Genomic DNA, 55,031 nt, shown 5'->3' with positions numbered 1-55,031 from the left:
GCTGCTGTCGCCGTCCTGACCGAAGTCATCGGGCTTGCGCATCTGCTGGCCTTCGAGGATGGCATCTGCCAGCGCCCCGATGAGCAGCTTGATCGCGCGCACGGCATCGTCGTTCGCCGGGATGACGTAGTCAATCGTATCCGGGTTGCTGTTGGTATCCGCCAGCGCCATCACCGGAATCTTGAGCGTGTTTGCTTCCTTGACCGCCGTGACTTCGCGCATGGTGTCGATGACCAGCAGCACGTCGGGCAGCTTCTTCATGTTGCGGATGCCACCGAGGCGTTCTTGCAGCTTCCGCGCAGCATATCAGCATAGCTGTTGAGATTGACCAGCGTCTGCTGCAGGTCAATGATGTGGATACCGTTGCGTTCCGTGAAGATGTACGGCTTCATCTTCGGGTTCCATTTGGTCGTGCGGTGACCGAAGTGGACGCCCGTTTCGAGAAGCGCCTTCATGGTAACTTGCGTGGGCATTGCGTTCTCCTAAAGGTTCGTGTTTGTGTACAAGCACGCCGTTCACCCCCGGCGGATCATCGCTCTACGCGACAACACGCCGCCGAGTCCGGGCGTGTGAAATTTGGGTCTGCACCCATCACGGCATTCTAGCAGAGCGGGTAAGCGCTTTCAAGATGAGGGATCGCGTCCTCACGACGCAGGAATGATCCCCTGTTCGACCAGATACGCCGCATAGGCTTCGGCCTGCAGGCGCGAACCTTCGCCGTTCAGGTGCAGGTGATCGACCCACATCTCAATTCCTTCGGGAGCCTGCGCCGCATAATCAATGTATGGCAGGTCGTACTGATTGGCCAACTGCGTCACAATGGCATTCTGCTCATCGGCTGCCGCCCGCCATTCGGGAACCGCTTTGGGATCAGCGCGGTCGTAGGCCCACGTGCTGAGCAGCAGATCGACGCCCTGAATCTGCGCGATCCCGATCAGGCTGCGTAGGTTGCGTTCGTAGTACACCGGCGGGTTGAGCGCATACGCTTCGGCATCTGTATAGGTCGGCCCGTCATCGCACGTGATGTAGGTCTCCGACGCGCTTGAACTCGGATCGGCGGGATCACGTTCCAGCCCCAGCTTAATCGTGAGGAAGCGGTACAGCGTGCTGATACTGAACGTCCCCTGGTTATAGCTGCTCACCATCACATTCCGTGGGTCGAGCCCGCGCAGGAGGTTGGTGCCCCGGTAACAATCCGGGTTGGCGGCCCGCCCTGAAATATCAAGCACGGACTGGTAAAAGATGATCAGATCCGGATCGAGCTCCAGCATGCGGAATTCGAAGTTGCTGAGCGTGTGCCACGTTGTGTAGCCCTGCACGCCCGCATTGATCACCTCGACGTTGGTCAGGCCATAGTCTTCCCGCAGAATACGCTGCAGCCACGCCGGATAGGTGTCGGTATCTTCGGTGGCGCCAAACGTCGACGAATCGCCGAGGGCGATGATGCGAAACGTCCCGGCCGGTTTTTCAGGGGTGATTTCTGGTCCGCGCAGCCCGAAAGCATTGTAGCCGTCGACGGCTGGATTCAAGGTGTAACCGATAAACGGCAACACGACCGCCGAGCGGTTGAGTTCGTTGACTTCTTCGCGGGTGTAGATGTAACTGATGCGATCTGATTCGGTGCCAAAGTTGGTGAAGATGAAGCGCAGCGCCAGTTCCAGGCTGAGCGCGACACTCCAGGAGCACCAGCGTGACGGCGCCGACTGTCACCAAAACGCGTTGGGACCAGCCTGCTGCCGCTGGCTGGGTGGTGGGTGCTGTGCTCCGGACGCGGGGTCGATGGCGGGGAGTACCAGCAGCGCCAGCAGCGAGATGCCGATACCAATACTGGCCAACAGCAGAAACAGCGCCAGCGGCTGGTGGATGAAAAACTGAACTGGGAGTGTGTATTCGTTGACGCTGCCATCGACCAAGACCACCGAGCGCGGGCGTCGTCTCGCTCTGTAAGCACACCTGCTGCGCGTCTTGACCGATGCTCGGCTGATTATCGAAATAGACTTCCCGCACGCCGTCGACCCGCCATTCGACGTTCACACAGGCGCCGGGCGCAAACACCACGCCGCGATCAACCGCCAGATAGATGGAGCTGGTGTTCAGTTGGAGGTTCGTCGTCTGCGCACCGGGCACCAGCCCCGCCCCCGCGCCGATGGCGAGGACGATCAGAAATGCGAGGATGTGGAGATAGAGTGCGTATGTTTGCAGTGAGCGCGTCAATTAGTTGACAAAGCGGTACTTGATCAGCGTCCAGAGCGCAATCGGCGCATCCGTCCACTTGATCTTCTTGCCTTCCGTCCATTCGCGTCCGTTGTACGAGATCGGCACTTCGTAGATGCGAATGCCCTGCTTGAGTACTTTCGCCGTGAATCCCGGCTCAAATTCAAAGCGCTTGGCGTGGATCACCATCCCTCGACGACTTCGCGGCGGAAGACCTTATAGCACGTCTCCATATCGCTGAGGATGGAGTTGTAGAGGATGTTGGTCGTCAGGGTCAGGACTTGTTGGCGACCATGTTCCAGAAGTTCATCGCCTTGCGCGGCCCGCCAAGGAAGCGCGATCCGTACACCACTTTGGGAGATGCCTTCTTCGAGCGGCGCAGCAGCACCGGGTATTCGCGCGGGTCGTATTCGAAATCGGCGTCCTGAATGAGGAAAATGTCGCTGGTCGCGTGTTTGAACGCGGTGACGAGCGCCGCGCCTTTACCCGCGTTCTGTGGGTGATAGACGATCTTCAGTGCGGGCGGTTCTGCGCTTCAATCTGGCGCAGCACCTCAAGCGTCCCATCCGTGGAACCGTCATCCACGATGATGATTTCGTCGGCCAGTCCCACCGCTTCGACGCGATCCAGCACGGCTTCAATCGTATCGCGCTCACTGTAACAGGGGATCAACACGCTCAACGTCAGTCGTTTCGCGCTGGGCGTCGATCGTTTTTCCGCCGTTTTCATTTGCATTGTTCGTCGCCTTCAATATGCCTTACGGCGGCGGATTATAGCATAGTCTGTGCCTGTCACCAGATGCTTATCTACTGCTCAGGCAGCGTTCCCGCAGGCGCTCGATAATGAATGCAATGTAAAATGAAATAGAAGCAGCCGCGCCGCACCGTTCGTCCTTGTGGATGAGCGGTGATCTGTGCTGTGGGCAGGCGGTTGCCCAGATCGGGAGCAGACATGACGGATCGACCAATGACGAATGGGCGCATTCATACAATTAAGCTGTGGGTGAACGCATTTATTCCTTCCACCTATACAGGGGCGGAGACGGTACCTGCCGGGAAACACGCCGGGAAAACCATGCTGACGACGCTGTGGGTGGTGAATCGCTGCTTTCTCACCGACGACCGCACTTTTAGCAATAATGTGCATGCCCAGTCGCGGCTGCACTCCGAAGTCGAAATCGATGTGCAGAAAAAGAAAGTGGTCTACGAGTTTCACCACTGCCACGAGACGGTCGAGATCGACTGTACCAGCGGTGAGGAGAAGTGCCGCCAGCACGGCGACACCAACCATATGCACTTTGAGAATTTCGTCGCGGCGGAAGCGGACGGCACGTTCAGCATCGATCTCAAGGCGAGTGCCAAGAATCCCTGCCTGAAGGTCGCCAACGTCAAGCTCGCGCCGAATGTCGACCTATACGGCACGATCACCATCCGGCTGAGCGCCGATAACAGCGCCGCCACCGTGCGCTTCGAGGGGATGATCGAGACGTATCCCGCGTTTGAAATGTATGTGGCCTTCAACGGCTCCGAGGTCGGCGAGCCCGTCTTTCAATTCGACGTGGAGGAGGGAGCGACCGCCGCCAACATCACTGGCGCGCCGACCCGCCCGGTCAACGTGGAGGCGGTGATCAAGCGCGAACCTGCGGCTCGCTTTCACACAGACCAATGATCGACACATGAGTCCGCATAGGAACTGATGTAGAGGAGACAGCATGCGACAGTTGATGATCGCGGAGTTCATCACGCTCGATGGCGTGATTCAAGCGCCGGGTGGCCAAGACGAAGATCTGGATGGGGGCTTCACCCACGGCGGGTGGACCTTTCCCTACTGGCACGACTCGATAGGTCAGCACTTTTTCGACGCGATGGCCAACACCGATACGCTGCTGCTCGGGCGCAAGACTTGGGAAATTCATGGCGGCGCGTTTGAGCCAATGGTGGACGATCCGTTTGGCAATACCATGAACGCCTTGAACAAGTATGTCGTTTCGACGACGCTCTCGTCGGCGCAGGCGTGGCGCAATTCGACGCTGATCCGCCAGAACGTGGTCGAAACGGTGCGCGAACTCAAACAGGCCGAAGGCAAAAATATCATGCTGGATGGCAGCAGCGTGCTCGCGCATACGTTGATCGAACACGACCTCGTGGATGAATACGTGCTGCACGTGTATCCGCTGGTGCTGGGGACGGGGAAGCGCCTGTGGCCGGAGGGCAAGCGCGTCAACCTGACGCTCGTCTCGTCCGAGCTGCTGCCCACGGGCGTGCTGTATCAGCGCTACCGTCCCGCGCGCAGCGGCTGATCCACGCGGCATTGTGTTTAGCCTCACCCCTCAATCACCTCTCTCAGAATGGTGACGAGAAGACTGCGCACTCGTGAAGTCTTCCCGTCCTCAAGAATTCGGGGAGAGGATGAGGGTGAGGTAAGACAATCTGAGTACCGGACAATGCTATTTAGGGGTGAGGCCAAATTCACATCGCGTCCTAGGCTGATTGGCTCTCCCCCAGCACCGTGAGGTAATGTGGGTTGTACATCAGGCCGAGGATGTTGCCGAACGGATCGAGCACCGAGGCCGTGATAAAGCCCGCCTCGCGCTTGATCAACGGCTCATATTCGGTCGCGCCCATCCCCTTGACGCGGGTCAGGGCCGCTTCGATGTCATCGACATGCCAGAAGACGACTGCCCCGCCCACGCCCACCGCCGCCGCTGGCGGCTGGTAGCGGCGGTCGATGATGCCGAGTTCGTGCTGGTAATCGCCGAGGCGGAATTCGACATAGGCTGGGTTGACCGCATCCGGGCGTTGAAAGTACGGCTCAAGACCGAGCAATGCGCTGTACCAGTCTTTCGCCGCCGCCACATCGTTCGCGTAAAGCTGATCGTCGCCACGCCGCGCAGCAGAGTCATGTGTGTCATGGTCCAATTTCTCCTTCACTCTCCCAACTTGATCTCAGCTTACCCCCCGCGTGTGACAACCCTATGTCAGCAGCGTCAGGCAGTCGCCCGTTGCATTCCGGCGGGGCATGGGGATCATAAAGCGCAGACCGCCCGACTTGAGGATCACGCGCTTGAACCGCTTAACCCGCCTGCTGTCACTCCTACTCGTCCTGCTCACCTTCATCGTCCTGCCGCTGCGCGCGCAGGATCAGCCGCCGCCCACCGATGAATCCGGGTTGGATGCGGTCGCCGGAACGCCGATCCCGCTGCCCACCCGCGGCGCGCGCCCGGCCTCCTTCCTGATTGCGGAAAACGACCGCGCCCAACTGCATTTCTTCTTTCAGGTGCTGCCGCAGGGCACCACGGACTTGATGCGCGTGGTCGGCAATGACATCGCCAATGCGCGCGCGCTGTTCCTCGGCGATCTGATCGACTTCTTCCCGATTGAGGATGACTTTTACGGCCTGATTGCGACGGGTATGGAACAGGCGACCGGACGCGAGAACGCGCTCGCGGTCTACGTCACGTTCACCGACGGCACGCGGGCGACGCTCGAAGCGAATGTGGAGATCGTGCAGGGCAGCTTCATCCGCCAGCAGGTGACGCTCGCGCCGGACAAAGGCTATCTGCTGGACACGGAGACCGAACAAAACGAACTGGCGCGGCTGGAAAGCATCATCAGCGGCTATGAGCAGGAACGCCGCTGGGATGAGACGGGCTTTCAACTGCCGATTCCCGCCGCGCTCACCTCACCGTTCGGCGCGTTCCGCACGTTCAACGGCACGCTGAACACGCGCCACACCGGGTGGGACATTCGCACGACACTGGGTCAGCCCGTGCTGGCGTCGGCGGCGGGGCGCGTCGTCTTCGCCGGGACGCTGCCGATTCGCGGCAACTATGTGCTGATCGATCATGGGTACGGGGTGTTCACGGGCTACGCGCACTTTTCGACGACGCACGTAACGCGCGGGTTGGACGTCGAAAAAGGTCAGGTGATCGGCACGACGGGCGACACCGGACGCACGAGCGGCCCGCACTTTCATTGGGAACTAGCCGGAAATGGTGATTGGGTAGACAGCGTACAATTCGTAGAAATGTGGGTGCCGTAGAGAGGTAACACGATGTCCCTGCGTTCAGCGGTTATCTTCATCACTGCTCTCTTACTCATCGTGATGCCCGCCTTCGCGCAGGACGCGCAGCCCGGCGCACCCGGCATCGGCGACTCACGTTACCCGGAATTCGGCAACGGCGGGTACGATGTGCAGTTGTACGATCTCAATCTGACGGTTGACCCGGAGGCGGGCACACTTGACGGGGTGGTCACCATCGATGCGATTGCCACCGCCGATCTCAGCAGCTTCAATCTCGATCTGGTCGGCTTCGACGTGCTCGAGGCGACGGTGGAGCACGCGCCCGCTGAGGTCAGCCGCGCCGGACAAGAACTCACCATCACGCCGGAAACCGTGTTGGTCACCGGGAGCAAGTTCACGGCGACAATCCACTATGCGGGCGTGCCGGAGGAGATGCAGTCGCAGGGCTTTGCGGGGTTAACGGGTTGGATCAATTACGGCGACGGCATCTTCGTCATGAGTGAACCAGATGGCGCCGCCAGCTTCTACCCGGTCAACGATCATCCGCTGGATAAAGCCTTGTACACACTGGCGATCACCGTCCCCGAGCCGTACACGGTCGCGACCAATGGCGTTGTCAGCGAAATCATCGACAACGGCGACACGACCCGACGATCAGCGCTGTGAACGCGCCGATGGCGAGCTACCTGACGACGATCAATATTGCGCGCTTCGAGCTGGTCGAAGCTGTGAGCGGGAACGGCGTGCCGATCCGCAACTATTTCGACGCGGGCATCCCCGCCGACGCGCCGCGTGATCGCCCGACAGGGTGAAATGCTCGACTTCTATGAAAGCCTGTTCGGCGCGTACCCGTTCGACGTGTACGGCGCGGTCGTCGTGAACACTACCACAGAGAGCGCAATTGAAAGTCAAACGCTCTCGCTGTTTGGCAGCGACATCTTCACCGACACCGATCCGCTGGAAATGGAGCTGTTCGTCGCGCATGAACTGTCGCACCAGTGGTTTGGCAACAGCGTGACCATCGCCGATTGGCGCGACATCTGGCTGCATGAGGGCTGGGCAACCTACTGTGAAGGCTTGTGGATCGAACACGCTTACGGGGCGGATGCCTTCAACGACTGGGTCGCGACGATTTACGAGTATGCGGCGGAAGACAGCGAAACCTACCCGCCGCCCGGCGACCCACCCGCCGAGGATGTCCTCAATTACAGCGTGTACGAGCGCGGCGGCATGACGCTCCACGCGCTGCGCCTGGAAGTGGGCGACGCCGACTTCTTCGCCATCGCGCGGACGTGGCTCGAACGCTACGCTTACAGCAACGCCACCACCGAGGATTTCATCGCGGTCGTCAACGAGGTCACCGGGGAGGATTACACGGACTTCTTCAACGCGTGGCTGTACCGCAAAGCGCTGCCCGAGCTGCCGTAATGTGCCTGAGCGCTTCACGAGCAGGGCGCGCCGAGGCATGTTAGAGACTAACGTGAGTTACGGATAACGCTTCTCTGACCCCACCCCCGGCCCCTCCCCGAATTCAGTTGACGGAGGGACAGTTTTAACAATCGAGGGAATTGTAGGGACGCCCAACGGGGCGTCCGCCGGATTGGGCGCGAAACGGACGCGCCGTTGCGCGTCCCTACACAACACGTTTTCCCTCAAACAAGCGCCTTAATGGTTCCCCATGTTAAAAGTGTCCTGTCCTCAACCGAATTCAGGGAGGGGAGGCAGCAAAAACAGTGTTCGTCTCCCCTCTCCCCGCTTGCGTGCTGAGGAGAGGACATGTTTGGGAAAGGGGTTGAAAAGCAGGGAGTTCATCGTTCACACTGGTAGCGACCAAGCAAACCGAGTATGAGCGATGAACTATCCATTACTGTACCAATGGGAGAGACTGTTGTCAGCCCATTTACCGGGTTTCAATAGTTGGCAACGAGCGAATGTGGCGCTGTTTAGCTACGGGGTGATACAGGCAAAAAGCTGCCAGCAAGGGGCAATTGCCCAAGCCACCAGCTGTGGAGAGCAAGTGGAAAGCACCGCGCGGCGGTTTCGGCGCTGGTTGGACAACGAGGCGGTGGACTTGGGGGCGTTTTTTCGAGGCCTGGAGTCGCTGGGTGGTGAGTTGTCGTGGGGGCGCAGAGATCACGTTGCTCGTGGATGAAACGAAGCTCCACGACCGGATTGGGGTCATGCTGGTGGGAGTGGCGTGGCAAGGACGCTATTGCCGTTAGCGTGGCGCACCTACCGAGCCAACAGCGAAGCAGCGTATCCGGCCGAGGACAAGTTGGGATGATTCGCGCCCTACCTGCAAGCGGTGAAAGCAGGCATCGGCGATCTGGCGTCGGTCCTCGTCTTAGCCGACCGGGGATTGGCTGTTCGCCCGCCTTATGCCGGGTGGTCAGAGCCTGGCTGGCGCTATCTGTTCCGCGTAACCTGTCAGACTAAAATCGTGACTGAAGATGCCGACTATCGCATCGCTCGCCAGAGTCCAACCGGGCGAGGGTGTGGAGGCAGGCGGGTCGGGTCTTCAAGCAGCGGGGACGGATTGAGGCGCACGCTCGGGCATTGTGGGGCGTTGGTTACGACGAACCGTGGGCGCTGGTGACTAATGATGAACGGCTCACCGGATACGAGTATGCGCGGCGCAATTGGCAGGAGCAAAGTTTTCGTGACCTGAAAAGTGGCGGTTGGCATTGGGGCGACAGTCGCCTACGTTCTCCCCACCACGTCGCGAACCTGCTCATCCTCTTGGCCATTGCCTATGCTTGGATGGTCGCGCTCGGCAGTCAAGCGGTCGCGGCAGGTTGCGCCCAACCCTGGTCCGTCGCCCTAACGATGCTTTCCGGCGCCTGTGGAGTCTCTTTCGGGAAGGCCTACGTTACTTCGCGCAAGTCGTTCAACGGCACACCGTGTGTCTAGGCTTTACGTTTATCCCAGACACACGGCTCACTTGACAACATGTCCTCTCCTCAGCCTAGAGGAGAGGGGATTGAATGATGAGGTTGTCTCTACGGACGCCAATCGGGGGCGATATCATCGCCGTCCGTATTCGTGATTTGACGGACGTTCGACCCATCGGCATTCATGCTGTAGAGGTCGCGATCGCCGTCGCGATCCGAGCTAAAGACGATGTGACTGCCATCGGGTGACCACGCCGCCTGATAATCTTCCCCTTCACGGTCAGTGAGGTTTTGCAGCGCCGTCCCATCTGCCCGCATAACGTAGATCTCTGCATCTGCGAAAAACCCCCGGGTGAACAGAATCTGCTGGCCGTCGGGCGACCAGGTGGCACTGTAATCCAGTGACCCTTCCATTGTCAGTTGGTACGCGCCACCGTCCGCGTTCATGATGGCGATCCCGTCATCGGAGAGGTAAAGAATTCGGCGGCCATCCGGCGACCACTGCGCGGATGAATTGAGCGCATTGTCGAAGGTCAACTGCTGGAGGTTCGTCCCATCCACGCCAACCGTGTAGATCTCGTCGTCACCATCGCGGTTCGAGGTAAAACCGAGACGTCGATCCTGGGTTAGCCACGCGGGCGCGTAATCATCTGCCTGATTGATTGTGAGCTGGCGCTGATTCTCCCCAGAGGCATCCATGAGGTAGATTTCCCAATTGTCCACGCGATAAGCAGCAAAGGTAATTTGCTCTCCGTCCGGCGACCAAGCCGGATAATCATCTACGCCTGACTCATCAGTGAGCTGGCGCACGTTCGTGCCGTCAGATGCGTCACATAGAGGTCGTAATCTCCATCGCGATTCGACACGAACACAATTTCAGCCCGTCCGCCGCCGTTCGGCGTGGGCGCTTGCGCGGTGAGCGTCGCGTCGCGATTCTGGCGCAGGCGTTCATAGGTCTGCGTGGCGTCGCGGGTGGCGGTCGCGGTATTCGTCGCCGTGAATGTGCCGGTCGGTCTGGGCGTCCATGCATCGGCGGTGCGCGTCACGTCGAGCCAGACTTCCGTTTCGGGATTCGGCGGCTCGGTGTCGGATGGCGCAATCGTTGGTTCGGGTGAAGCCGTATCAGTCGAGGTCGCGATCGCCGCATCCACGATCACCACGCTGGTGTTCGTCAGCGAAGGCGTTGGTGTTGACGCGACTTCGTCCGGGTTGGGCAGCAGCGACGGCAGCAGCAAAGCCGCGACGATCACGATTACGAGGATGGCCGCGCCGAACGGCAGCAAACTGCGCGAGCGGCGCTGGCTGACAATGGGCGGCGGGGAGGAAACGGGCGGTGTGCTGGTCGGCGTCACGACCGGGATGCGCTCAATCGTCGGCGCGGAGCCCTGCGCGACCTGCACCGCCTTCGCCATCAGGCGCCGCGATCAGCGCGCCGCGTCACGCCCAGTTCGGCCAGCGCGTCGAGGAACGTGTCGGGCGGCAGCACCCAGCCGCGCACATCGACAAACTGCGTCGCGAGGTAGGGCGGGAAAATGTAATCTTCCGCGCGCAGGGGGATGATCGGCAGGCGCTTGAATTCGGCGTATTCGCGTTCGCGCCGCACCCAGCGGCTCTCCCATGCGCCCTTGGTCATGATGACGACGACTGCCGCCGCGCGATCCAGTCCGTCTTCGAAAATGGCGCGTTCCCATTCCGACCCAAAGTCGATGCGGTCGTCGATCCATACGTCGAAGCCGCGCGCGATCAAATGATCGGCGAGCTGGCGCGCGTAGGCACGGCTGCTGTCTTTGTGATAGGAGATGAACACGTGCGCCATCGGGACTCCGGAATAGATTATTTTTCAGGACGCGGCGGAGGGTAACAAGTCCGCCCCTCAATAGCGTTGTGCGGTACTCAGAGGATCTTACCCCCCCGACCCCTCCCCGAATTCAGGGAGGGGAGACAGCAAAAGCGCGTTTTCTCCCCTCTCCCCGCTTGCGTGGGAGAGGGGTCGGGGGTGAGGGGCACAAAATTGTTTACGGAACCAGCCCTAGATAATGCAGCCACGCATTGAGCAGCAGGCGATTGTTGTACGCTGATCAGCCGCTCAATTTCGGCGGGATTGCTGCCGAGCTGCATTTGCAGCGCGTTGATCGGATCCTGCATGTAGTTGATGAGCAGGTTGGACGGCGTCGAAGCGCAGGCAGGCGTTTGCAGCGTGGCCACATTGCTGGCGGCGGCGGCCATCGTGTCCTGATTCTGGCGGATCTGCGGCGGTGGCATCGTCTCCGGGTTGACGGCAAGGTAAGCGTCAAGCAGCGTATCGCGCTGCGCCTTGGCCGCCTGATACCATGCCGATGCGCCGCACGACGCGCCGCTGTCCGCCCCAATGCCGCTGGCCAGCGGTGAGCCATCCGTCGCGATGCCTGCGCGCCACAGCCCGGCGTGCGCTTGCGCATAAGCGTCGCCAGCCATCAGCATGAGGCTGCGCGCACCGGGCAGGTCACTGTTGTTGACCGCTTCGAAGGCACGAATCTGCAGGTCGTAACCGCTGACGAACGCCCCGCGCACCGGATCAACGCACGGCACGAGCACAGCAGTCTGCGCAGCATCACGGCGCACGCGCATCTGCTGGAGGGTCGCCAACAGCGTCTGCGGCGGCTGTTCAATCGACAGTGCGGCGAAGGTCGCATAGATGGCGGATTGATCCTCCCACCAGTCGGCCATTTCCGTGCACGCGGTGACCGGAGTCGGCGGGATCACGGTGACATTCTCCGGCGTCGCCGTGGGCACAGGTACGGGCTGGCCACCGGCGGTGTCCGTGGTCGGCGCGGCAGCGGCGGCGACCTCCGTCGGCGGCTGTGTCGGCACGCTGACCGGGGCATCAGTGGGCGGCACGCTCGTCGGCAGCAGGCTAATCACGGGGACGCTGGCGCGCGAGAAGTCGATGATCTCGACGATACCCGCCGCGCTCAGGCCAAAGGTGATGCCCACGCCAATCAGCAGGAAGATCAGCACGGAGACCAGCGCGATGCCGATCACGCGGAAAATGCCGCCGATGAAGCTGACATTCCCGGCACCCCGGACGGACGCTTCTCGCGGGACTGATCCTCAGCCTCGTCCTCGGCAGGCGCGACATCGTCGAGGAACCCGCGTTCGTCGCCAAGTTCCTCCTCGCTGCCAAAATCGCTGCGCAGGGAATCGAGGCCGTCGTCCTCGTCTTTTCCGCGTTTATACATATTCTCTTCTTCCTTCTTGTGTGCCGTAATCTAAGCCCAATCGGAAGCGCTGCCCGTAGGCGCGGAGCATGGGCACGCCGAACAACAGCAGGACGACCAGCGCGTACATGAACAGTGACGCGCCGCCGCCTGCAAAGACTGGTGCCGTCGCGAACAGCGTTGAGGGCGCGTTGCCCAGCGCATGCACGCCGACCACCAGAAACAGGTTATCGGTGCGGAGATAGATGATGGTATAGAGGAAACCCCAGCCGAGCAGGAGCAGTAGATCTGGCGCGATCTGGTCGAGCGACATGCCGAGATACAGGCGATTCGGGATGTGCGAGAGCGCGAACACCCCCTGCGAGATCAGAATCGCCGCGCCCAAACGCCACCACGGGCGATGCCGCCAGCCGTCGAGATGCAGGTAGATCTGCGGGAACAGGAAGCCGCGGTACGCAATCTCTTCGAACAGCGCGTTGCCGATCACCTGCGCGAGGATCAGGCCGATCATCATGTTGGCGTTGCTCACCCATTCCGGGTTCAGTGTGACCGCGCCGTAGGTCAGCAGGCTGAAGACCAGATGCACGATCTGCGCCATGGCCCAGAAGCCAAACGTGTAGATGATGCCCATCGGGATATGCAACGGGATCAGGCCGACGTCGTAGGGGCGCAGCCGCCCACGTTGCACAATCATCCAACCGACGAGCAGGCCGATGAACACCACATTGACCAGCAGTGATCCGGTCAACAGACCGCCGGTCGCCGACGCCAGCGGGCTAAAGGCATTCCCGGCGAAAAACACCAGATTGACGACCGCCGCCAGCGCAAAATGCACCCCGATGAACGCCATTAAAATTCTGCGTTGTGTCTTGCGAATGCTCAACGTTATCCCCGAAACGGCAAAAGAGGCGAAGCACCATGCTTCGCCTCCCCGTATTTTACCGCAACTTTGAATCTGCGTGGCGGGATTTGCCTGAATGGTTGAGCGGTGGGTTGTCAGCCACGGGGTTGTCAGGGAAGGCAATCAATTGTAGGGACGAGGCATGAGGGTATTTAAAGCGTCACCTATGGGTTGCTGTAAGTGGTTGCGATCAGTGGACGCGATCAAGAGGGTCCAAAAAGACGTTTCATACCACCCCTCACCCGGCGGGCTGCGCAAGCCGTCCCGCTCCCACATCAACGGGGGCGGGACACAACTGCATTTCCCCCCTTCTCCTCGCTTGCGCGGGAGTAGGGGTCGAGGGTTGAGGGGCTGATTAGGCACCCTCTTGATCGCGTCCCTACGAAAACCAATTCCGGTTCACGGCAGGAGGCTGGGGGCGGAATTTGACCTTTTTCAACACGATCAAACCAACCAACCAGCCAAAACCAACTGGACATTGTGAGCGCTGACAGAACAAGGCAGAATGATATGCATTCGATTTCATGACAGGACTCGCATGACGCACGCTGACAGTCGCAACCTATCCCCAGACCAACGCGAAAAGTCTACCGCAAAAAACTTCGTCTTCTTTTGACCGATGGCATTCTTTTCACCCTGGCGATGAATATCCTCGGGCCGAGCACCTGATTCCCGATTTCATCCGCCGCCTCACCAGCTCAGAAATCCTGATTGGCCTCTCGTCCAGCCTGTTTGATGTGGGTTGGACGCTGCCGCAGTTGTTCATCGCGCTACATCGTGCGCTTTGAGCGCAAAAAGTGGTGGTTTGCCGGGCCGGCAATATCCCGGTGCGTTTCGTCATGCTGATCTTCGCGGGCTTGATCGTCGTGTTCGGCGCGGCGCGACCGGAAGCGATCTCATCGCCTTCCTGATCTGCTACGGCATCACGGCGATCGGTGATGGCATCGTCGGCGTGCCGTGGGCGGATCTCTCCGGGTCGAGCCTGGACAACCGCTGGCGCGCGCGCATGTTCGGCATCATGACCGCCAGCTCCGGCCTGATCATGCTCGGCATCTCCCCGCTGATCGGCGTGGTGCTGGGCAGCGGCGGCCCGGGTTTCCCCAACAACTATGCGATTCTATTTGCCGCGGCGGGTGTGCTGTTCGCACTCTCGATCATCCCGACGACGCTCATTCACGAACTCCCAAGCGGCAAAGCCCTCGAAAAGATCCCGTCCTTGGGCGAATTCCTGCCGAGCCTCGGGCGCGTGCTGCGCACCGATCAGCCGTTCCGCGCCATCATCATCACGCGCATGCTGACCAGCCTGTTCGCGATGGCCAGCCCATTCTACATCGGCTTTGCGACCGTGCAGCTCGGCCTGTCGAGCGCCGTCGCCGTGCCGACGCTGTTGGCGCTGCAAACGGTCGGCAGCGTGAGCGGCGCACTGCTCTATACGTGGCTGGGCGCGAAGAATAACGTGTTGTTCATCCGGTTGGCGCTGGTCGGCGCGGCCTTCCTGCCCATCAGCGCGTTGATCGCGTCGGTCGTCGGGCCGTTCCCGCTGTACGTCGGCTTTTTGCTCTCCGGCATCACCCTGAGCAACCTGTTCATCAGCTATCAGAACTGGGTGATCAGCTATGCGTCGCCGGAACAGCGCCCAATCTACGCCGGGCTGTTCAACACCATTTCCGCGATTGTGTCGCTGGCCGCGCCGTTCATCGCCGGGACGATTGCGCAGAACCTCGGCTATGAGGTGCTGTTCTTCGTCGCGCTGGTGATGGTGTTGTGCGCGCTGTTCGTCACCCTGCGTTATCTGCGTGACCCACATGCTGTACAATTAGCAGCGGGGCTCGCCCCCGCGGATTGACCGAGTTGCCAAGGGGTACGCATGATCGACGGTCTGGATATTGCCGCATCCGTTCGTGAAGGCCAACAGTACCGCCGCGCCGCCCGCCGCTGGCAGGTGATCGGCGTGGCGCTCGTCGTGCTGGCGGTGTTGGGCGCGCAGGGACTGGCGACCCTCACGCTGCGTCCGCTCGCTCAGTTGTACTTCCTTGACGGGCAGGACTGGCGCGAAATCCCGCTGCCCGAAGGCGGATCGCCGTATGAAGTTCTCGCGCTAAACGATGGCACGCTCTGGGTGGGCACGCACTCCGACTGCGGCTTTCTGCAATATCAAGCGGGCAGTTGGTCGGACTGCACGGGCGGGGTCTCAGCTCCTATTTCGACCGCCCGATCAGCGTCACCAATGGCGATCAACTGTGGTCAGTACGCGACAACACCGTGATCCACTTCGATGGCACGCAGTGGATCACTTACGAGAATGCGCTCTCAGGCTACGGTTGGAATGACATCGAGGCCACGCCGCTCGGCGTGTTCGTGATCAACCTGTATGGGCAAATAGCCACCTTCGACGGCACGCGCTGGCAAACGCAGCAGCTTTCCACGCTCATTCCGATGTCCAATCTGGGCAGCACCTACGCCAGCAGCGCCGATCTCGTCAAAACGCCGGACGGCATCATCTATCTGGCGTACAACGGCAATCTGTTCCGCTACGATGGACAAAGCTGGCAGCCCCTTTGGCGGGCCGACGCGCCTTTCGATTAGCCGGATGTATGGCGCGACGGACACGGTACTGTGGGTGTGCGATCATACCCGTGGCGTCGGCACGCTCAACCTCGCCGGGCGTCTGACCTTCAGTCGCAAAACGTTCAATTCAGCCAGTATCTTTCCCGATCAACTGATCATTCGCAACAACGCGCCGCTGCTGATCGACATACAGGGCATTTACGAGTTGGATAATGGGAACTGGCGCATCCTGACGACGCCGCCGCGCAGCAACTGGTATCAGGATCTGTTGAGCGTGGATCACGCGGGCAATCTATGGTGGATCGCCTACACGCAGAACCCGTACATGCCCTATTCCGAGGTGCGCCGTGACGTAGGCCTCTTTATGCGGTACGGCTGGTGGATGATTGCGCTCGGTGGGTTGGCGCTGCTCACCGTCGTGCATCCGGGGAAAGCGGCGCGCGCGCGCCGGACGCAGCGCCGTCTGTGGGCGGCGCTCTACGACGGCCCGATCTGGTTACGCTGCAAGTGGGCGGTGGGCTGTACCGCCTGTGGCTGCCGCTGATCACACTCCTCCTCGTGCCGGTGGCGATGGTCGTGGCGGCCTGGGGCGAGTTTCGGCGCGAGCGCTGGTATGCAGTGTTAGCGGGGTCCTCCTGCTGATCTGGCTAGCGCTGCCGTTCGGCCTGCGCCAGCGCGGGTATACGCCGCGCGGCGCAGTCTGGCCATGAGGATTATCCGCTGCTGCTGGCGCAAGCACCTGCTCGTCACGCTCGGCCTCGGCCTGCTGCTCTACTTTCCGATTGAGCAGTTCTGGGCGACCCTCGGCTTCAGTCCGAGCATCGGCGTGCTGCTGTATGTGCCGTTAGTGTTGTATCTGGCCTGGCAGCTCCTCCGCGTGTGGTTCGTTGCGCACATTCACAGCGCCAACAACCTGATCAACAAGCAGCAGGAAGAAGCCGCGCTCAAGCAGTTGGCGTGGATGGAACGCTGGCTGCCGCTGCAAGCGCGGGTTCAGCTTTTGCGGGCGCAGTTGGCCGCTCAGCAAGGTGATGTGCCCACCGCGGCGGATCTCTTCCGGCGCAGCCTGTACGAATTCCAGACACAGCCGCAGCACGCCGCCACGATCCTCATTCAGTTAGCGCACGTCCGCGAACAGCAGGCGCGCTCTGACCTCGCGCTCAAACTGCGGGAAACGGCAGTGGCGATCTACCCGGAAGGCCAACCGGGTTATCTGGCGCTCGCGGATTTCTACGAGCGCCAGCAGATCGAACCGGAGCGCGTGCAGAGTCTGCGCGCGGCAGCAGGAGTGGTAGGGACTTAAAGTAGGGGCGCACCTGCGTGTGCGCCCGAAATCGGGCAGACAGCCCCTACACGAAAATTCCCATGAACCTGCTTTAGGCAGTCGTGTCGCTGGTTGTCATCAACTGCTGAACTTGGCGGTTGGGGATGGCGAAGAACACGGCCAGCCCAATTGAAATCGCCAGGCTGACCGGAGGGCTGATGATATCGATCAGCACGGCGGCGAGGTACAGCACCAGACCGATGTTGTACGACCGGGCAATGTGCCGCGTGATCGCTGGGTCAACAGCGTGACTGAACAGGCGGTTGTTGTGCGCCGCGTAGCGCCACAGCAGTTGAAACATGATCGCCACGAGGAAAAACCACCCGTTATAGATGAAGACCGCCGCCTGCTGCTGCGGGTCAAGCAGGTACGCCGCGACAATCGACGTGGGGAACGGCACCACAGTCACGCCGAATAGCAGCAGCCCATTCAGCAGCATGAGGTTGTTATCTGCGCGGCGAATGATCGTGAACAAGCGGTGATGATTAATCCACATGACGAGCACGAAGAAGAAGCTCGCCGCAAACGCCAGATAAATCGTCCAGGACTTCGCCAGTTCGGCGAGCAAGCCGTTAGCCGTCACCGCCGCGGGTTCGGGCAGCTTGACGTTAAATATCAGCAACGTAACGACAATGGCGAACACGCCGTCGCTAAAGGCTTCGATGCGCTGTGTTTCTCTCTCGGTTTCAGGGGCTTTGGTCATGGCGTCCTCGGGCAGGATACTCAAAACGACGATTGGACTACAATTGATATACGTCTATTGTGGATGCGCAGTACTTTGGTTAACATGTGTCTGGTAAGACGACGAACAGGATAACCATGACTCATGCATTGATCACCGGTGGGGCGGGCTTCATTGGCAGTCACTTAGCCGAGCGACTGCTTGAACACGGCTACCAAGTTACCATTATTGATAACCTGAGCACAGGGCGCATTAAGAATCTCGCGGCGATTGAGCATCATCCCAAGTTCCGCACTGCTATTGAAGACATCCGCAACATCCATGTCATGGATCGACTGGTCAGCGAGTGTGATGTGATCTTCCACCTGGCCGCGGCAGTGGGGGTGCAGCGCATCATCAGTGAACCCATCGAAACCATCGAAACGAATATCGGCGGCAGCGAAGTGGTGCTCAAGACGGCCCGCCGCTACCGCAAGAAAGTGCTCATCGCCTCGACCTCAGAAGTGTATGGTAAAGGCGTGCGTTTCCCGTTCCACGAAGACGACGACAGCGTGCTCGGCGCGACGACTCGCTCCCGCTGGAGCTACGCCGCCAGCAAAGCGATTGACGAATTTCTCGCGCTCGCCTACCTAAAAGAGACGGGGCTGCCCGTCGTGATCTTCCGTCTGTTCAATACGGTTGGCCCGCGTCAGCACGGTCAGTATGGGATGGTGCTGCCGCGCTTCGTCAAATGGGCGATCAACAACGAGCCGATCATGGTCTACGGCGACGGCCAACAGCAGCGCTGCTTCGCGAATGTGAACGACGTGGTGCATGCGATTCACCTCTTGAGCGAAGCGCCCGGCGCAATTGGGCAGGTGTTCAATATCGGCAGCAGCGAAGAGGTCTCGATCTACGAACTGGCCGACCGAGTGCGGCAGCGCGCGGGCAGTAGCTCGGAAATCAAGGTCATTCCCTATGAAGAAGCCTACGAGGCCGGGTTCGAAGACTTCCGGCGGCGCGTGCCGGCGTTGGATAAAATCTGCGGACTGGTAGAATGGAAGCCGACTACCTCCTTAGACGACACAATCGACCAGATTATCGCCTATCACCGTGAGGAAAAAGCACATGGCGGAAATTAATCGTAAAGAACTCATTCTGGCGCTTCGTCGGTGCGGGGACTACGCCCCGACTGGCGGGTATTGACCTATCAGCGCTCGACATGACGCGTCTGGATATGACTGGGGCTTCGGCGCGCGCGGCGAAGTTCGTCGCGGCGACCCTGCGCGAAGCGATTCTCATCAACGCGAACCTGAGCTTTAGCGATATGACCACGGTGCAAGGGGTCGGGCTGGACTTGAACGGGGCGAACCTGACGGGCGTCAACTTCAGCAGCGCGACGCTCACCAGCGCGCGCCTGACGAATGCTAACCTGACCAACGCGATTCTGAATGGCGCCAACCTCACGGGGGCGAACATGAAAGGCGCGATTGTCACCGGCCTTAAGTTCAACGAATCGACTACCTGGCCGGATGGCAAAAAAGGCAGCCAGGGCAACCCGGTCAGCTATACGACGTAAAACCAAACCTCACCCCGCTGCGCTGCGCTTAGCTCCCCCTCTCCTGTAGGAGAGGGGGCTGGGGGGTGAGGTTTAATCTTCTCTCTAATTGAAATTGCAGGGCGACACTTCGCGGACAGCCTCGCCGAAAATCCACGCCTGCGTATCATCGAGCATCACCACGCCATACCACAAACCATCGCTGCTCAACCCGTTCGCGCCGATCTGCGTGCGCACGGTCAGCAGGCCGACGACTTCGGCATCGACGTTGGGTTCGCGGCGGATATTCACGCGCGAATTGGTGCTGACGAAGCACGCAATTTCGCCCGCAGCGCTCTGCGCCTGCCCGACGGGTTCAGCTTCCACGGGCGCAGGCGTCGCTTCGACCTCGGTTTCCGGTTCAATCGCGCCTTCAATATCGAGGATGACCTGCCCCGCGCGCGCCGGGTCGTTGGGGATGACGGTGATTTCGTAGCTGCGATTGCTGTTATCGAGCGTGAGCCGCGACGCGATGACATTGGTCAGCCGGGCGGTGACGTTGCCGCGCGGGTCGCGCACTTCCACCAGATACGGGAAGTCGGCGGGGTCGGCGCTCGCGCTGAGCGTGGTCGGCTCATCGGGAGTCGTTTGTAAAAGGAAGACTTGGGGCCCGGCATCGGTGGCAAAGTCAATCGGCGTCAAGCCGGAGCCGATACCGACCGGTTCGCCATCCTGCGCCCAGACGCCAGTTGCCAACAAAAATAGTCCAATGACAATGAGTGTAAGACGTGCTGCTGCGTTCATCCAACCACCTCGATTATGGGTTGACTTGCTCGGCTGTCCCGGTCAAAGTCCATGTCACTAATGTGCCCTCTCCACGGAAAGCGGCGATCAAGATACTGCCACTCTTCGAATCGAACACCACTTGACGTGAGATAATCGTATCACCACATGCGAAAGTCTGCCCACCGGTCGCAAACCGAATATTTTCGACGCCCGTTCCGGTGCAGGTTGCGGTGATGGTTAAGGTAAGCTCTCCGCCCGGCTGTTTGGCATCCCGATTCACGTTGAGCACAGTATACACCACTCGATCTTCCTGATCGCCTTCAGAGTACGACACCATATCGCTGATCGTGGTGACCGTGCCGGTCGTCACGTCCAGTTCGTAGTCGTTGTCGGCGGGCGCGTAGGCCAGAGGCGTGCCTGTCGGTGGACGCGGCGTTGAGGTCGCGCGCGGTGTGCGTGTATTCGTCGCCGTGGGTGGCACGGGCGTTTCTGTCGGCGGCGGTGGCGTCGCGGTATTGCGCGGGGTGCGCGTGTTGGTCGCTGTGGGCGGCCCGGGCCTGGTTGGGGCCGGGCGTGTTGGTCGCCGTGGGCGGCACGGGCGTTTCCGTCGGCGGCTGCGTATTCGTTTCCGTCGGCGCGGGCGTCGACGTGGGGCGGCGCGTATTTGACGGGGTGAACGTCGGTGTGTGCGTCTCCGTCGGCGTCAGCGTGTTAGTCGGTGTCCGTGAGGGCGTCAGCGTGGGCGTGAATGTCTCGGTCGGCGTGAACGTGGGCGTGAACGTGAGCGTATTCGTCGGCGTGTAGGTGAGGGTCGGCGTGGGCGTTGCGGGCGGCAGCACCCGTGCCTCCTCGATGCTCGGCGCGCTCTCCTCATAATCGGAACCAACGCGCACCAGCACGACGCCCGGTTCGACATGCGGTTCGATGTGCAGCGTGAACACGGCATCACCGCTGCCGAGTTCCAGCGTCACAATGAAGACCCCTTCGGCGAATTCGGCCAGCACCGTCCCGTTAGAATCGAGAATTTGCGCGGTGAAGGGGATATCAACGCCCATGAGCGTCACGACCGTCGGTTGATCCGGGTATTGGCGAACGCGGTAGTTGGTCGGCGCGCCCTGCGCAAAATCGATCAGGGCAGTGGTATCCGCCGGAATCATGATCCCCTCGTCACTCTGGGCGAGGAGCAACCATGTGGACAACAACGATACGATCACAATTCCCAAACGCACAAACCGCATAGCATCTTCCTCGTCAGCAGCAATGCCTATGCTACTATTGTCCACGATACGAAGAAGTAAGCTGTGGTTCTTGGTACGAATTCGGTTAGCCCTCGGCTCCCGGGCTGACGCGCAGCACATAGTTGATGTAGCTCTGCGGGCTGTTGGGCGCATAGGTGATGCTGAAGGGCTGCTGCGGGTTGTCGAGCGTGAACGGCAGTGTCAGCGCATCACCGCAGGTGAGGGTCGGCGTTTCGTAGGCCCAGCCCCAGCGCACGGCGTCAGGCTGCGCGCCGTCGCAGTCCAGCGTCAGGGTAAATTCGCGCAGGTTGTTGGGTGGTTGGGTGTACAGGTTGATGATGACCACCCACAGAATGTCGAGCGCGTCGCCTTCCGGCGTGGAAATGGTGTTGCGGAATGAGCCGTCGCCGTCGCGATCCACTTGCAGCGCGAACACCTCGGCGTCCGGCGCGGCCACCGGGATCAGCGGATTGCGCACGCGGGGCAGCGCCGCGCATACGCCAGAAAAGCGTAGATTTTCCGCGCGCAGCCAACCGCGACGTTCGCCGTAGTTGACCGTCACCCAGCCATCATCCGTCAGGCCGAGCGCGGTCAACTCGGCGACCAGCGTGCCGAGCTCCGCGAATTCCGCGCCAGGGTACGAGCGCACGAGCAGATCGCCGGGAACGGCGCTGCCGACGAGGCACTGCGGCGCCAGTTTGGGCGCATCAACCAGCGGGGCGAGGGTGGGCGCGGATGTGGGCGTGGCGAGTGCGGTTGCCGACACCTGATTGATCGGACACACGGCGGGCTGCATCAGCAGCAGCACGACTAACCCGGCGACCACCGGCAGCAATCCGATCACTAAGGCCTTCGTCCACCCAATCACCGCACACCCCCGAAAGAAATTTATTCGTTACTGTGAACGATAACCGGACTCCCGGCAATCTCATGGACGGGCGGCGTACTCTCACCTGACCGCTGGACTACGCTCAAACGACGACCGTTGGCTCGTGGCTCACGCAGGTTATCGAAAGTGATCTACGGACGGATGGAGGAGTACAGCCGTGAAGCTTTGTCCGAAAAGTCAACAGACTAGGGTCTCGAGCATGACGTCAGAACAATGAAGCAGGCGGTTACACACAATGCCGAACTTGAACGCGGCGGCGCTGGCAGCCAAGCGGGCGAGCACTCGCCAATCGGAATGCGCACGGAGGTGCTTGAGGTCAAAAACGGTAGCGGTGTAACCAGCGCCGGTTTTGGGTATCCTAACGCGGAGCGGGGTGCGGGTTGAGCCAGCACGGTGGCGTGATAACCGCGTTGCCAGCGCCGACGAGGTCGCCGTAACGGGGGTAAAGCGCAACGGAGCGCTCCAAAGAGGCGCACCTGTGTGTGCGCCCCTACGATCACCGCTTTGATATTTCCTGCGCCAGCCCGATGAGCAGGCCTTCCGGACCGCGAATGTAGCAGAGGCGATACGAGTCCTCGTACTGCACCACTTCGCCGACGAGCTGCGCGCCGTGACGGCGGAGGCGAGTGAGCGTGTCGTCGATATCCTCCACCGTGAACATCACCCGCAGGTAGCCCAGCGCGTTCACTGGCGCGTTGCGATGATCGCCGATGACCTGTGGCGCGAGAAAGCGCGACAGCTCGAGGCGGCTGTGACCATCGGGGGTGACCAGCATCGCGATCTCGACGCGCTGCGTGCCCAGTCCGGTCACGCGCCCGGCCCACTCACCTTCGATCAGGGCGCGCCCTTCGAGCCGCAGACCCAGCTCCGCGAAAAACGCGATGGCGTCGTCGAGCGCTTCGACGACGATGCCGACATTATCCATCCGCTTCAGATTGGGTTTGTCTGAACTCATCACGCTCCTCCTATCGTCTATCCCGACCCTCAACCAATTTGGCAGAGAGCGCCAAGACAAGCATATTTTCCCCTCTAACGTAGGAGTGGGGCTGGGGTGAAGGGCGACGCGCTGCGTTTCCAAGTCCCCTCTCCACCCGGAGAAGGGATTGCGGGGTGAGGTTGCTCTACGGCGTGTGTTGATTGCTGCCGAGCGTTCCGTAATCGGGGACGGCGAACATACTCAGGTCGCTAAGCGGCCACCAGCGGAACTTAACCACCCCGTGAATGATGCTCGCGTCAATCGGGCCGTAGTCCCCCGAATCGAGGCTGTGATTGCGGTTATCGCCGAGAATGAAGTACTGGTTTGCGCCGACTTCCCAGTGTCCGCTGTAACGCGGCGCTTCGTTGATGTAATCCTCATGCAGCGGCACACCGTTGATGTACACGCGCCCGCTGCGAATCTCGACCACTTCGCCCGGCAGCCCGATCACGCGCTTGACGATCAGCTCGCCATCGTGGGGCGACGTGAGCACGATGACCTCGCCGCGTTCCGGCGGGCGCGTCATGGTGTCGACGTTGCTGACGAATAAGCGCTCGGTTTCATGCAGGGTCGGTTCCATGCTCGCCCCTTTGACGGCGTAGCGCGGGAAGAATAGATTCAAGAGCAGCGCGAACGCCGCGACGAAGACGAGCGTCTTCACCCAATCGCGTAAAATTGCTGCACCCTGAACGCGACATTCCACCCACCATGAACGATCATAGGGTTGGTAAATCATGCGGAACCTTTCTGAAGAGTCGCCATTTCACTTATAGTACCGTTAAAATGCGCGCCCTGCTTTAGGCCAATCTGACTATCGACCAACGGTGTACAGATTTCGAGTCAACGTTAGGCCGATGCATGCTTTTCTGGGGTCACGATTTCGGATATTATGTTATTTGAAAGCTATTGCGCGATTGGATGTTGCTCATGCTGTGCCTGATAATGCGCCGTGGACCCACACCGGGGGCGATCTTCGAACTGGACGCTGACGAGGTCTCGATCGGTCGTGGAGTTAAGAATCACATTGTCATTCACGATAATGAAGTCAGCCGCGAACACTGCCGCCTCGTGCGGCTGTTGGAAGGCTACGAGCTGCATGATCTCCAGTCGAGCAATGGCACATTTGTCAACGGGCAGCGCGTCATCACCACGTGGATGCTCACGCCGGGCACGTTGATCGAACTCGGCGACTCGATCACCCTCGAATACACGCAGTACGATCCCAAAGAAAAAGAAGTCATGTCGTCGGTGGATGCGCAAACTGCCGCGCGGCTGTTCAACCCGAGCGCGATGCACGGTCTGATGATGACGATGGGGCCAGCGGTCGGCTATTTGTTTGAGCTCAGCAAGCCGGTCATCAAGATCGGGCGCGATCTCTCCAACGATTTCGTCATTCAGGACCCGGAAGTCAGCCGCTTCCACGCGCGGCTGCTGCGCACGCCCAAAGGCTATTCGCTGGAAGACCTGAATTCGACCAACGGCACGGCGCTCAACGCCAAGCTGGTGAAGACGATTCAGCCGCTCCAGCCCAACGACGTGATCAAGCTGGGGTCAATGGTGCAGCTCCAGTTCATCTTCCAGGACAAGACCGTCACCGACAAGCTCGATCCCACGCGCCCGCGCAAGCCGGACGCCGCGCGCGGTCAGGATGAAACGCTCGACAACATCTTCGCCAACAAGCACCGCAATTCCGAATTCGCCGTCAAGCAGACGACGCGGCTCGGCACAGGCGTCGAACCCGGCGCGCTGGTCGACACGATTTTCGTCTCTTACGGACGCAAGGATTGGGAAGGCATCGTCGTGCCGATGATGCTGTCGATGCAGAGCGGCGGGCTGCTGGCATGGGTGGATCAGTATTTAGCGCAGGGCAGCAAAGACTGGATGGCAGCGGTCGAACTGGCGCTCGCCGAATGCTGGCTCATGGTGTTGATCTGGTCAAAAGAGGCCGCGGCGTCCAATTACGTGCGCATTCAGTACCGCTACTTCCTCCAACGTGAGAAACCGCTCGTCATCCTCGCCTGTGATGACACCCCGATTCCCCAAGAGCTGGCCCGCGCCCGCTGTGTCTACTACGACGACAAGAAGATCGGCAATTTCCACAAAATCATCTATGAAATTATTAACTATCGTCGTCAACGTGGCATAATCTAAATTTAAGTTATAATTCACAAACACAATGCAGGACGTTGTGTAGAATCATAATAATGGCATCGCATATGAGCGGCGGATACCGGTTGTGAAGAACAATTCCCATGAACGGCTCTACTTGATGGCACGCGCGCTGCTGCAACCGGACTCCAGCGTGACTGACGCCCTGCAATCAACTCTGACGCTGGGCGCCTCAACGCTCAAGGCAGACCGCGCCGCACTCGTCGTCCTGGACGAGGACTGCGAAATCGCCCAGACTTACGCCCTCCCATCCGAACCGCGCCTGTGGGAACGCCTCACCGCGCAAAACCTGATCAACCTCGCGCTGTACACGCGCCGCCCCGTGAGCGTGCCCGATCTCAGCGCCGACGAGCGCTGGCAGTCGGATGGCTGGAACGGTTCGGCGTACTGTGTGCCCATCCTCTACCAAGAGGAACCGCGGGGCGTCTACCTGCTGCTGGCGCCGACACGCGACCACTTCGACGCCGCGCGCCTGCGCTTCATCGGCGAAATGACCGCGCTCACCGCCGAGGCGCTCGAAAATGGGCGCAAGCTCGCTAAACTGCAGGCGACCGAAGCGCATACACGCCGTTTGTACGAGAAGGCGCAGCAAGATCACGTCGAACACATGCGCTTGGAGCAAATGCGCCGCGATCTCACCGCCATGGTCTACCATGATCTGCGCGGGCCGCTGCAAAATGTCGGCGCGAGCCTGAGCGGGCTGGAGCGGGTGCTCGCCACCGATGAACAGGCTGTCGTTGATGAACTACTGCGCGTCGGCTCGCAGAGCCTGCGCCGCCTCACACGCATGGTGAAAAGCCTGCTCGACATCGAACGCCTCGAAGAAGGCCGCGCCATCGTCGCGCGCCGCTCAACCAAGCTGCACAATCTGGTCTCGGACGCGCTCGAACTGGTCTATCCGCTGGCGCGCGAAGCCGAGCAGCTGCTCGTGCTCGATCTGGACGCGAATCTCCCCGTCGTGAGCGTGGACGCCGACATGATTCTGCGCGTGCTCACCAACTTGATCGAGAATGCGATCAAACACACGCCGACCGGGGGTAAAATCACGGTGAGTGCGGGGATCACCGCCGATGCAATCCGCATCAGTGTGACGGATACCGGGCCGGGCGTACCGCTGCACTTCCACGACGAAATCTTCGACAAGTATTTCCGCATCAAGTATGTGAATGCGCCGAACGGCGTCGGGTTGGGGCTGGCGTTCTGCCGCTTGGCTGTCGAAGCGCACGGCGGCGCGATTTCGGTGGCGAATGGGACGAGTGGCGGAGCGGTGTTCTCGTTCACGCTGCCCATCGAGCAGCAAAACGTCGCGGTGGTGTAACTGAAGTTGTCAGTTCACAGTTATCAGTAAACAGTTAGGGCATCGACTGACGCTGTTTTGAAACATCCGATAGTTTGGGGCGCATGGTTGTGCGCCCCAACGTGTTTATTTTAACGTGAGTTAGGGATAAAACAGCCGAGTAGAGACGAATCTGCGCGCCTGCCGCTCGTATCCGACCCCACCCCCGACCCCTCCCCGAATTCGGGGAGGGGAGACAGATTTCCCCCTCGCCCCGCTTGCGTGGGAGAGGGGGCTAGGGGGTGAGGGGTGTCAATTCCGACAAGGCCGGCCAGTAAGTGCGGAGAATGCCGTGAAACCGGGTTACCTGTCGGTCTTGGGCTTTTGCGGACGCGATAAATCGCGTCCCTACACAACCACACTTTTCTCGTAGGGACGCAATTCATTGCGTCCGCTGTCCCCAAAAAGACTCTATGCTACGGAGCGATTGGCCTGCCTTGGCCTGTTTTGTCGTATTTCGGACACTGGCTTAGGATCCGCTTATCCCTAACTGACGTTATTTCACTGTCAACTGATAACTGACAGCTATTCCGGTTTTGACGCGAGGATGACCGTCCACGTGCCGGACTGCACGGTTTTGCCATCCTGATTGATGATCTTCACTTCCAGCGTGACCGTGCCGCCGCCCAAGCGCCGTGCTTCCTTCTTCTCCAGCACCACCAGTTCGACATGCAGCGTGTCGCCGATGAACACGGGCAAGCTGAACTTCATTTCCAGCCCGCGGAAGGCGATCACTGTGCGTTCCATGAAGCCGAGCTGGTACGCCTGCCCGACCGCATAGCTCAGCGTCAGCATGCCATGCGCGATGCGCTGACCGAAGGCCGAGCCTTTCATATATTCGGCGTCGGTATGCATGGGGTTGTAGTCGCCGGTCAGCCCGGCAAAGGCGACGATGTCTGCTTCGGTGATGGTGCGGCCCCGCGTGACCATCTTCTGCCCCAGTTCAATATCTTCGTAGTACACTCCGCGCGGAGCGTCATCCAGATAACCCATCGCAGTCTCCTTATGGTAGCTCGATCACGTCGAGGCAAGGTTATAGTGAAATTTTCAGCGTCTGACAACCTAAAACACCGTGCGCCGGCAAAGGGTGTTGAAAGCTGAATGGGCAGTCAAATGTGGGCGTTCGTGGGCAATGGGGATCGATGGTAACGCGCACGTCACCGGTCTACAACCCGGTGATGTCATGCCAGAATGTGATCTTTGTCACTTCCCGCCATGACGAATGTGTGAAAAAATTGTGAATATAGATTTACAAAAACTCTTCCCGATCACAGGGACTAAATAGACTTCTTGTAATAATGCTTCTTTACCGCTCCATCCAGCCCCGGATGGAGCTTTCTTTTTGTCTGGGAAACGCGAAACACACCCACGCGCCTCCTCCACATGAACATTACATCTTATGGAAATCAGCGCAAGATCAGCCGTATTGTGATAGAGGCATGCATTGCCCAAGTAAGTTGACCGGTGAGGACATCGACGATGATCGCTCTGCTCACGCTCACGGCGTGGTTCGTTTGGCTGCTGCTTTACTGGAATGGCGGCACAAAAGCGCTGGCTGATATTCGGGCGGCGCAAGATCCGCAGGATCGGCTGGTGCTCATCGGCATCGGCATTTTAACCGTCCTGCTGTCGGTGGTGATGCTGGCCGTGTCGATCAGCGGGGATTTTGCGTCACCCAACGGCCAGTTGGCCTGGAATGGTTTCGTCTTTGTGGCACTGGGGATGAGCGGCGCCTTCTATTCGCGCTGGACGCTGGGACGCTTCTGGACAGCGCAGAATGCAGTGCAAACGGGGCATCGCATCATCACAGAAGGCCTCTACGGCATCGTGCGGCATCCCATCTACGCCTCGATGATTCTGCTGTTTATGGGCATCGCCCTCGTCTACCTGTCCGTACCGATCACCCTGCTGGCGTGGGGCTTGATCGCGCTGTACGCCTACAAAACGCGCGTGGAAGATGCCTATCTTCAAGCGTGTTTACCCGGCTATGCGCGTTACAGCCAGCGGGTCAGCGCGCGGCTCATCCCGTTTGTGTGGTAAACGGACAAGCGCCGCGCTGACATTTTTTCGCAGTTATGCTGACGAGAGTGCATGGGGGTCGAACCCACCGCCGCCTGTCTATGCAGCCAGCCACCGATTTTGAAGATCGGGACGCCCACCGGGACGCAAACACCCCCACGAGAAGTTTACAGTAGACAGTGTTCAATTCACAGTCAGAGCTCAGGCCAAGCCACGGACTGTGAACTGATCACTGTGATCTTAAAACAGTGAGAGTTATGGATAGCGCTTCTCTGACCCCACCCCCAACCCCTCGCCGAATTCAGGGAGGGGAGACAGTTTTAACAATCGAGGGGATTGTAGGGACGCCCAACGGGGCGTCCGCCGGAATAGGGGCGCAACGGACGCGCCGTTGCGCGTCCCTACAAACCACGTATTCCCTCAAACGAGCTCCTTAAGGGTTCCCCATGTTAAAAGTGTCCTGTCCTCAACCGAATTCAAGGAGGGGAGACAGCCAAAACAGTGTTCGTCTCCCCTCTCCCCGCTTGCGTGGGAGAGGGGTTGGGGGTGAGGGGGATGCACGAATGAGGCTTATCCCTAACTGACGTTAAAACAGCGAAAGCTGCGTCGGGGGTTTGTCCTCCGGCTTCTCTTCCGGCTTCGACACGGCTACATCGGCGGGGCTGGACTGCGGCGGAACGTAGTTGGGTGGCGCGTCGTCACCAGCGGAAGGGGGCGGCGGTGCGCCCTGCGCACGCAGCGCCCGGACTTTCGCCAGAATCTCCGGAATGCGGCGGAAGTCGGCGACCATCAGCGGTTCCTGCGTCGGGTTGCGCAGAATCGCCGCCGGGTGAAACAGCGGATAGTAGGCGCGCCCGTTTTCGAACTTCGGCTGGCCGTGAATCTGCGTGATTTTGCCGCCGGGGAAGTAGCGCGCCATGCTGAAGCGCCCGAGCGTGACAATCATCAGCGGATCGATCAGGTTGATCTGCTGATCGAGGTACGGCTTGCAGGTTTCGATTTCGAACGGCAGCGGGTCACGGTTATCCGGCGGGCGGCACTTGACCACGTTGGTGATGAAGACCTGATCGCGCGACAGGCCGATCAGCTTGAACATCTTCTCGAGATAATCACCCGAGCGCCCGACGAAGGGCAGCCCCTTCTGGTCTTCGTTAAAACCCGGGCCTTCGCCGATGAACATGATCTCCGTGTGGTAGCTGCCCGCGCCGGGAACCGCGCGCGTGCGTGACTTATGTAGGTCACACAGCGTGCAGGTGCGCACTTCGGCGGCGATCTGATTCAGCGCGTCGATCCGGACTTCGCTCATGTTCACACTCCCTCAAATTGCGAATGTCTGTTCCAAGTATAGCGTGAGATCGGCGCGATTGTACCGTCTCCGCGGCGAATACCCCACTTCTCCGGGAAAACGTGCGCGAGCTGCGGCTGACGGGACGGCCACGCGACCGCCCCGTTTAGGAACTGGTTTCCGGGGAATTACGTCGATTTCAGCCGCAGCTCGGTGATTTCGCCGATGCGTTCCTGAATCCGGTGGATGTAGGGTGGGATGTGCGGGGCAGCGTCCGGTCCGCCGAGCGAGTCGAGCAAGCGGGTGAGCGTATCCACGAGCGCTTCGAGCGCGTACGGCGACGACGCCGAGGCGAGATCGAACACGGAGGTGAGCGCATCCTCGGCTTCGTCGATTTTACCTAGCGCCAGGCGCGAGGTCAGCAGGTCCGCATACGCCCAGTAGTTGTCGACTTCCGCCTGCACTTCCCCACGCGCCAAGCGTTCGACGCGGCGGAAGGTTTGCAGCATCTGCTCCCGGTTGTGCCGTCCCATGTAGAGCATGGCGAGGTTGCTGAACGGGTACGACGAGTGCGGGGTGACTTTCGCCGCCTGTTCATACGCGTAGATCGCCTGATCGATCTGGCCGCGGCGGCGGTACAGCCCGCCGAGCGAGCCCCACCACGATTCGCTGTCATCGTCGACCAGCTTGGGCGAGAGGCGCAGCGCTTTGATCAGATGCGCTTCGGCCTTGTTGAGCATTTCGTCGCGTTCCAACCCCTCGGGCAGCTTGTCGCCGATGCGGCGGTACACATAGCCGAGCGCGGCCATCGCCAGATGAAATTCCGGGTCGATGCTGAGTGCCTGCTGCAAATGGCGTTCCGCATCCGAAAGCTGGCCGCTCTGCACGTACACATAGCCGAGGCGATAGTGAATGAGCGGATTATCTTCGTCCAGCTTGAGCGCGCGCATGTAGGTATCCGCCGCGCCCTGCAAGTCCTGTGCCCGGTATTGACGTTCGCCCAGTGGCAGGAGCGAGAGCGCGAGCGTCGCCTGTTCGGTGGCTTTGCGCTGCCGTTCGAGGCTTTGCAGGAGCGTGGTGCTCATGGCTTGCAGCGCATTTTCTTTTTCGGTGAGCTCGGTCTGGAAACGACTGCGCAGATCGGTGAGTTCCGCATCGACGCGCTGCCGGGCTTTCGCGAGTTCGCTCTGCGCCGAGAACAACCGCGTCACGCCGATCACGCCGAGCGAACCGCCCGCAATCGCAATCGCCACGCTGATCGCCTCAAAGATGCCGAGGAAACGGCTGGCATCTTCGGCGTAGCGCGCAGCTTCTTCCATGGAGCGCCGTGCGTCGTCGGCATCCTGCGCGACTTGCTGCGCGAGCGCCTCATCAATAGTCAGCGTAGCCGCAGGAACGGGCGTCGTCTCCTGAGCAGAAACGGCGCTCGCGATGAGCAAACAGACGATCAGCGCAGCGATTAAGCGCATGGATACACGCTCCTAGATACCATGAAAATTCTCTAGCCAGCGGCGCAGCATGTCCGCGCCGGACTTCATCGGAATGAAATGGAGATTGCCGTCACGCAAAATCTCCGTGATCTTCACATCGTCACTCGTGCCCGCTTTTTTGGCGGCGGCCAGCTCATCGGCGAAGCGGCCGCTACCTTCCAGCACCAGCAGCGGGATTTCCGGATGATAGCGCGTCACGCGATGCACTTCATTGCGTACGATTTCGCCGCCGTTGATGATGAAACCGAGCAGCTTCTGCGCGCCATTGCCGGAGAGCGCCAGCGCCGTGTGCACAATCGTATCGGATTCCGCGCCGAAGTCATCCCCTTCGGTGAGGATAAAATGCGAGTGAAACGCATCAAGATCGGCGAGGCGCTTTTTCGGCTCATGGCCGGGGTAAAACACGACGGCTTCGGGCGCGACGCCGATCAGCGGGAAGGTGTAGTTGCGCCGCTGCCGCGCCAGACCGATGAGCGACATCACGCCGGTTGAGGTGCCGCCATCGATCAGGCTGATGCCCTGCTCGTGTAAAAAGCGCGCCAGCCCATCTTCGATGGTGGTGCGCGTCAGGCTCATGGCATTGACATCCATGTTACCCGCACCCCCGCTGATGAAGATGGTCGGGACGGGATGAGCGAGATTCAAACTTTCGACGATCTGAGCTCCCGGCGTGGTCAGCTTCACACGCACGGCGACCGGAGTTTTGCCATTCGGATATTGAATCGTGAAGGTGTCGAGCTTACTGCCAGAAGAGGCGGACGAAGTGCTTCCGCCGAACAGTCGTTTTAGCAAATCCATGGCCTATCTCCGGCGTGTTTCACATGTATGCCGTTCATTATAGGCCAGAACCCAAAAAGGCGATGAAACTCGCCCGCTGGCAGAGCGGATCCCTGTTTTATTGGGGGCTAACAGGTTGGGGAAGGATGAAGGCATAGTCGAGGGTCGCACAGGGCAGAGTTCGTGGTCTGCCCTGATGCGTAAAAACACGGTTTTACTATTTCAGTTCCGAAGTACAGTTGGGGCAGCGGGTCGCCTTGATCGCCACGGTCGAATAGCAGTACGGGCATTCCTTGGTCGTGGGCGGGGCATCCGCAGCGGCGGCCTTCGGCTTGTCCAGACCGGACTTGAGGCGATTGACCGAGCGGATGATCATGAACAGCACGAACGCCACGATCAGGAAGTTGATGACCGCATTGAGGAACACGCCAATATTGAGCGTGACCGCGCCTGCCGTTTTCGCTGCTTCCAGCGTCGCATACGGCCCAGCCGCCGTCGCCCCATCTTTGAGGACGATGAACAGGTCAGTGAAGTTGACACCACCCGTGATCAGCCCAATGATCGGCGTGATGAGATCGGCAACCAGTGAGCCGACAATCGCCGTGAAGGCCGCGCCGATAATGATACCGACGGCAAGGTCGAGTACATTGCCCCGCATAATAAATTCACGAAATTCCTTGATCATCATCAACTCCTTTGCTAGTCTTTGCGAATGGTGTGACAAATCGTCGTATATACATTTCATGAGTTTAGCGTAATTTATGGAATCTACTAATCGATTCGTAGACATGCTTCTCGCGTGGTACGAGCGCACAGCGGCCGATCTGCCCTGGCGCGCGTCGCACGACGCCTACCGCGTGTGGCTGTCCGAAATCATGCTCCAGCAGACGCAGGTCGAAACGGTCAAGCCGTATTACGAGCGCTTCCTCAGCGCCTACCCGACCGTGAGCGATCTCGCCGCCGCGCCGCTCGACGATGTGCTCAAATTGTGGGAAGGCCTCGGCTATTATTCGCGAGCGCGTAATCTGCACCGTGCCGCGCAGGCGGTCGCCGCGCAGGGCGGTGACTTCCCGCGCACCGTCGACGAGCTGTTGGCGCTGCCGGGTATCGGGCGCTATACGGCAGGCGCGATCGCCAGCATTGCCTACGGCGTGCGGGCGCCCGTGCTCGACGGTAATGTGATCCGCGTGTACGCCCGCCTGCTCGACTTACCGGACGATGTCACGCAGACGGCGACGCAGGCCAAGCTGTGGGATCAAGCGGAAGCGTGGCTGCCCGAACAGCGCGCCGGGGATTACAATCAGGCGCTCATGGATTTGGGGCGGCTGGTGTGCAAGCCGAAGAAGCCGCTGTGCGGCCCATGCCCGATCCGCGACGACTGCTTAGCGTATCAACGCGGCACGCAGGACGAGCGCCCGGTCAAGAAGGCGAAAGCGCCCACACCGCACTATGACGTCACCGCCGGAATGATCTGGAATGAGCGGGGCGAACTGCTGATCGCGCAGCGCCCGCTGGATGGGTTGTTGGGCGGGCTCTGGGAGTTCCCCGGCGGCAAGCAGGAAGACGGCGAAACGCTGCCCGATTGCTTGCAGCGTGAACTGCGGGAGGAACTGGCGATTGAGGTCGAGGTCGGGGAACTGTTCACCCGTGTGGAGCACGGTTTCACGCATTTTCGCATCACGCTGCATGCCTTCACCTGCCGCTATGTGAGCGGTGAGCCGCAGGCGCTCGGCGTACGCGACTGGAAATGGGTGCTGCCCGGCGAATTGAGCCGCTACTCGTTCGGCAAGGCAGATCGACAGGTGATTGACGCGCTGGACTCCCGGCGCGGCAGGTTGTTTTAGGCGTTGCGAGACGCTTGTGAAGCACTGAGCGCAGAGAGTACTTAGGGGGATTGACCATGTCTATCGTCGGTGCGTACCGGCTGCTCGATCAAATCAGCATTTATCCGAGCGGGAAAACTGAACATCCACGTGGCGAACAGCCGACCGGCCTGCTGCTCTACACCGCCGACGGGCGCATGTCAGTGCATCTGCTGCGCAGCGACCGCGCGGTTTCCGGCAGCTTCAACAGTCTCGAAACCGCGCTCAACGAGTACCTCGGCTACTACGGCACGTATGTCGTTAACGAAGCGACCAAGACCATCACGCATCACGTCGAAGGCAGTTCGTTCCCCAGTTGGATCGGCACCGACCTTGTGCGCGGCTTCGAGTGGGATGGCGAACGGCTCATCTTGCGGGCGGAGATGGGCAGCACCACGCGCATCCTCACCTGGCAGCGCATCAGCCGGGGGTAGCGCGGTCAGGAAACAAGGCATGAGGCTACCAAAACTCACCCCTATATCCCCTTTCCGGGTGGAGATGGGTCTTGAAAACCCTGTTCGTCTCCCCGCCCTGAATTCGGGGCTGACAGGGGTAGGTTTTCAATCGTAGGGACGAGGCGGGCCTCGTCCTCCTGTGCCAACACGACCGTAACCCTAGTTGCTAAAACGATCTTTTGCTTTCACGGATCACATGCTTTTGGCCAATCCAGAGTAAAAACAGGACTTTTGGCTCAGAAAACCTGTGTTGCATGGCGCAGTGCTATGAATCGACTCCTAGCAGATTTCGGTGTGCGCTTGCGATCATATCCACTATATATATTCAGGCATTCACGCACCCCACGCCGTAAGCGCCCCCGTCTGAGGCGATCACTCCCGCTAAGTGGCTCTTAAATAGTTTCTAACAATTGATTATTAGTACCTAAAGTCTATGCAAAATTCAGGAAAGACAAGGATTCTGGCAAAAGTGATCGTTGTAGACTAAAGATACGCTCGGAACTTTGGAGTTCGTATGTTGCCTGCTACATCGATCCTGGATCGCACCGAAAACCACCAGCGCACCGGTCGGCTTCTGATCGTGGATGACGATTACACGACGCTGGCGCTCATGAAGCGGCTGTTTATGTCCGACTATGAATTATTCACGGCGAGCAATGGTGAAGATGCGCTCGCATTGCTGGAGCACACGGCCGTTGATACCGTGCTCCTCGACGTGAATATGCCGCGCATGGACGGGTTTACCTGCCTCGAAATCATCCGGCGTCAGGAAGCGACCCGCCGTCTCCCCGTCATCATCGTATCCGCGCACAGCGATACGCGCGATGTGGTTCAGGGCTTGCAACTGGGTGCAAACGATTTCATTTCCAAGCCGATCAACACGCAGATCACGCTGGCGCGTGTGCGCACGCAGGTGCAGCTCAAACGCGCGAACGACGAAAAAGACGAGATGATCACGCGTCTCAATCAGACGCAGGAATTCCAGAACCACTTCTATCGCATCGTCACGCATGACCTCAAAGCGCCGCTCACCAATCTGCGCCTCGGCCACTACATGCTGCGTGACCTCGTGGGGAACCAGAATGACAACGCGCACGGCGTGCTCGATAACATGGATGTCGCGGTTAATTCGATGCTGGAAATGATTCACAGCTTCCTCGACGCGACCGAATATCATCAGGGCGAATTTCGCATTCAGCCCGAACCGCTGAACGCGGGTGATCACGTGCGGCGCGCGCTCGATCAACATGGCCCGTCGGCTGACCGCAAAGGCATCCAGTTGACCGCCGAATCGTGCGACTGCGTCGTGCTGGCCGACAATATGATGCTGGGACAAATGCTGGACAACCTTGTCAGCAACGCGATCAAGTTCAGCACCGCGGGCACGACCGTGCATATCTCCGCGGGTGAGCGCAGCGACTGCGTGCGCGTCTCGGTCGCCGATCAGGGGCCGGGCGTGCCGCCGGACGAACGCGAGCGCCTGTTCGAGATGTTTGGTCGGCTGACGCCGCGCCCCACCGGGCAGGAAACGAGCACGGGACTCGGCTTGTGGATCGTCAAGACGCTGGCGGCGGCGCAGGGTGGCCGGGTCGGCGCGGACTTCCCCGCCGATGGCGGCTCGATCTTCTGGTTTGAACTGCCCAAAGTCTAGACCAACTGGAAATGCGCACACGCACAGGGCGCGCTCAGGCGCCCTGTTTGTTTTCGGCTGCGCGCCCGAACACGCGAAAGCCGTCGGCCTCGTCGCGCACCAGCACCGAGCGCGGATGCCGCAGCACCACCCCCACCGCCCACAGATCGCCAATTGCCCCACCCGCGTTCAACACGACCGCCAGCGACAGCCAGTAGACCAGACCGTTCGGCACGATCCACAATAGGAGCAGTGCCGCCAGCGTGATCACCACCAGCGGCGCCAACGCCACCATTAGGTACTCGTCACGGCGGAACAGCGCTTTGTCCGCGGTGGCGTAGAGCACGCCTTTGTCGAGCTTCATGCCATAGGTCGGCTTGTGCCCTACGTAAGTGATCGCCAGCCCGTGGATCAACTCATGCAGCGGCAGCGTGATCACAATGACCAGCACAATCATCAGCACATCGGGCAGCGGCACGCGTTCCGGGGGAATCGACGGGCGCAGCGGCGTGATCCACGACCCATAGACGCCCATCGCCACGACCGCGAGGATCAGCGGGATGAGGCCGAGCAGATTCAGCCGGAACAGCAGACGCGGTTCGGTCAGCACGAGGTGCTGGACCTCGACGTAATCGGCGGGCAGGTCGGTGATCGGGGATCGAGCCATCGGCGTTACGGGTTGCTAAACCAGCTCGTATAGTGCTCCACCACGGGGCGCGGATCGTAGAAGTGATGCAGCAGCGTGCGCCACTGCTCAAACGCGGTCGAACCGCGGAAACCGACCGTGTGCGCTTCGAGCGTTTCCCACCACACCAGCAGCAGGTAGCGATTCGGCGTTTCGATGCAGCGCTGAAGTTCATGCCGGATGTACCCCGGCGACCCGGCGATCAGCGGGGAAGCTTGCCCAAACGCGGCTTCAAAGGCCTCCGCTTCGCCCGATTTCACATTCAAGACAGCCATTTCTAGTACCAAGTTTCAAGATCCTTTGCCTGCACTCCGGTTGAATGTGCCTATTCTATCGTGTCCCGCCGGGTTCTGCCGCGCCCTTGACAACTACCATTGAATCACACTAACATAGGTTATCAATAACCTATGTTCCGTGCAACCTAAATGACGGAAGGCTGTCCATGTCCATTAAATATGCCCTGCTGGGCTTCCTTAGCGAAACTCCGCTGACGGGCTACGACCTGAAGAAGAGATTCTCCGCTTCGGAGATCTTTCACTGGTCCGGCAACAACAACCAGATCTACCGCGCGCTGGTCGAACTGCATGACGAAGGGCTGGTCAGCGTCGATGTACAGCAGCAGGCTAATAAACCGCCGCGCAAAGTCTATACCATCACCGAAGCGGGGCGCGCGGCGCTGCGCGCGTGGATCGGCGTAACGCCAGAACCCCCACAAATTCAGCACGCGCTGTTGGAAAAGCTCACGTGGGCGGATCAGTTTGAGCCGGAGCTGATCAGCGCGATGCTGACGAGCTACGCCGAAGACCTGCGCGTCTATCTGCTGATGCTGCGCGAACGCGAACAGCGGAACGGCGGCAGTCCACTCCAGCGGCGTATCGCCGAACACTGGCAGTCGTTTTACCAGTCGGAACTCGACTGGGTGAGCACTTTGCGGCACAGCTTAGAAAGGTAACCCTATGAACAGCCTGAGCCTCTACAAAACGCCCGAAGGGGAGCGCGAGGTTATGGCGATCTATACGGCGGCACTCAAGAACTGGTCAGCGCCGTCGACCACGCAGATGGTCAGCACGCGCCATGGCGACGCCTCTGTGATCGCCAGCGGCGCCGCTACTTCCCCTGCGCTGATTTTATTGCACGGCGCAGGGTCAAATTCGGCGATCTGGGCGGGGGAGGCCGCAGCCTACAGCGGGACGTTCCGCGTGTATGCCGTCGATCTCCCCGGTGAACCGGGACGCAGCGCGCCGAATCGCCCGCCGTGGGACGGCCCGGCGTTCGCCGACTGGCTCGCCGATGTGCTGAATGGGTTGGGAGTCGAACGCGCGACGCTGGTCGGCATTTCGCAGGGAGCGTGGGTCGCACTCAAATTCGCGGTCGCCCAGCCGGAACGCGTCGATCGACTCGTACTGCTGACTCCCGGCGGCATCGTGCCCGATCGCATCTCGTTCCTGTTTCGGGCTGTCGGCTTATCGCTGTTCGGCACATGGGGACTCAAACGGCTGACCGCCGACCTGTTCGGGGATCAAGCAGTGCCAGCGGGCGTCATCGAGATCGTGGTCGAGATCAGCCGCCATTTCAAACCGCGCCTCGGCGTGCTGCCGCTCTTCACCGACGACGAGTTAAAGCGCCTCACTATGCCGCTTCTGTTGGTCGGCGGCACGAAGGATATCATGCGCGATCTTGAGAAAATCGAAGCGCGTCTGCGCCAGCACGTCCCTGACCTCGCGGTCAAGTGGCTGCCGGGCGCGGGGCACGCGCTGATCAACACGCAGCCGGCCGTGCTGGAATTTCTAATGACGAGTGCAGTTCGAGAAGAACCTGTTTAAGGGCTGTGGGCGAGGCGAGGCTGCAAAAGCCCTAAGCCTTTGATCGTCCCCGAATTGCGTCCTTGCGTCTTCGCGCCTTTGCGTTGGCTCCTTTCTTGGGGCGGTTGTTGGACTCTGACCTTTTTCGCCCTTCTCGCCCCGTCCTCAGATTTTTGCGTCTTCGCCTTTACGTGAATCGTTTCTGCTTTCCGTGCCCAACGCTTCCGCGAAGATTTGCACCGCCTCGTCGATTTGCACGGCGTTGACGACCAGCGGCGGAATCCAGCGGATGATGTTGTCGTACGTGCCGCACGTCAGCAGCAGCAGATCGCGTTCGAGACATGCGGTCTGTACGGCCTTGGTCACCGCCTTATCCGGCTGTCCGTCGCGCGTGAACTCCACGCCAACCATCAGGCCGCGCCCGCGCACATCCCCGATGATCGGGAATTCGGCTTGCAGCGTCTTGAGACCCTCCATCAGGCGATCCCCCTGCCGTGCCGCGTTTTCGGGCAGCTTTTCGTCGCGCATCACGTTGATCGTTGCGACGCCCGCTGCCGCCGCCAGCGCATTGCCGCCGTACGTCCCGCCGTGCGCGCCGACCTGCCAGCGTTCCATCAGCGCGCGGGACGCGCCAATCGCGCTGATCGGCACGCCGCTGCCCAAGCCTTTCGCCATAATCATGATGTCCGGCGTCACCGCGGAGTGTTCGAGCGCGAACATTTTGCCCGTGCGGCCGAAGCCAGTCTGCACCTCGTCCATCACCAGCATGATCCCGGTTTCACTGCACAGTTGGCGCAGCTCCTGCAGGAAGCGGTTCGGCGCGGGGACGTAGCCGCCCTCGCCGAGCACGGGTTCAATCACGATGGCGGCGGTCTCTTCCGGCGCGGTCTGTGATTTGAGCAGATAGTGCAGTTGATCGAGCGCGTAATCGACGGCCTGTTCCTCGTCCATGCCGAGTTTATAGGCATAGGGGAACGGCGTGACGAAGATGCCACCGGGAAGCGGTTGATAGCCGAGGCGATAGCCCGTTTTGCTGGTGGTCATGGCCATCGTCTGCGCGGTGCGCCCATGGAAGCTGCCCTGAAACACGATGATGTTCTGGCGTTTAGTGGCGTGCCGTGCCAGCTTGACCGCGCCTTCGGTCGCTTCCGCGCCGCTGTTCGACAGGAAGAAGCAGTCGATCTCCGGCGGCGTGATCTCGTTGAGCAAATGGCTCAGTTCGATGGCAGCGGGCGACACGACGATGTTGATCTGCCCGTGAATCAGGTTGGCGGCCTGCGCCTGAATCGCCTGCGCGACCTTGGGATGCGCGTGCCCGGTGTTGGTCACGCCGATGCCGCTGGTGAAGTCCATGAGGCGTTTGCCGCCCGCGTCGTAGAGGTAAATCCCTGCGCCGCGCACGGGTTGGAACGTGGTCAGGTGCGACCACACCGGCGAGAGGTGGTAGAGGGCGTCGGTTTGCATAGTTTGTCTATCCTAGTCGGAGTAAAAGTGTTCCCGCAAATCTTCATCAGAAATGAATTCGCATGCTTGTTTGTAAATACTGGATAGCGTACCCAGCTTGATCTCTTTTGCGCCGTGCAGAGAAATGGTGATGCGCTGCTCCTTGCCATCTACGACCGCTGCAAACGTACATGACTGCCTTTCTGGCTGATTAACTCGAATCCAAAACGTTCGAGAATCTTGATGAGTTCTTTGCCAGAAAGACGTTTGAGCTTAGGCATAATCGGCGGTTAGCTCGAAGTTGACTTCAATGCGCGGCAGTTGTTCGAGTTCGTCACCCTCAAAATGCACTTCCACGGCTTCGCGCAGATTGTGCAAGGCTTCTTCGATGGTTGCGCCATCGGTGACGAGCGCAATTTCGACGCCAGAAATCACATAGTAGACGCCATCGTCGGTATGGCGCTCCATACGGAAGTGCAAGACTTCGGACAGCATCGCTTCACCTGCTTTCGACTCTTCGATGCTGCCCATTATAGCCTAGTGTTGAGGCGGAACGTAATCGGGGTTGTCCCACACGATGACCGCGCCCCAGCCTTTGGTGCCGGGGTCGGGCAGGTAATCGGGGATGAGCGCCACCGGGCGAAAGCCCTTCTTGATCTGCTTGCTCAGGTTGTCGTCGAAGTAAGTCCCGGCGACCACGCCGCGCACGTAGTCTTCGGGCGTGACCGTCTCGAACACCTTGTAATAGCTGATCAAGGCGCTGCCCGCGACCATGCCGCGCAGATTCAACCGCTTGGCCACGTCAAAGCGCGCCTGCATCAGCTTGCCACCGACGCCGCGCCCTTGAACCTCCGGCAGCACCGCCGACTCCACGCCGTACATCCACTCACCGTCCGGGGTGTGTTTGCGCAGCCACCCGCCGTCGATGGTCTGTTCCCATGATTCGAGGAACGGATGCGCCGGGTCAAAGTGAATGCGCATGCTTGACGTTAAGCCGACCACGCGCTCACTGCCATCCGGCTGGACTTCCAGCGCGGCGAATTGACCTTCGGGAAAGATCTGCAAGTGGTGCAGGAAGTGCCGTTCCGTCAGCACGTCTTCGGGTTCCGCTCGCGACGTGCCGTAATTCGCATGTTCAACGTCCTCCATGCCCGCGACATAGCTCGGGGATGAAGGGACGATCAGAATCGATGTCATAACGCGATTGAACTCCCCCCGGCGCGCAGCGACTCGGCGTCTGGGAAGGGGATGATTTTCGGTTCCGGGGCCCGGTACGCCGGGTTATCCCACACAATCGCAATCGCGTAATTGAGGGATCCCGGATATTCGGTGTAGTCGGGAATCGCGTTCAGGGGATTGAAGCCCTTCTTGATCTGCTTGCTCAGGTTGGAATCGAACAGCCGACCCGCCACCAATTCGGCGACGTAGGCCTCCGGCGTGAAACGATCCGCCACCTTGTGGTAGTCCTTGATCAGGCTGCCGCCGACGATGCCGCGCAGGTTCAACTGGCGCGCGCACTCAAACCGCCGTTCCATCAGCAGCCCGCCAATGCCATAGCCTTGATAATCTGGGTGTACCAGCGTTTCGACGCCATACATCCATTCCCCATCGGGGCGGTGCGTGGTCAGTCAGCCATAGCCCGTGGTTTGATCCCACGTCTCGGTAAACGCGGTGCTCGGGTCATAGTGGAAACGCATACCGGAGGTATAGCCGACGATCTCATTGCTGGGGAGATGCACGGCGACGAATTGTCCTTCGGGGAAAGCCTGCATGCGGCTCATGAATTCTTCTGGTTTGTACCAGAGCGCCGCCTCTTCGGTGGTCGCGTAATAGGCCGTGAGCGACAGGGCGCGCAGGGCATAAGCGTGGGTGGGTTCCGCCGGGATGACGGCTAATGCCGCCGTTTCCGGCTTAAGTCTCTGGGCGATCATAGATAACCTCGGCTACTCTCTCAACATTACAATCCACAGCATGACCGCGCGGCGGCGCTGCGTGCCGCTCGATCTCTGACTTGTCGCCTTGTCATGGTACGGATTGCTCTCTCAGCATAGGCGGATCACGAACGGCTGTCAACGAGATTTGAGGGGGGATCGACAAAATACAGAGATTCGTCACAACGCCTTGCACCCCCACGAATTTTTGTTTCGTGACCCCTACGGTTTTGTGAAGAAGATTTGGCGCGCATGAACTGCTGTATCCGGTAAACACCTGAATCTGAGTTTGTAGGGGCGCACGGCCGTGCGCCCCTACAAATATCATCCCGTTATTTCCAGCACTGGCCGGATGGTTCCCAAGATGAGCCGCCCGTAAGCAATCCCTGAGCACTCGCTCACAACGGGCCGTCCCTCTCTTTACTTTTAGGTGTACGAATGATATGAATGACAACAGTTCGCACTTCTATGAGATGGAGAAAAGTTATGCGCATCGTGCGCCGTTTCTGGTGGATCGTACCGCTTGTCTTGATCATTTTCGTCGTCGGCTTCGTCGCGTGGGCGAGCGCGACCAACCCGATTGAAGCCGAAGCGGAGGCCGCGCTGCAAGCCGAGGCCGCCGTCGCCGTCGATACCTCGCGCTGGCTGACCTTCACGCCGACCGCGTCCACGCCGACCACCGGATTCATCTTCTACCCCGGCGGCAAAGTTGACGCGCGCGCCTATGCCCCGCTCGGGCAGGCGTTGGCCGAAGCGGGCTACCTGACCGTGATCGTCCCCATGCCGCTCAACCTCGCCATTCTCGGCAACAATGCCGCCAACGACGTGATCGCCGCGCACCCGGAGATCACCCATTGGGCGATTGGCGGGCACTCGCTCGGCGGGTCGATGGCGTCATGGTATGTCAGCGACAACCCGGACAAGGTCGACGGGCTGGTGCTCATGGCGTCGTACTCGGATCGTGATATTTCCGCGCTGGACGTTGACGTGTCGGTGATTTACGGCACGGAGGACGGACTGGCGACCGTGGCAACCGTCGAAGGCGCGGCGGGCAACCTCCCTGCCGATGCCGTGTGGGTGAAGATCGAGGGCGGCAATCACGGTCAGTTCGGCTGGTATGGCGATCAGGAGCGCGACAACCCGGCGACCATCAGCCACGAGGAGCAGTACGCGCAAATCATCGCCGGGACGGTCGCCTTGCTGCAGCGCATCGAGGGCGCCTAGCCCAGTTAGCAATTGATTTGGGGACAGCGGACGATCAAGCAAAGCAGGTGCCGATAAGTAGTGTAGGGATGAGGCATGAGGGTGTTTAAAACCCCTCACCCCCTAACCCCCTCTCCCACGCAAGCGGGGCGAGGGGGAAATCTGTCTCCCCTCCCCTCCCCGAATTCGGGGAGGGGCCGGGGGTGGGGTCGGAATCTGACCTTTTTCAACACGCTCATACCTTATCCCTACAAGAACCTCTCATTGAAGGAATTGGGTGTCTTTCTAGACAACCATCTCTGTAGGTACAGAAACAAAAACGGGGGATCGCAATCCCCCGTTTTTCGTAACCTGTGCTGGCAACCCTACGCCACGACTTCGACCCGGTCGCCGATGTGCAGCGCGCCGACCGCCCGGTGAATGATGTTCTGCCCGAACATCACGCCCTTGGGCTGTTTGCGGAAGGTGGCCAGCGTCGCCAGCGGTTCCTGATAATCCGGCACGGTAGCCGTCGCCTGCTCGATGGTCGTGATCTCGCAGCGCGCGCACGGCTTGACCGAGTCGAAGGGCACGCCGCCGATCAGCAGGCGCGTCCACCCGTCCTCCGCCCACGCCGCCGCCCCGTCGATCACGACGTTCGGGCGAAAGCGGTTCATGAGCAGCGTGTCTTTGTCGCGCGCCAGCAAGCGATCATTCAAATCGGCAAGCGAGGCACTGTTCGCCAGCAGCAGCGGGTAACCATCGGCAAAGCTGACGGGCGCGGGCTGATCGGTGTGGCTGGTCGAGGTCAGCCGCCCATCGGCGTCCGCCTGCTTGACCAAGCGCACAGATTGGCCGAGAAAGTCACTCAACCACGCGGCAATCGTATCGCCTTGATCGACCGCGTCGCAGGTGGATTTCCATACGACAACGCGGCGGGTCGCCACACCGTCGGCGTCCGCGTCAAGTGACACGCGCACGGGTTCATGCCCCGGCGCGCTGATTTGCAGCATCCCGTCTGCGTAAGCGGGCTGGATCAACGCGAGTTTGGCGTTTTCGCGCTGCGTGACGAACTGCCCGTCCGGCGTGATGATCAGCCAGCGGCGGTCGTCGCGCAGGCCGCGCACGAGCAGGTCGACCGCGTCATGGCTCAAGCCGCCGCACGACTTGATCGGGTAGGTGTACAGCCCGGTGACGCGCAGCATTTAGAGCGTCTTCACGGGCAGGCGGTACATGCCCATCGCTTCGCGGACGGCGGCCATCGTCTTCTGGGCTTCGGCGCGGGCGCGTTCCGTCCCGGCGACCAGCACGTCTTCGACCAAGCCCGGTTGGCTCTGGTACTGCGCGCGGCGTTCGCGGATCGGCTCCAGGAAGTTGTTGATGGCAATCGTCAGCTTCTTCTTGACTTCCACGTCGCCCACCTTGCCGAGCAGGTAGCGTTCCTTGAGGTCGTTGATTTCGTCGACATTCGGGTTGAAGGCATCATGATAGATGAAGACCGGGTTGCCCTCCACGCGACCGGGGATGTCCGCGCGAACGCGGTTCGGGTCGGTGAACATGCCGCGCACCTTCTGTGTGACCTCTTCGGCGGTGTCCGACAGGAAAATGGCGTTGTTGAGAGATTTGCTCATCTTCGCCTGTCCGTCGATGCCGATGAGCGATGGGACATCACCAACCAGCACGTCGGGGATCGGGAAGACATCACCGTACAGGTTATTGAAGCGGCGGGCGATTTCCCGCGTGATTTCGACGTGCGATTCGTTGTCCTTGCCGACCGGGACGAGGTTGCCACGCGGCAGCAGAATATCCGCCGCTTGTAGAATCGGATAGCCGAGCAGACCGAAAGGCATGGAATCTTCCATGTTGGCCGCGCGCGCCATATCTTTCAAACTGGGAATGCGCTCCATACGCGCCACGCTGACCAGATTCTCGAAGATCAGGTTCAACTCGTAGGTTTCCGGGACGCCGGATTGCAGGAAAATCGTCGCTTGATCCGGGTCAATGCCCACCGAGAGATAATCCAGCACGCAGTCATGGATGTTCTGCGCCAGATTGGCAATGTGTTCGCGTTCCGGCTTGGTGGTAAGCGTGTGCAGGTCGGCGACGATGAAGAAGCAGTCATACGTCGATTGCAGGCGGACGCGGTTCGCCAGCGATCCGACGTAGTGGCCTAAATGCATTTTTCCAGTCGGGCGGTCACCCGTGAGAATACGGCCCTTTTTCGTCATTTTTCCCCTCTCAACAAAGGTTTTTCATTGTACGCAATCGCGGGCGGAATACAATAGAGGGGTAACTCTGATCATTCGCGTCGTGGTTTCTCGCAGGGACAAGGCAGACAGGTGTTTACAAACCCCTCACCCCCAGCCCCTCTCCCACGCAAGCGGGGAGAGGGGGGAACGGCGAGTTTGTTGGCTCCCCCCCCGAATTCGGGGAGGGGCCGGGGGGTGGGGTCGGAATCTGAGCTGTTTCAACACCCGCCGGCCTCGTCCCTAAACTTGGAAGGATGCTGATGCGCGTATTCGCTCTGCCCCCTCCCATCCGAAGACTTCAGTACTTGTTCGCGCGCCTGCTCGTCGCTGCCGCGTTGATCGTGCTGCTGGCTATGCAGGGGCGGGCGCTGCTGCTGTTCTTCCAGCACGCGCAGCTCGCGCTGGACTTCCCGTACACGCTCAATTATGGCGAAGGGCCGCTGCTCGAACAGGCGGTGCGGCTGGCACGTGGCGAAAACATCTACCGTGCCGATCTCACCACGCCGCCCTACACCATCGCCAACTATCCGCCGCTCTACCCGCTGGTGCAAGCGCCGTTCGTGGCGGCGGTCGGCCCGGCCTTCTGGTACGGGCGGCTGATCTCCGTCTTCAGCATCCTTGCGGCGGCGCTCTTCCTCGGCTTGACCGTGCGCGCTATCACCCGCGATGCGCTCGCCGCGCTGGTCGCCGCGCTGACGCTGCCCGCCATCCCCTATGTGTTCTCGTGGTCGGCGTTGGCGCGTATCGATTCGCTGGCGCTGGCGTGCGCGTGGGCGGGCATTTTCGCCGTGGTGCAGGGACGGGGTCAGCGTTGGGGAGTGATCGCTGGCGTGATCCTGCTGGCGTGCGCCGCCTATACCCGGCAGACGTATCTGCTGGCCGCACCGATGGCGGCGGTCGCGTGGCTGTGGGGCGAAAAAGAGCGGACAAAAGCGCTCATGCTCGGCGTGTATTTCGCGGCGCTGGTGCTCGGCGTATTCGCCGGGCTGACCGCACTCACCGGGGGCGGCGTGTTCTTCCATTTGATCACGGCCAACGTCAACGCCCTCGATCCGCAGCTCCCCGAATTCTACTGGAATGAAATGCTCGCCCACCTGCCGATCTTCCTCGCGGCGGCGGCGCTGGCGCTGGTGCTCGGCGTGGTATTCGGTCGGCGGCTGTGGTGGCTGAGCGCGCCCTACACGCTCGGCGCGGTCGTCACGGCGCTGACCATCAGCAAGGTCGGCTCGGATGTCAATTATCTGTACGAACTGGCGGCGGCGTTCGCGCTGGCAGCCGGCGCGTGGATCGCCTGGACGCGGCGCTTCCCAGTGCTGCGCGCCCTGCTGCTGCTCATATTGGCCTACGCCGTGAGCAGGGCTTACGACCTTTCGCTGAGCAAGTATCAGCCGATTTTGACCGAGCGCGTGGACGATGCGCCGCTCATGACCGAGCTGATCGCCTTCATCGACCAGACCGACGCGCCGATCATCGCCGATGAGCACATGGCGCTGCTCACGTTGGCTGCTAGGCCGATCCTCATTCAGCCATTCGAGATGAGTCAGTTGGCGGCGGCAGGCACCTGGGACGAAACGCCCTTCCTCGAAGATTTGCAGAACGGCGTCTATCCCTACATCCTCATTTACCAGCCGTACCGTAACCCTTCGCTGCGCTTTGAACGCTGGACGCGCCCGATGCTGCGCGAAATCAACGACCATTACCGCCCGCTCTTGCAAACCGCCGAGACGACCGTATACCAATATTTCCGCGCGGATCATTGACGGGGCGAACTGACCTGTTTTAAGGTAAACAGAATTTCAATCTCGTAAGTTTGCAACAGGCGTCATCATGCCCCTCACCCCAACCCCTCTCCCACGCAAGCGGGGAGAGGGCGGGGCGAGCTAATCTTGCTCTCCCTCCCTGGTTCGGGGGAGGACGGGGGTGGGGTGGCATTTGATCGGTCACTGTCTGCAACTGGCTAACTGTTCTGGATCAAAGCATATGGCACTACCGCGCAAACCGCTGTTCTGGGTCGTCTCGTTCGCCCATCTGACCATTGACCTGTTCAACGCCAGCGTCCCGGTGATCGTGACGTTCCTCGCGGCGCACTTCATCCCGATGAGCAACACGCAAATCGGGCTGGCGGTGAGCGCCTACCAACTCACGGGCGCGCTGAGTCAGCCGCTCGCGGGCTGGCTGGCGGATCGCAATGGTGGGCGCTGGCTCGGCACGGGCGGCGTCGCGTGGACGATCTCGCTGCTGTCGGTCGCCCTGCTGATCGCGGCGTCGACCCATTCCTACGTGCTGACGGTCATCCCGATGGTCTTAGCGGCGCTGGGGAGCGGCGCGTTCCACCCGGTCGGCACGATGCACGCCGCCGACTGCGACACCACGCCCGCGACCAGCCGTCTGTCGATCTTCTTCTTCGCCGGGCAAACGGGCGGCGGCCTCGGCCCGGCGATCACCGGGGCGCTGCTCGACGGCGCGGCCACGCACAACGGCATCTTTACGCAGGCCTTCCCGTCGCTGGCGGGCATCATCTCCGAGACGGGCTCAGTCACGCCGCTGATCACGATGGCGCTGGTCGGCATTCCGGCGGTGCTGTTCATGGGCTTGATTGTGCCGAGCGCGCAGCGTTTCGCCACGACGCGCCACGCCCGCCAGACCAGCCGCAAATCCGAACATCAGCGGTTGGGGCGCGTTGCGCTGCTCACGCTGGTCGCGCTGATCATGATGCGCAGCTTCGTCAACCCCGGTTCGGCCTCGTTCCTGCCGCGCCTGTTCCAGATGCGCGGCTGGTCAGCCTCCGAGTATGGGCTGCTGGCCAGCGCCTACTGGATCGGCGGTGGCATCACGGGCATCTTCTTCGGCTATCTGGCGGATCGTTACGGCAGCCGCCTGATGATCGCCCTGTCGATGTTTTTGAGTGCGCCCGCCGTGTTCGGCCTGGCGACGTTCGACGGTCCGGCGGCCTTCCTGATGGCCATGGCGATGGGCGCGTTCAGCGGCGGGTCGCACAGCCTGTTGGTCTCGATGGCGCATAAGGTCGTGCCTGTGGGCAAAGGTTTGGCATCCGGCGCGGTGCTCGGCTTCATCTTTGGGACGGGTGCCATCGGGGTGATGATCATCGGCGGGCTGGCGGATCGCATCGGTTTGCCCGCTGTGTTTCAACTGATCTCCGGGGCGACGGTGATCGCCGGGCTGCTGGCGCTGGCGCTCCCGCAGGATCGCCCGCAGCGGCGACCCGCAGTGAGCGAAGCAGTCGCCGCGCCCGCCAGCGGGGATTAACTCAACCTCACCCCTAAATCCCCTCTCCCAAGGGCGAAGGGACTTCAAGACTCGGCACGTCTCCCCTCTCCTCTAGGAGAGGGGCTGGGGGTGAGGTTGGATAATGCGCCGATCAGGCGAGGTTAATAGCCATCGGCCATGCGCTGATTGATCGTCAGGTTGACGCGCGGTACAGCCGCGCCGATCCACTTACAATGAGATCAGCATCCTCATCAGCGGAGACTCCCCACCATGCGCGCTGTGATTCTCGTTCTGCTCACCCTCATCCTCCCGGCGATGACGCTTCGCGCCCAACCGCGCATGCCGCCGATCGCGTGGCTCTCGGATCGCGACGGCGACTTTGATGTGTACGTTTGGGATGGCGATCAAACCATCAATGTGAGCAGCAACGACAGCGCCGATATTTACATCCAACCGTCGCCGGATGGGCAATTCGCCTGGCTCGGCATCGTCGGCGACCGCAGCGAGGTATTTGTGTGGGACGGCGAGCAAACCCTCAATGTGAGCAACAGCCCGTCCTACGATTATTTCCCGGTTTGGTCGAAGGATGGGCGCTTGGCTTGGTATACCGATCAGAGCGATGAGCGCGGGACTTCGCTGCAAGTCGCGGTGTGGGATGGCGAACAGACGATGCTGCTGGGGCGCGAATTTGGCTGGACAGACTCGGCGTACTTTAGCGCAGACGGGGGACAGTTAAGCCCGGTTTGGTCTGAGGATGGCTGGCTAGCGTGGTTGACCTTCGGTACAGAGGGGGTTACCCACCTGTACGTCTGGGATAGTGCACAGGTGATCGTCGTCACAGAATTGCCTAACAGAGAACTACCCTATCTTGAATGGCTGCCCAATGGCGATCTGCTCTGGGGTTATATCAACCCTAGCAACGTGACATCATCATTATGGCTGTGGGACGGCGAGCAAGTCATTCCGGTGCTGGAGTCCGGCGACGGCAGGGCCGAATTTACGGTCTGGGGCAACGATCAACTCGCGTTCAGGCTTGGGACGAACAACAGCTCCGGGATGTATATATGGACCGATCAGGGCGCTGTGCGCATCAGCACGGAAAACGGCGGTTTCCTCGGTCGCCCGTCCGGTTCTCCTCAGGGACAAATTGCGTGGTTTGCCACTAGCGCTGAAATCCCCAGTTTGTACGTGTGGGACGGAGCCGTGATCCGCAATTTGGGACGGGCGAATCAGCTGTTCCCAGGCCCGAGGTGGTCGGCGGATGGACGGTTGGCGTGGAACACCCAGACGGCGGACGGCATGCATATCTATGTGTGGGATGGCGAGGCCATCAGCGATATCCCGCCCGATGAGAACCAGTACGATTCTGAGTTGATGTGGCTGCCGGATGGCCGCCTCGTGTGGCAGGCGGGTGATTATCCCGCGCAGGAACTCAAGTTCTGGGATCGAGGGCGAATCAGCACAATCACCGCCGGGGTCGGGCCAATCCGCGATGTGCGCGTCTTTCTGGCGGGGTTGCTGTGGACGCAGGAGATCGACGGCAACAGCGATGTGTTCTTCTGGGATACGACGCAGACCTTCAACGTGAGCGCCGATCCCGGGTGGGATGGCTTAACCCTCGTCCCGCCGATGGGCTAGGCGGACGAGTGCGTAGCGCGGCTTTACGTTTTTACGTTACAATAACGTGTGCAGGCGAGGACTAATCCATTGGCACACGTCTTTATCAGCTACCACAAAAACAGCAGTCGAGACTACGCGCGCAAGCTGGCGGACTTTCTCATCGCCAACGGCTTCGACGTGTGGATCGATGATCGCATCGACTACGGCAACAACTGGGAACAGTTGATCTTCAAGGCGGTGGAGCAGGCCGCCGCCGTGATCGTCATCATGACGCCCGGTTCGTATCAAAGCCGCTGGGTGCAGGCGGAACGTCTGTACGCGGAGAAGAACAACAAGCCCGTCTTCCCCGTGCTGCTGGAGGGCGACATTTTCCCCGCCTACCTCGCCTTCCAGACCGCCGATGTGCGCGATGGCCAGGTGCCGCCCGAAGACTTCCTGCACGACCTCGAAGTGAGCGGTGTGCAGCGCAGCAGCGCCCCCGGTCGCAATGTGGCCGCGCAAGTCCCGAAGCCAGAAGCCGCGCCCAAAGCGCATGATATTTCCCTGCCTACTGCGCCGACCAGCACGGCCAAAACGACGATCACGCGCTCGCGCCGCTTTGAAGCGGCCATGCCCTCGCAGATCATCCCCACCGCGCCGACCGAAGTCTGGGCGAAGATCTCGCTGCCGGATTCGGAAGGCTTGCGCGGTGAACTGCCCGCCGTCGTCCCCTCCGGTGATGTGATCGGCAAAGAAGACGCGCGCGCCACAGGCTTCCCCTTCAAATTCCCGGTCGATCCGACGACGGGTGAACCGCAGCCCGTCACCGTGAGCGTGCGCGCAAAATCCGCCGCGCTGACGTTTGACGACGGCGAAATCACGGTCGAACTGCCGCCGGACTACGACTCGCAGACGGTGATTTTCACTGCGAATCTCCATTCAAATACTGCGCCGGGGATGCGCGTGCGCGTCACGCTCGATCTCGTCTATGAAGCGCGGTTAATCGCGCAAATCAGCGTGTCAGCGCTGGTGCAAGCGCCCATGCGTGTGCCGATTCCATCCGCGTGGACACTGGCGACCGCCGGGATCAGCGCGCCGCCGGGACAACCGCCCGCGGAAAACAAACCCGCCTCCTCGACGGGGGTGCTCCCCGGTGAATTGCAGGAACTCTACGCCGACGAAGCCCTACGCGGCAGCGAAAGCCTCGCCGACAAGCTTGACGACTTGATCGAACTGCCCGAAGCGGAACCCGTTGAAGAGCAGGCTAAAGAGGCGTACAGCCGAAGTGAAGGCGGCGCCGCCCCCAGCGAAACCGAAGAGACGACCGAGATTCCGCGACCGCGACCAGCGACACCGATCACGCCCCAACCGATCGTCGGCGGGGCGGACTATGATGACTTTGCGCCCCGGCCCGCGCCCGCCAAGAAAAGCGCCGCACCGAGCGCGCCCATCGCCCTGATCGCGTCGCTCACGTTGGTGGTGGTCTTGGTGCTGTTCCTCGTCCAGTCGAATCTGGGCAGACCCGCCGATCAAGTGACGAGTACGGGCGTGGCTCAGGTTGCCACCCAAACAGACGGCACCCAGCTCGCGACGGCGACCTCGACGGGCGGGGGCGACAGGCCAACGGTTACGCCCACGCGGGAAGCGCCCCCCCAAGCGATTCCCGTGCGCGTTGGTTTGGCCAGCTTTGCCGGCTGCGCGGCGGCTGTGCCCGAACAGTTCGCAGCTGGGCTGCCGGAATCTGCGTTAGTGGAATTTGACGACAGCCTCGATCTCGCCGATCCGAGCGCCCTGTCTCAGATGTACGACGTGCTGCTCTCCGGTCAATGTGACGGCGATACGCTCACTCTGCGCGTTGACCTGCTCAAGCGGGTCGCGCCGCCTGAGCTGTTCGATCTGCCGCAGCTCAGTGTGTCCGCACCTGTGGATAATTCCGAGTTCTTCGGGCTAGTGAACAGCGCCGCGGTCAACTACCTGTCGGGCGATGTCGCGACCGCCGCCACCGGGTTCTATGACGCCGCCCGCACCGCGCCGCAGGTCGACCAAAGCTTCGCGCTCTACTTCATGAAGGCGAATGGCTTGCTGCTGGCGGGGCAGCCCGCGGATGCGATTGACGCCTACAATACCGCCGGACAAGATCTCGCGTTGTTCCCTCTGGCCGCCAATAACCGCGCGCTGGCCGCGCAGGAACTGCTGCTGGCGAACGGCAATCAGGAGACTGAAGCGGCGGGCGAAGCGATCACCGTCGAGACCGTGCTGGTGCATCTGGAAACCGCGCACCTGAACACCAGCGACGCGAGTCAGCAAGCGGTGATCCTCACGAACATCGGTCTGGCAAATCTGTATTTCGATCGTGATCGCGACACGGCGCTGGCGCGCTGCACGGATGCGCTCAACTTCAATCCGGATTATCTGCTAACGCAGGCGTGTCTGGTTGGGCGGGCGGTGGCCCAGGCCGAAGAAACGGAATGCCCGGTCGGCGACGAACCGCTGGCCGCACTGACGCAATCGCTCGCGGAGACAGCGCGCCTCGGCGAGACCGATCTGGTCGCCTGGGCAGATGTGCTCTACTGGCAGGCGCGGCTGACCGAGCGAATCGCTGCGTGTGATCAGACGCCTCCGGTGGCCGTCGAGACGCTGCAAAATCAGCGTGCAGACTTGTTAGCGGAGCAGCCGCTCATGTTACAAACCGATCATTTTGGTGGCCAATGAAACATTTAGAAACCTTTATGAATCGGCCCAAAACGCGCTGTTTGATAACAACAATAGCACGTTACAATAGGATTACAGTACGCAAGATCACCTTTGGAGGGGGAACGTGAGTCCCTTTGAGAACAAATACGTCATCGGACTTACCGGCAATATCGCAGTCGGTAAAAGTGTGGTGCGCCAGATGCTTCAGCACTTCGGCGCATATACCATTGATGCCGATGGACTCACGCATCAGGCGATGGCGCCCGGCGCGCCCGCGTACCAGCCCATCGTCGAGATGTTTGGCAAGTTCATCGTCGATGGTGAAGGGCGCATCAACCGCCCGCTGCTCGGTGCGGTCGCGTTCGCTGTTCCCGAAGCCCTCGTCAAGCTCGAAGAGATCATTCACCCGTTCGTCACCCAGGCTATGACCGCGCTGATCAGCCGTGCGCAGCAGCGCGTGATCGTCGTCGAGGCGATCAAGCTGCTGGAAAGCGACGTCGCGTCCATGTGCGATACGATCTGGGTGGTCGATGCCACGGTCGAGACGCAGGTCAAGCGCCTGATGGAAAAGCGCAAACTGCCGCTGGAAGAAGCGCGCAAGCGCATCATCGCGCAGCCGCCGCAATCAGATAAATTGTCCCGCGCCAAGGTTGTGATCAAGAACGACGGCACGGTCGAAGATACGTGGAAACAGGTCCAGATGATCTGGAATGCGACCGTCGTTCCGGTCGTCGGCAATCAGATGCCGAAATCCGTCCCCACGATGGGCACGCAGCCCGCCGCCGCGCCTGCTCGTCCGGCGCAGCCCCAACCGCAGGCGCAGCCGCCCGCGCGTCCCGCTCCGAGCATGCCGCCGCAGCCTGCCCGCCCGGCTCCTACCACTAATAATGTCGCCGCGCGCCCGGTGCAAGCCGCTCCAGCGATGCCGCCCGCCCCACAACAGCGTACGGTTCCCGCGAAGCCCGCTGGCACTTCATCGCTGACGCCTAAGCCGAACGTCGTCTCGCCGCTTTCGCCCAAAACCGAAGTCGGCATTCGCCGCGGTATGCCCAACAACGCCGAGATGATCGCCAAGTTCGTCACCCGCGTGACGGGCAATGCAGTCGACCGCATGGATATCATGCTGGCCTTCGGGCAGAAGAGCTTCTTGCTGGCGCTCGGGGATAACGACGCCGTCATCGCCGTCATCGGCTGGACGGTCGAAAACCTGATCACCCGGATTGACGAGTTCTATCTCGACCCGAATGTCCCGCGTGACCCGGTGATCAGCGCGCTGGTCATCGCCGTCGAAGAAGCGTCGCGCGAACTGCAAAGCGAAGTGAGCTTCATCTTCCTGCCGAAGAACGTCGCGCAGGATGTGGTGCAGGCCTTCGTTGTCAACGGCTACCAGCCGCTGAACTTGAGCCAGATCAAGTTCCCGGCATGGCGCGAAGCCGCGCACGAAATGGTCACGCCCGACACCGTCGGGTTGATGAAACAGCTTCGTGCTGACCGTATCATGAAACCGATCTAAGAGGGATTATGCAGCAAGGAACTTCAGGTTTACTCGGTCTGCCGCCCGTTCAGTGGGCCAGTCGTCATCCGCGCGTCGCCGCATGGATCGCGCTGTCGCTGGGCATGGTGATTTTGTTGGTCTTCTCCGCGCGGGAGATTGGGCTGCTGCCCCTGCAGTGGGTGGCGCTGGTCGCCGCGTGTGTGCTGGTGGCGGGTGCGTGTATCTGGATCGTCAGTTGGGAAGACCGCGACGAAGACGACGCGGTCACGGCCACCAGCGAAACCGAACAAATCAAGAAGTAGACGACATCGAAGTCAACATGGACAAAGGACGAGGTTTAACCTCGTCCTTTTTGTTTGGGGAATCCCCTATGCATCTCTTAGGGACGTACTTCATTGCGTCCGACCCCACCCCTCCGAATTCAGGGAGGAAGACAGCATCCTCTGTCAAGCCGAATGCGTTTTCGTAGGGACGCAATTTATTGCGTCCGCTGCA

At 60.6% G+C, this 55,031-nt stretch carries 62 protein-coding genes, 1 tRNA gene and 2 pseudogenes (1 of these 65 running past the window's edge); 29 read left to right on the top strand and 36 right to left on the bottom strand.

Going from position 1 to position 55,031, the window contains the following annotated elements:
- The 6 genes and pseudogenes from rpsB to IPK17_RS09395 all read right to left on the bottom strand — a co-directional run.
- Positions 1 to 473, bottom strand: a pseudogene (gene rpsB / locus IPK17_RS41010) (30S ribosomal protein S2) (it extends 15 nt beyond the left edge of the window).
- Between the two features lie 171 nt (positions 474 to 644).
- A complete protein-coding gene (locus IPK17_RS09415) occupies positions 645 to 1,550 on the bottom strand; it encodes an SGNH/GDSL hydrolase family protein (protein ID WP_343417434.1) in 906 nt (301 codons plus the stop codon).
- 156 nt (positions 1,551 to 1,706) lie between these two features.
- Entirely contained in the window at positions 1,707 to 1,919 is a 213-nt protein-coding gene (locus tag IPK17_RS09410; protein WP_343417433.1) for a hypothetical protein, read from the bottom strand.
- Positions 1,920 to 2,214: 295 nt separating this feature from the next.
- Complete coding sequence (locus IPK17_RS09405) at positions 2,215 to 2,403, bottom strand: hypothetical protein (RefSeq protein WP_343417432.1); 189 nt, start codon at positions 2,401 to 2,403, stop codon at positions 2,215 to 2,217.
- Positions 2,404 to 2,488: 85 nt separating this feature from the next.
- Complete coding sequence (locus tag IPK17_RS09400; RefSeq protein WP_343417467.1) at positions 2,489 to 2,725, bottom strand: glycosyltransferase; 237 nt, start codon at positions 2,723 to 2,725, stop codon at positions 2,489 to 2,491.
- A gap of 2 nt (positions 2,726 to 2,727) precedes the next feature.
- On the bottom strand, positions 2,728 to 2,949 hold the full coding sequence (locus tag IPK17_RS09395) for a glycosyltransferase family 2 protein (protein ID WP_343417431.1): 222 nt from the start codon (positions 2,947 to 2,949) through the stop codon (positions 2,728 to 2,730).
- Positions 2,950 to 3,165: 216 nt separating this feature from the next.
- Between IPK17_RS09395 and IPK17_RS09390 the strand changes: the two genes are divergently transcribed.
- Together IPK17_RS09390 and IPK17_RS09385 are read left to right on the top strand one after the other, a co-directional pair.
- A complete protein-coding gene (locus tag IPK17_RS09390) occupies positions 3,166 to 3,882 on the top strand; it encodes a DUF3238 domain-containing protein (protein WP_343417430.1) in 717 nt (238 codons plus the stop codon).
- A gap of 43 nt (positions 3,883 to 3,925) precedes the next feature.
- Positions 3,926 to 4,513 carry a dihydrofolate reductase family protein gene (locus tag IPK17_RS09385; RefSeq protein ID WP_343417429.1) on the top strand — a complete coding sequence of 196 codons (588 nt, stop codon included), beginning with the start codon at positions 3,926 to 3,928 and terminating at the stop codon, positions 4,511 to 4,513.
- Positions 4,514 to 4,694: 181 nt separating this feature from the next.
- Here the strand turns inward: IPK17_RS09385 and IPK17_RS09380 are convergent.
- Positions 4,695 to 5,110 (bottom strand): annotated as a pseudogene (locus tag IPK17_RS09380) (VOC family protein).
- Between the two features lie 167 nt (positions 5,111 to 5,277).
- On the opposite strand from IPK17_RS09380, the gene IPK17_RS09375 reads away from it, so the two are divergent.
- From IPK17_RS09375 to IPK17_RS09355, 5 genes are all read left to right on the top strand, one after another.
- Entirely contained in the window at positions 5,278 to 6,255 is a 978-nt protein-coding gene (locus tag IPK17_RS09375; protein WP_343417428.1) for a M23 family metallopeptidase, read from the top strand.
- 12 nt (positions 6,256 to 6,267) lie between these two features.
- A complete protein-coding gene (locus IPK17_RS09370) occupies positions 6,268 to 6,903 on the top strand; it encodes a gluzincin family metallopeptidase (RefSeq protein WP_343417427.1) in 636 nt (211 codons plus the stop codon).
- Positions 6,900 to 7,049: a hypothetical protein gene (locus tag IPK17_RS09365; protein ID WP_343417426.1), complete on the top strand. Its 150-nt coding sequence runs from the start codon at positions 6,900 to 6,902 to the stop codon at positions 7,047 to 7,049. The genes IPK17_RS09370 and IPK17_RS09365 overlap by 4 nt, the downstream gene beginning before the upstream one ends.
- Entirely contained in the window at positions 7,030 to 7,665 is a 636-nt protein-coding gene (locus IPK17_RS09360; protein WP_343417425.1) for a M1 family aminopeptidase, read from the top strand. The genes IPK17_RS09365 and IPK17_RS09360 overlap by 20 nt, the downstream gene beginning before the upstream one ends.
- A gap of 1,065 nt (positions 7,666 to 8,730) precedes the next feature.
- On the top strand, positions 8,731 to 9,147 hold the full coding sequence (locus IPK17_RS09355) for a transposase (protein WP_343417424.1): 417 nt from the start codon (positions 8,731 to 8,733) through the stop codon (positions 9,145 to 9,147).
- Between the two features lie 89 nt (positions 9,148 to 9,236).
- On the opposite strand, the gene IPK17_RS09350 is transcribed toward IPK17_RS09355, so the two are convergent.
- The 6 genes from IPK17_RS09350 to IPK17_RS09325 form a co-directional block, all read right to left on the bottom strand.
- The gene (locus IPK17_RS09350) at positions 9,237 to 9,938 is read right to left on the bottom strand and encodes a beta-propeller domain-containing protein (protein ID WP_343417423.1); all 702 of its coding nucleotides are present in this window, start codon (positions 9,936 to 9,938) and stop codon (positions 9,237 to 9,239) included.
- Positions 9,908 to 10,540, bottom strand: coding sequence for a hypothetical protein (locus tag IPK17_RS09345; protein ID WP_343417422.1), 633 nt, complete (start codon positions 10,538 to 10,540; stop codon positions 9,908 to 9,910). The genes IPK17_RS09350 and IPK17_RS09345 overlap by 31 nt, the downstream gene beginning before the upstream one ends.
- Positions 10,540 to 10,944 (bottom strand): toll/interleukin-1 receptor domain-containing protein, encoded by a 405-nt coding sequence (locus IPK17_RS09340; RefSeq protein WP_343417421.1) that lies wholly within the window; start codon positions 10,942 to 10,944, stop codon positions 10,540 to 10,542. Before IPK17_RS09340 ends, IPK17_RS09345 begins: the two co-directional genes overlap by 1 nt.
- 77 nt (positions 10,945 to 11,021) lie before the next feature.
- On the bottom strand, positions 11,022 to 12,149 hold the full coding sequence (locus IPK17_RS09335) for a hypothetical protein (RefSeq protein WP_343417420.1): 1,128 nt from the start codon (positions 12,147 to 12,149) through the stop codon (positions 11,022 to 11,024).
- Positions 12,146 to 12,346 carry a hypothetical protein gene (locus tag IPK17_RS09330; protein ID WP_343417419.1) on the bottom strand — a complete coding sequence of 67 codons (201 nt, stop codon included), beginning with the start codon at positions 12,344 to 12,346 and terminating at the stop codon, positions 12,146 to 12,148. The genes IPK17_RS09335 and IPK17_RS09330 overlap by 4 nt, the downstream gene beginning before the upstream one ends.
- The gene (locus IPK17_RS09325) at positions 12,339 to 13,175 is read right to left on the bottom strand and encodes a CPBP family intramembrane glutamic endopeptidase (RefSeq protein ID WP_343417418.1); all 837 of its coding nucleotides are present in this window, start codon (positions 13,173 to 13,175) and stop codon (positions 12,339 to 12,341) included. The genes IPK17_RS09330 and IPK17_RS09325 overlap by 8 nt, the downstream gene beginning before the upstream one ends.
- An 856-nt stretch (positions 13,176 to 14,031) precedes the next feature.
- Between IPK17_RS09325 and IPK17_RS09320 the strand changes: the two genes are divergently transcribed.
- The 5 genes from IPK17_RS09320 (at position 14,032) to IPK17_RS09300 (ending at position 17,097) form a co-directional block, all read left to right on the top strand.
- A complete protein-coding gene (locus IPK17_RS09320; RefSeq protein ID WP_343417417.1) occupies positions 14,032 to 15,072 on the top strand; it encodes an MFS transporter in 1,041 nt (346 codons plus the stop codon).
- Positions 15,073 to 15,093: 21 nt separating this feature from the next.
- On the top strand, positions 15,094 to 15,492 hold the full coding sequence (locus IPK17_RS09315) for a hypothetical protein (protein WP_343417416.1): 399 nt from the start codon (positions 15,094 to 15,096) through the stop codon (positions 15,490 to 15,492).
- Positions 15,393 to 15,812, top strand: coding sequence for a hypothetical protein (locus IPK17_RS09310; RefSeq protein ID WP_343417415.1), 420 nt, complete (start codon positions 15,393 to 15,395; stop codon positions 15,810 to 15,812). Before IPK17_RS09315 ends, IPK17_RS09310 begins: the two co-directional genes overlap by 100 nt.
- The gene (locus IPK17_RS09305) at positions 15,763 to 16,338 is read left to right on the top strand and encodes a hypothetical protein (RefSeq protein WP_343417414.1); all 576 of its coding nucleotides are present in this window, start codon (positions 15,763 to 15,765) and stop codon (positions 16,336 to 16,338) included. Before IPK17_RS09310 ends, IPK17_RS09305 begins: the two co-directional genes overlap by 50 nt.
- A 162-nt stretch (positions 16,339 to 16,500) precedes the next feature.
- Positions 16,501 to 17,097, top strand: coding sequence for a hypothetical protein (locus IPK17_RS09300; protein WP_343417413.1), 597 nt, complete (start codon positions 16,501 to 16,503; stop codon positions 17,095 to 17,097).
- A gap of 73 nt (positions 17,098 to 17,170) precedes the next feature.
- Here the strand turns inward: IPK17_RS09300 and IPK17_RS09295 are convergent, their stop codons facing one another.
- Positions 17,171 to 17,821, bottom strand: a complete 651-nt coding sequence (locus tag IPK17_RS09295; protein WP_343417412.1) for a TMEM175 family protein — start codon at positions 17,819 to 17,821, stop codon at positions 17,171 to 17,173.
- A 116-nt stretch (positions 17,822 to 17,937) separates the two neighbouring features.
- Between IPK17_RS09295 and IPK17_RS09290 the strand changes: the two genes are divergently transcribed.
- Together IPK17_RS09290 and IPK17_RS09285 are read left to right on the top strand one after the other, a co-directional pair.
- Positions 17,938 to 18,921 carry an NAD-dependent epimerase/dehydratase family protein gene (locus IPK17_RS09290; RefSeq protein ID WP_343417411.1) on the top strand — a complete coding sequence of 328 codons (984 nt, stop codon included), beginning with the start codon at positions 17,938 to 17,940 and terminating at the stop codon, positions 18,919 to 18,921.
- 80 nt (positions 18,922 to 19,001) lie between these two features.
- Entirely contained in the window at positions 19,002 to 19,358 is a 357-nt protein-coding gene (locus IPK17_RS09285) for a pentapeptide repeat-containing protein (protein ID WP_502748594.1), read from the top strand.
- Positions 19,359 to 19,442: 84 nt separating this feature from the next.
- Here the strand turns inward: IPK17_RS09285 and IPK17_RS09280 are convergent, their stop codons facing one another.
- From IPK17_RS09280 to lepB, 6 genes are all read right to left on the bottom strand, one after another.
- On the bottom strand, positions 19,443 to 20,072 hold the full coding sequence (locus IPK17_RS09280; RefSeq protein ID WP_343417410.1) for an SH3 domain-containing protein: 630 nt from the start codon (positions 20,070 to 20,072) through the stop codon (positions 19,443 to 19,445).
- Between the two features lie 61 nt (positions 20,073 to 20,133).
- Positions 20,134 to 20,439, bottom strand: a complete 306-nt coding sequence (locus IPK17_RS09275) for a hypothetical protein (RefSeq protein ID WP_343417409.1) — start codon at positions 20,437 to 20,439, stop codon at positions 20,134 to 20,136.
- A complete protein-coding gene (locus IPK17_RS09270; RefSeq protein ID WP_343417408.1) occupies positions 20,423 to 21,340 on the bottom strand; it encodes a hypothetical protein in 918 nt (305 codons plus the stop codon). The genes IPK17_RS09275 and IPK17_RS09270 overlap by 17 nt, the downstream gene beginning before the upstream one ends.
- Positions 21,341 to 21,425: 85 nt before the next feature.
- Complete coding sequence (locus tag IPK17_RS09265) at positions 21,426 to 22,184, bottom strand: SH3 domain-containing protein (RefSeq protein WP_343417407.1); 759 nt, start codon at positions 22,182 to 22,184, stop codon at positions 21,426 to 21,428.
- A 541-nt stretch (positions 22,185 to 22,725) separates the two neighbouring features.
- Positions 22,726 to 23,184, bottom strand: a complete 459-nt coding sequence (locus tag IPK17_RS09260) for a VOC family protein (RefSeq protein WP_343417406.1) — start codon at positions 23,182 to 23,184, stop codon at positions 22,726 to 22,728.
- Between the two features lie 166 nt (positions 23,185 to 23,350).
- Positions 23,351 to 23,941 (bottom strand): signal peptidase I, encoded by a 591-nt coding sequence (lepB, locus tag IPK17_RS09255; protein ID WP_343417405.1) that lies wholly within the window; start codon positions 23,939 to 23,941, stop codon positions 23,351 to 23,353.
- Positions 23,942 to 24,132: 191 nt separating this feature from the next.
- Between lepB and IPK17_RS09250 the strand changes: the two genes are divergently transcribed.
- Both IPK17_RS09250 and IPK17_RS09245 read left to right on the top strand, forming a co-directional pair.
- Positions 24,133 to 25,356 carry an FHA domain-containing protein gene (locus IPK17_RS09250; RefSeq protein WP_343417404.1) on the top strand — a complete coding sequence of 408 codons (1,224 nt, stop codon included), beginning with the start codon at positions 24,133 to 24,135 and terminating at the stop codon, positions 25,354 to 25,356.
- 85 nt (positions 25,357 to 25,441) lie between these two features.
- Positions 25,442 to 26,692, top strand: a complete 1,251-nt coding sequence (locus tag IPK17_RS09245; RefSeq protein WP_343417403.1) for a sensor histidine kinase — start codon at positions 25,442 to 25,444, stop codon at positions 26,690 to 26,692.
- 543 nt (positions 26,693 to 27,235) lie between these two features.
- Here the strand turns inward: IPK17_RS09245 and IPK17_RS09240 are convergent.
- The gene (locus tag IPK17_RS09240) at positions 27,236 to 27,703 is read right to left on the bottom strand and encodes a MaoC/PaaZ C-terminal domain-containing protein (RefSeq protein ID WP_343417402.1); all 468 of its coding nucleotides are present in this window, start codon (positions 27,701 to 27,703) and stop codon (positions 27,236 to 27,238) included.
- Between the two features lie 486 nt (positions 27,704 to 28,189).
- Between IPK17_RS09240 and IPK17_RS09235 the strand changes: the two genes are divergently transcribed.
- On the top strand, positions 28,190 to 28,750 hold the full coding sequence (locus IPK17_RS09235; protein WP_343417401.1) for a methyltransferase family protein: 561 nt from the start codon (positions 28,190 to 28,192) through the stop codon (positions 28,748 to 28,750).
- A gap of 42 nt (positions 28,751 to 28,792) precedes the next feature.
- On the opposite strand, the gene IPK17_RS09230 is transcribed toward IPK17_RS09235, so the two are convergent.
- The 5 genes from IPK17_RS09230 to mscL form a co-directional block, all read right to left on the bottom strand.
- Positions 28,793 to 28,887 (bottom strand) — tRNA-Sec (locus IPK17_RS09230).
- A 428-nt stretch (positions 28,888 to 29,315) separates the two neighbouring features.
- Positions 29,316 to 30,035, bottom strand: a complete 720-nt coding sequence (locus tag IPK17_RS09225) for a uracil-DNA glycosylase (protein WP_343417400.1) — start codon at positions 30,033 to 30,035, stop codon at positions 29,316 to 29,318.
- A 167-nt stretch (positions 30,036 to 30,202) separates the two neighbouring features.
- The gene (locus IPK17_RS09220) at positions 30,203 to 31,483 is read right to left on the bottom strand and encodes a tetratricopeptide repeat protein (RefSeq protein ID WP_343417399.1); all 1,281 of its coding nucleotides are present in this window, start codon (positions 31,481 to 31,483) and stop codon (positions 30,203 to 30,205) included.
- Between the two features lie 12 nt (positions 31,484 to 31,495).
- On the bottom strand, positions 31,496 to 32,302 hold the full coding sequence (locus IPK17_RS09215; RefSeq protein WP_343417398.1) for a TRP family putative cation channel: 807 nt from the start codon (positions 32,300 to 32,302) through the stop codon (positions 31,496 to 31,498).
- A gap of 196 nt (positions 32,303 to 32,498) precedes the next feature.
- Complete coding sequence (gene mscL, locus IPK17_RS09210; protein ID WP_343417465.1) at positions 32,499 to 32,966, bottom strand: large conductance mechanosensitive channel protein MscL; 468 nt, start codon at positions 32,964 to 32,966, stop codon at positions 32,499 to 32,501.
- 103 nt (positions 32,967 to 33,069) lie between these two features.
- On the opposite strand from mscL, the gene mutY reads away from it, so the two are divergent.
- The 3 genes from mutY (at position 33,070) to IPK17_RS09195 (ending at position 36,249) form a co-directional block, all read left to right on the top strand.
- On the top strand, positions 33,070 to 34,125 hold the full coding sequence (mutY, locus tag IPK17_RS09205) for an A/G-specific adenine glycosylase (protein WP_343417397.1): 1,056 nt from the start codon (positions 33,070 to 33,072) through the stop codon (positions 34,123 to 34,125).
- A gap of 56 nt (positions 34,126 to 34,181) precedes the next feature.
- Positions 34,182 to 34,577, top strand: a complete 396-nt coding sequence (locus IPK17_RS09200; protein ID WP_343417396.1) for a lipocalin-like domain-containing protein — start codon at positions 34,182 to 34,184, stop codon at positions 34,575 to 34,577.
- Positions 34,578 to 35,112: 535 nt separating this feature from the next.
- Positions 35,113 to 36,249 carry a hybrid sensor histidine kinase/response regulator gene (locus tag IPK17_RS09195; protein ID WP_343417395.1) on the top strand — a complete coding sequence of 379 codons (1,137 nt, stop codon included), beginning with the start codon at positions 35,113 to 35,115 and terminating at the stop codon, positions 36,247 to 36,249.
- Positions 36,250 to 36,283: 34 nt separating this feature from the next.
- Here IPK17_RS09195 and IPK17_RS09190 read toward each other — a convergent pair whose 3' ends face one another.
- Together IPK17_RS09190 and IPK17_RS09185 are read right to left on the bottom strand one after the other, a co-directional pair.
- Positions 36,284 to 36,895, bottom strand: coding sequence for a DUF3267 domain-containing protein (locus IPK17_RS09190; RefSeq protein ID WP_343417394.1), 612 nt, complete (start codon positions 36,893 to 36,895; stop codon positions 36,284 to 36,286).
- A 5-nt stretch (positions 36,896 to 36,900) separates the two neighbouring features.
- On the bottom strand, positions 36,901 to 37,200 hold the full coding sequence (locus IPK17_RS09185) for an antibiotic biosynthesis monooxygenase family protein (RefSeq protein ID WP_343417393.1): 300 nt from the start codon (positions 37,198 to 37,200) through the stop codon (positions 36,901 to 36,903).
- Positions 37,201 to 37,355: 155 nt separating this feature from the next.
- On the opposite strand from IPK17_RS09185, the gene IPK17_RS09180 reads away from it, so the two are divergent.
- Both IPK17_RS09180 and IPK17_RS09175 read left to right on the top strand, forming a co-directional pair.
- Positions 37,356 to 37,865 (top strand): PadR family transcriptional regulator, encoded by a 510-nt coding sequence (locus tag IPK17_RS09180; protein WP_343417392.1) that lies wholly within the window; start codon positions 37,356 to 37,358, stop codon positions 37,863 to 37,865.
- A 4-nt stretch (positions 37,866 to 37,869) separates the two neighbouring features.
- On the top strand, positions 37,870 to 38,736 hold the full coding sequence (locus IPK17_RS09175; RefSeq protein WP_343417391.1) for an alpha/beta fold hydrolase: 867 nt from the start codon (positions 37,870 to 37,872) through the stop codon (positions 38,734 to 38,736).
- Positions 38,737 to 38,880: 144 nt separating this feature from the next.
- Here the strand turns inward: IPK17_RS09175 and IPK17_RS09170 are convergent, their stop codons facing one another.
- The 6 genes from IPK17_RS09170 to IPK17_RS09145 form a co-directional block, all read right to left on the bottom strand.
- Positions 38,881 to 40,179, bottom strand: a complete 1,299-nt coding sequence (locus IPK17_RS09170; RefSeq protein WP_343417390.1) for an aspartate aminotransferase family protein — start codon at positions 40,177 to 40,179, stop codon at positions 38,881 to 38,883.
- A 149-nt stretch (positions 40,180 to 40,328) separates the two neighbouring features.
- Entirely contained in the window at positions 40,329 to 40,439 is a 111-nt protein-coding gene (locus IPK17_RS09165; RefSeq protein WP_343417389.1) for a type II toxin-antitoxin system HicA family toxin, read from the bottom strand.
- Positions 40,432 to 40,689, bottom strand: coding sequence for a type II toxin-antitoxin system HicB family antitoxin (locus tag IPK17_RS09160; protein WP_343417388.1), 258 nt, complete (start codon positions 40,687 to 40,689; stop codon positions 40,432 to 40,434). Before IPK17_RS09160 ends, IPK17_RS09165 begins: the two co-directional genes overlap by 8 nt.
- 6 nt (positions 40,690 to 40,695) lie before the next feature.
- Complete coding sequence (locus IPK17_RS09155; RefSeq protein WP_343417387.1) at positions 40,696 to 41,355, bottom strand: GNAT family N-acetyltransferase; 660 nt, start codon at positions 41,353 to 41,355, stop codon at positions 40,696 to 40,698.
- Complete coding sequence (locus tag IPK17_RS09150; RefSeq protein WP_343417386.1) at positions 41,352 to 41,756, bottom strand: GNAT family N-acetyltransferase; 405 nt, start codon at positions 41,754 to 41,756, stop codon at positions 41,352 to 41,354. The genes IPK17_RS09155 and IPK17_RS09150 overlap by 4 nt, the downstream gene beginning before the upstream one ends.
- A gap of 30 nt (positions 41,757 to 41,786) precedes the next feature.
- Positions 41,787 to 42,089, bottom strand: a complete 303-nt coding sequence (locus IPK17_RS09145) for a hypothetical protein (protein WP_343417385.1) — start codon at positions 42,087 to 42,089, stop codon at positions 41,787 to 41,789.
- A 486-nt stretch (positions 42,090 to 42,575) separates the two neighbouring features.
- Between IPK17_RS09145 and IPK17_RS09140 the strand changes: the two genes are divergently transcribed.
- The gene (locus IPK17_RS09140; RefSeq protein WP_343417384.1) at positions 42,576 to 43,313 is read left to right on the top strand and encodes an alpha/beta fold hydrolase; all 738 of its coding nucleotides are present in this window, start codon (positions 42,576 to 42,578) and stop codon (positions 43,311 to 43,313) included.
- Positions 43,314 to 43,657: 344 nt separating this feature from the next.
- Here the strand turns inward: IPK17_RS09140 and IPK17_RS09135 are convergent, their stop codons facing one another.
- Positions 43,658 to 44,476, bottom strand: a complete 819-nt coding sequence (locus IPK17_RS09135; RefSeq protein WP_343417383.1) for an MOSC domain-containing protein — start codon at positions 44,474 to 44,476, stop codon at positions 43,658 to 43,660.
- Positions 44,477 to 45,499, bottom strand: a complete 1,023-nt coding sequence (gene trpS / locus IPK17_RS09130; protein ID WP_343417382.1) for a tryptophan--tRNA ligase — start codon at positions 45,497 to 45,499, stop codon at positions 44,477 to 44,479. It abuts the gene before it with no gap.
- 281 nt (positions 45,500 to 45,780) lie between these two features.
- Between trpS and IPK17_RS09125 the strand changes: the two genes are divergently transcribed.
- From IPK17_RS09125 to IPK17_RS09100, 6 genes are all read left to right on the top strand, one after another.
- A complete protein-coding gene (locus IPK17_RS09125) occupies positions 45,781 to 47,280 on the top strand; it encodes a glycosyltransferase family protein (protein WP_343417381.1) in 1,500 nt (499 codons plus the stop codon).
- Between the two features lie 220 nt (positions 47,281 to 47,500).
- Positions 47,501 to 48,787, top strand: a complete 1,287-nt coding sequence (locus IPK17_RS09120) for an MFS transporter (RefSeq protein WP_343417380.1) — start codon at positions 47,501 to 47,503, stop codon at positions 48,785 to 48,787.
- A 231-nt stretch (positions 48,788 to 49,018) separates the two neighbouring features.
- Positions 49,019 to 50,386 (top strand): TolB-like translocation protein, encoded by a 1,368-nt coding sequence (locus IPK17_RS09115; protein WP_343417379.1) that lies wholly within the window; start codon positions 49,019 to 49,021, stop codon positions 50,384 to 50,386.
- Positions 50,387 to 50,455: 69 nt separating this feature from the next.
- Positions 50,456 to 53,059, top strand: coding sequence for a toll/interleukin-1 receptor domain-containing protein (locus IPK17_RS09110; RefSeq protein ID WP_343417378.1), 2,604 nt, complete (start codon positions 50,456 to 50,458; stop codon positions 53,057 to 53,059).
- Positions 53,060 to 53,165: 106 nt separating this feature from the next.
- On the top strand, positions 53,166 to 54,554 hold the full coding sequence (gene coaE, locus IPK17_RS09105) for a dephospho-CoA kinase (RefSeq protein ID WP_343417377.1): 1,389 nt from the start codon (positions 53,166 to 53,168) through the stop codon (positions 54,552 to 54,554).
- Positions 54,555 to 54,562: 8 nt separating this feature from the next.
- Positions 54,563 to 54,838, top strand: coding sequence for a hypothetical protein (locus tag IPK17_RS09100; protein ID WP_343417376.1), 276 nt, complete (start codon positions 54,563 to 54,565; stop codon positions 54,836 to 54,838).
- Positions 54,839 to 55,031 lie beyond the last annotated feature (193 nt).

This window comes from Candidatus Flexifilum breve, assembly GCF_016713355.1.
The sequence above is the reverse complement of the archived record's forward strand: the minus strand, read 5'-3'. Positions and strand labels throughout refer to the sequence as shown.

What these genes read in the sequence shown, in the direction of transcription:
- IPK17_RS09405 (WP_343417432.1), bottom strand. Translation starts at nt 2,403, where the DNA reads ATGGTGATCCACGCCAAGCGCTTTGAATTTGAGCCGGGATTCACGGCG.
- IPK17_RS09395 (WP_343417431.1), bottom strand. Translation starts at nt 2,949, where the DNA reads ATGCAAATGAAAACGGCGGAAAAACGATCGACGCCCAGCGCGAAACGA.
- IPK17_RS09390 (WP_343417430.1), top strand. Translation starts at nt 3,166, where the DNA reads ATGACGGATCGACCAATGACGAATGGGCGCATTCATACAATTAAGCTG.
- IPK17_RS09385 (WP_343417429.1), top strand. Translation starts at nt 3,926, where the DNA reads ATGCGACAGTTGATGATCGCGGAGTTCATCACGCTCGATGGCGTGATT.
- IPK17_RS09370 (WP_343417427.1), top strand. Translation starts at nt 6,268, where the DNA reads ATGTCCCTGCGTTCAGCGGTTATCTTCATCACTGCTCTCTTACTCATC.
- IPK17_RS09345 (WP_343417422.1), bottom strand. Translation starts at nt 10,540, where the DNA reads ATGGCGAAGGCGGTGCAGGTCGCGCAGGGCTCCGCGCCGACGATTGAG.
- IPK17_RS09340 (WP_343417421.1), bottom strand. Translation starts at nt 10,944, where the DNA reads ATGGCGCACGTGTTCATCTCCTATCACAAAGACAGCAGCCGTGCCTAC.
- IPK17_RS09330 (WP_343417419.1), bottom strand. Translation starts at nt 12,346, where the DNA reads ATGTATAAACGCGGAAAAGACGAGGACGACGGCCTCGATTCCCTGCGC.
- IPK17_RS09325 (WP_343417418.1), bottom strand. Translation starts at nt 13,175, where the DNA reads ATGGCGTTCATCGGGGTGCATTTTGCGCTGGCGGCGGTCGTCAATCTG.
- IPK17_RS09315 (WP_343417416.1), top strand. Translation starts at nt 15,094, where the DNA reads ATGATCGACGGTCTGGATATTGCCGCATCCGTTCGTGAAGGCCAACAG.
- IPK17_RS09305 (WP_343417414.1), top strand. Translation starts at nt 15,763, where the DNA reads ATGGACAAAGCTGGCAGCCCCTTTGGCGGGCCGACGCGCCTTTCGATT.
- IPK17_RS09300 (WP_343417413.1), top strand. Translation starts at nt 16,501, where the DNA reads ATGAGGATTATCCGCTGCTGCTGGCGCAAGCACCTGCTCGTCACGCTC.
- IPK17_RS09295 (WP_343417412.1), bottom strand. Translation starts at nt 17,821, where the DNA reads ATGACCAAAGCCCCTGAAACCGAGAGAGAAACACAGCGCATCGAAGCC.
- IPK17_RS09290 (WP_343417411.1), top strand. Translation starts at nt 17,938, where the DNA reads ATGACTCATGCATTGATCACCGGTGGGGCGGGCTTCATTGGCAGTCAC.
- IPK17_RS09285 (WP_502748594.1), top strand. Translation starts at nt 19,002, where the DNA reads ATGACGCGTCTGGATATGACTGGGGCTTCGGCGCGCGCGGCGAAGTTC.
- IPK17_RS09275 (WP_343417409.1), bottom strand. Translation starts at nt 20,439, where the DNA reads ATGGTGTCGTACTCTGAAGGCGATCAGGAAGATCGAGTGGTGTATACT.
- IPK17_RS09270 (WP_343417408.1), bottom strand. Translation starts at nt 21,340, where the DNA reads ATGCGGTTTGTGCGTTTGGGAATTGTGATCGTATCGTTGTTGTCCACA.
- IPK17_RS09260 (WP_343417406.1), bottom strand. Translation starts at nt 23,184, where the DNA reads ATGAGTTCAGACAAACCCAATCTGAAGCGGATGGATAATGTCGGCATC.
- lepB (WP_343417405.1), bottom strand. Translation starts at nt 23,941, where the DNA reads ATGATTTACCAACCCTATGATCGTTCATGGTGGGTGGAATGTCGCGTT.
- IPK17_RS09250 (WP_343417404.1), top strand. Translation starts at nt 24,133, where the DNA reads ATGCTGTGCCTGATAATGCGCCGTGGACCCACACCGGGGGCGATCTTC.
- IPK17_RS09240 (WP_343417402.1), bottom strand. Translation starts at nt 27,703, where the DNA reads ATGGGTTATCTGGATGACGCTCCGCGCGGAGTGTACTACGAAGATATT.
- IPK17_RS09235 (WP_343417401.1), top strand. Translation starts at nt 28,190, where the DNA reads ATGATCGCTCTGCTCACGCTCACGGCGTGGTTCGTTTGGCTGCTGCTT.
- IPK17_RS09225 (WP_343417400.1), bottom strand. Translation starts at nt 30,035, where the DNA reads ATGAGCGAAGTCCGGATCGACGCGCTGAATCAGATCGCCGCCGAAGTG.
- IPK17_RS09220 (WP_343417399.1), bottom strand. Translation starts at nt 31,483, where the DNA reads ATGCGCTTAATCGCTGCGCTGATCGTCTGTTTGCTCATCGCGAGCGCC.
- IPK17_RS09215 (WP_343417398.1), bottom strand. Translation starts at nt 32,302, where the DNA reads ATGGATTTGCTAAAACGACTGTTCGGCGGAAGCACTTCGTCCGCCTCT.
- mscL (WP_343417465.1), bottom strand. Translation starts at nt 32,966, where the DNA reads ATGATCAAGGAATTTCGTGAATTTATTATGCGGGGCAATGTACTCGAC.
- mutY (WP_343417397.1), top strand. Translation starts at nt 33,070, where the DNA reads ATGCTTCTCGCGTGGTACGAGCGCACAGCGGCCGATCTGCCCTGGCGC.
- IPK17_RS09200 (WP_343417396.1), top strand. Translation starts at nt 34,182, where the DNA reads ATGTCTATCGTCGGTGCGTACCGGCTGCTCGATCAAATCAGCATTTAT.
- IPK17_RS09195 (WP_343417395.1), top strand. Translation starts at nt 35,113, where the DNA reads ATGTTGCCTGCTACATCGATCCTGGATCGCACCGAAAACCACCAGCGC.
- IPK17_RS09190 (WP_343417394.1), bottom strand. Translation starts at nt 36,895, where the DNA reads ATGGCTCGATCCCCGATCACCGACCTGCCCGCCGATTACGTCGAGGTC.
- IPK17_RS09180 (WP_343417392.1), top strand. Translation starts at nt 37,356, where the DNA reads ATGTCCATTAAATATGCCCTGCTGGGCTTCCTTAGCGAAACTCCGCTG.
- IPK17_RS09175 (WP_343417391.1), top strand. Translation starts at nt 37,870, where the DNA reads ATGAACAGCCTGAGCCTCTACAAAACGCCCGAAGGGGAGCGCGAGGTT.
- IPK17_RS09170 (WP_343417390.1), bottom strand. Translation starts at nt 40,179, where the DNA reads ATGCAAACCGACGCCCTCTACCACCTCTCGCCGGTGTGGTCGCACCTG.
- IPK17_RS09165 (WP_343417389.1), bottom strand. Translation starts at nt 40,439, where the DNA reads ATGCCTAAGCTCAAACGTCTTTCTGGCAAAGAACTCATCAAGATTCTC.
- IPK17_RS09160 (WP_343417388.1), bottom strand. Translation starts at nt 40,689, where the DNA reads ATGGGCAGCATCGAAGAGTCGAAAGCAGGTGAAGCGATGCTGTCCGAA.
- IPK17_RS09155 (WP_343417387.1), bottom strand. Translation starts at nt 41,355, where the DNA reads ATGACATCGATTCTGATCGTCCCTTCATCCCCGAGCTATGTCGCGGGC.
- IPK17_RS09150 (WP_343417386.1), bottom strand. Translation starts at nt 41,756, where the DNA reads ATGTATGGCGTCGAAACGCTGGTACACCCAGATTATCAAGGCTATGGC.
- IPK17_RS09145 (WP_343417385.1), bottom strand. Translation starts at nt 42,089, where the DNA reads ATGATCGCCCAGAGACTTAAGCCGGAAACGGCGGCATTAGCCGTCATC.
- IPK17_RS09140 (WP_343417384.1), top strand. Translation starts at nt 42,576, where the DNA reads ATGCGCATCGTGCGCCGTTTCTGGTGGATCGTACCGCTTGTCTTGATC.
- IPK17_RS09135 (WP_343417383.1), bottom strand. Translation starts at nt 44,476, where the DNA reads ATGCTGCGCGTCACCGGGCTGTACACCTACCCGATCAAGTCGTGCGGC.
- trpS (WP_343417382.1), bottom strand. Translation starts at nt 45,499, where the DNA reads ATGACGAAAAAGGGCCGTATTCTCACGGGTGACCGCCCGACTGGAAAA.
- IPK17_RS09125 (WP_343417381.1), top strand. Translation starts at nt 45,781, where the DNA reads ATGCGCGTATTCGCTCTGCCCCCTCCCATCCGAAGACTTCAGTACTTG.
- IPK17_RS09120 (WP_343417380.1), top strand. Translation starts at nt 47,501, where the DNA reads ATGGCACTACCGCGCAAACCGCTGTTCTGGGTCGTCTCGTTCGCCCAT.
- IPK17_RS09115 (WP_343417379.1), top strand. Translation starts at nt 49,019, where the DNA reads ATGCGCGCTGTGATTCTCGTTCTGCTCACCCTCATCCTCCCGGCGATG.
- IPK17_RS09100 (WP_343417376.1), top strand. Translation starts at nt 54,563, where the DNA reads ATGCAGCAAGGAACTTCAGGTTTACTCGGTCTGCCGCCCGTTCAGTGG.